Source organism: Halostagnicola sp. A56, from assembly GCF_000691505.1.
In the GTDB taxonomy this organism is placed as follows: domain Archaea; phylum Halobacteriota; class Halobacteria; order Halobacteriales; family Natrialbaceae; genus Halostagnicola.
The window spans coordinates 1-57,671 of record NZ_JMIP02000023.1 but is presented as its reverse complement, the minus strand read 5'-3'; the positions used below and the strand labels follow the sequence as shown (position 1 = coordinate 57,671).

Sequence of the window (57,671 nt, the reverse complement as noted above, 5' to 3'; positions counted from 1 at the left end):
TCCAATGTTCATCGGAATTGACGTACACAAACGGTACTCACAAATCACAGTACTGAACGAAACAGGTAAGATTATCCAAGAGGTTCACGTTTTCGCGCGAACCTCAACGATTTCGCCCAGCAGTATGCTGGGTCCAAAGCCGCGCTAGAAGCAACCAGCAACTGCTGCTACATCCATAACACTCTTTTAGAGTATCTGGATGTTCACCACGGTCATGTATTTGGTAAGAAACGTCGAGCAAGGCACGAACTATCGGGGGACAGTAAGTACTCACTCGACGCGAATTCTAATTTGATACGAGACCACTTATACTTATCACTATGAATCTTGAGCTCTCTTTAGAAGAATTGGGCCTTGTTTAGACGGTCAAACGGTAGCAGTGTAGAGCCGATCGAACTCGTATCGTCGTACTAGTAGCTCAGAGAAAATACCAAATCTACTAGGAAGTGAAGCGGGACGGGTTCGTTGTGCACACGAAGACCTCCCGCTTCACAGAGAAGGTTGTATCGCTCGCCCAAAAAGCCGTCGTTGGCACGCCAGCTCCGGCCTACCGTCCGGGAGAAGAAGGCTACGCTGACTGGGTGATTCTCGCCGTTCAAGGGCTCAAGGAGTATCTCGGTCATCCGTACCGGAAGCTGATGGACGTCCTCCGCGAGATGCCAAGAATCACGAATTCGCTGGGTCTAACGCCTGAGACGGTTCCGAACTTCTCAACAATGTGTTCGCGAAAACAGGCGATTCCGATGAAACGGTGGCGATCGATCCTCGATCAAACCATCGAACTATATGATCCCGGTGATGTTCAAGCGGTCGACGCAACCGGAGTTGATCGCGTTCAGGCTAGCCAGCACTACGCCAAACGCACCGACTACACGTTCGAGGCAGTGAAGACGACGTTGCTCATCGATTGTGAAACCAGTGCGATCCTAGATATACACTGTTCGATGAAACAACCACACGACACACAGGTTGGCTGGCAGGTGATAACCCGGAATATCGACGTATTAAGTACTGTCGCGGCCGATAAGGGCTACGACTGGGAGGAACTTCGCACGCGGTTGCGTGCGGAACATATCACACCGTTGATTCCGCAGCGCGACCCTGGAATTCGGGGATGGGCGAGAAATCTTCTCATCAAGGATCGAGCGTATCACCAACGTTCGAACGCTGAATCGTGTTTTTCGGGCTCCGGAGCAGATACGGCGACACGCTCTGGGCGCGAACCTGGTTCGGACAATTCCGTGAACTTGTCATGAAATCCGCCGTCCGCAACATCGAACGCGTCATCGAGGACTCACACCCGTGAAATCACGCGTTCAAACAAGGCCGAAGAATTGTGTGCACGAAACAGACCGCTAACCCAAGTCGACGACAAGTCCTATCGGATGTTACAGAAGACATCCGCGTTCGAGTCGGCTATCAGACGACTCGAACGCCAAACCGCGGAATCAATCAATGAAGATACGGACCTTATAGTGGTGGTCTGTAAGTTTGACCTCAGCACAGCCGAGGTCTAAGAGACCGGCGAAACTGAGTGGAACGCCCGTACGGCTACAAACCGGTGGTACGAGCGTCTACTGCAAAGAACGTGCTGATTTTACCACTAAGGAACTTCATGAGTACCTCGCCGAAGCCAAGCGTGCGGAGTGGTCAGCGTTACTTTTGAATATCATTACTCCACAAAGCTATAGTAGCAGGAACAACTCACTGAACGCGCCGAAGCGTTGCCGGTCGGATCGGTCCACGATCCCGATACGATTGTCGGACCCATCATCGATGAATCTCAGCGCGAGGAAATGCTCGAGTACGTCGATGAAACCATCGAGGCGGGTGCGACTCTCGAAACCGGTGGTTCAACCGTCAGTCTTGAGGACGTTGACGACTCACTGGTCGTCGCACCGACGGTCCTCTCGGACGTCACCAACGAGATGTCCGCCGCCTGCTTCGAACACTTCGGGCCGATCGCACCTGTCATCCCGTTCTCGAATATCGACGAAGCGGTCGAGTTGGCCAACAGCACAGAATACGGGCTTTCGGGCTCGGTTCATGCTGGTAATGTGGCTGCCGGCAAAGCTATCGCTGAACGATTAGACACTGGAATGGTTCATATCAACGATCAGCCGGTCAACGACGAGGCCCACATTTCGTTTGGTGGTACCGGAGCTTCTGGTATAGGCGGTTACAATACGACGGACTTCCTCAACGAAGTCACCGAAACAAAGTGGATCTCAATGCAGCATGAGCAGCGTGAATACCCGTTTTAGCTCGACAATGATTAACTCAGAAGTATCGATAGCAGAGTCTACCCAATAAGCACTGCCTAGCCCAACACCTTCTCAACCAATGTTTGGCTATTGAGCGCTTGATTCGGTCAATTGTGGTTATAGTGGTATCTAAAGCGTCTGAGCCAGCGGCGTGCGCTGACTTGACTACCCGCCAGTAGGACTATAGTTGTCATTTTCCATTTTCAGCAGCAACTTCGATTCTGTTTGATAGCGGCATGCAACCACTTCTTTTCGTCGTTGATCTGGATTTGTTTCTCGTCAACCCCGACCCGCGACAGTTTATGTATTCATAGACGAACACCTGTGATGGTAAATAGGTCATATGTAATAAATAACTTAAATCATATCCCAAACTAACCTTCACATGAAATGGGGACGAACCACGAAATTCGGCAGGGGTTCACGGTGCGTCCGTTATACCAAATATCATCTAGATAATGACTTTGATGGGCACTGTCTAGTTGAGTCAGTTTGAGAAGTGAGCAGGTCGTTGAGTTTCTTGTCCAAAGATGCTCGCAGACCTGCTCAGTGAGAGCTATGCGGCGGATTTAGAAGAATCTTGTTTCAATCAGCTAGCTAGTATCACAGTCAACCGTATACGAGAAATACAGCAATAGGAAAACTCTGTCCAACCAGGAATCTACAAATAATATTTGAATAATTTGATTGTAAACCAAGTCACTCCGAAGGCGAAAATACCGGCACCAGAAAGTAATAACGTGTGTCGATAGCCGAACACGGTTGCAGCCCCGACTGTGAGCGGCGGACCGATCGTCGTCCCGAGTCTGAGAACGCTCGTTCGAATACTCATAATACTCCCGCGGAATTCGTCCGGTGCCCGCTCATTGAGCGCGGTATCTGTAATCGGTTCTGCGAGCCCCTGACCAAGACCGAACAAGAAGAGTGCGCCGGCGACGACGTAGATAGAGTCCGCGATAGCGACGATAACGAGCCCGATTCCGTAGCTCACGAATCCAAGCGCGATCGATTGGAAACTAGTGAGCAATTGAAGCACGCGGTCCCCCTGCATTGCAGTCACGCCCATCGTAACTGCAGGTAGTCCAAGGAGAAGGCCGATTCCTGCCGACGAGAGCTGGAATTCGTTAGCGAGCAAGAACGGAACGGCGGTGAGTTGGGCACCATAGAGGATGACGAATATACCGAGGATTGCAAGATAGAGTACCACGAAAGGAGTCATCGGTGTTGGTCCGGCAAGGAACTCGAGGATACTCGAGTTCGAGTTGTTCTCGTTTCGGTGTGGCTCCTCGAGCAGGGTCATCCCGGGAACGGCGACAAGCAACGCGAGAGGGAAACATGCAAAGGGAACTGACCAAGAGAATGTTGCGAGCGCGCCGCCGAGGAGCGGATATCCAGCAGCACCAACCGCGAGGATCGCCGCATTAGTCCCGATCAATACCCGCCGTTGTTCACCGGAGTAGAGATCCCCGAGGAGTGTAACCGTAAGCATAATTATCGCACTACTCGCCGCGCCCTGGATCGCTCGAAGTGCGAGAATATGCGTGAAATCGGAGATGAAAATGATGCTTCCCCCGCTGAGCCCGAAGACGATGAGTGCAGGGACCAAAATCGGTTTCCGACCGATGCGGTCGGTCAGCAATCCAATGGGGAGTGTGAGAAAGATCCCGGGAAGTGTGAACGCTGACAATAAGAGGCTAGCTTGGGCCTCCGAGATGTTCCATGCCTCTTGCACCGCTGGCAGTGCAGGACTAATGAGCGAAACTCCCATAACAGCGACGAGTGTACTTGCGAATATCACCGCTACTGCCGGAGAATTTCGAAGTGACCGTATCCATTCCATTCCTATCTATTCGTACTTCCGTAATTGAACTCTGTAAGTCATCTGCTATTGAAGGAGCATGTCACAAAATAAATTATATTCCTTTGAGCGCGTTAGTAAACAGTCAAGACAATAGCGCGCGATATCCTCGTCGGTGAACGTCCCCGGCGACGCGTTGGCTCGCAGGGCTCGCTCGAAGAACTCGAAATTCTCTCGTTTGCAGGCCCACTCGGGCAGTCGGGGCAATTGGAAGAAAAAGACGTACCAGCTCTTTTTGAGCTGTTTCGGATTCGAGAGGACGTGGTGTCGGAGGACGGCGGGATGGGGGACGTTGACGATGCCGAGGCGGTCGACGGTCGCGGGGTAGCGGAGCGCGAGTTCCCAGGCAACCGACGCGCCCCAGTCGTGGCCGACGATGTGGGCAGAATCACGTCCCTCGCTGTGGACGAGTTCGACGACGTCGCGGACGAGTTCGCTCTTCCTGTAGGCTCGGACGCCGTCGAGTTTCTCGCTCAGGTTGTAGCCGCGCTGGTCGGGAACGAGCACGCGATAGCCCGCTTCGACAAGTGGTTCTATCTGCTCGCGCCAGCAGTAGAAAAAGTCCGGAAACCCGTGGAGCAAGACGACCAGCGAACCGTCTTCGTCTCCCGCGGCGACCACGTGGAGTCGGACACCGTTTACGTCGCGATAGGTCGATTCGGCACTCGAGTCGGACAACAGCGAGGCGTCGGTTTGCATTTTCGATCCCTGCCGTCACGTTAGATAGGAATAGTTATGAAATTGCCAGTTGAGTCGCCACTATGGCACGAATCAGCGAGGGGGACCGACAGCGGGTGCGCGAACTCTTCGAACGGCACCTCGATGTCGGCCTCCATCACGGGGCTCAGTGTGCGGTCTACGTCGATGGGGAACTCGAACTCGACCTGGCCGGTGGACGCGCGAACGCGGGCGACGAATCGACTGAAAGCGCTCTTCCGACGACGTCGAACACCCGTCACGTGCTGTTTTCGTGTACGAAACCCTACGCCGCCGCGGCGGTCCACGCCCTCGTCTGTGACGGCGCGCTCGCCTACGACGACCGTGTCGTCGACCACTGGTCCTCCTTCGCCGAACCGGGGTCGACGAAGGCGACCACGACCGTCCGGCAGGTCCTCAGTCACACGGCAGGACTTCCGACCGGTGACATCGATCGCCGCCCCGAACTCTGGGACGACTGGGCCGCCGTCGTCGAGCGTCTCGAGGCGATGGAGCCGGTCTCGCCGCCCGGCAAACAGCCGGCCTACCACTCGCTTACGTTCGGCTGGCTCGTCGGCGAACTCGTCAGGCGCGTCTCGGGCAGTCCGATCGAACGGGTCGTCGCGGATCGGGTCTTCGACCCGCTCGAGATGAACGACACGGGGATTGGCCTGCGAGACGACGAGGACGGGCCGGTCGCGACGCTCACGGGGTTCGACGCCTTCGACGGCTGTCGGGACCTCGAGGAGGGGCTCGGCGGGCACGCGGAGATCGCCGACTCGTTCAACAGCGAGTCGATCCACCGGGCCGTGATCCCCGCCGCGAACGGGATCGGGACGGCTCGAGACATGGCCCGGTTCTACGCCTGTCTCGCGAATGGCGGCGAACTCGACGGCACGCGGATCCTCGATTCCGAGGTCGTCGAGACGATGACGACCCTCTGGGCCGCGACGGACGAGGACGGAACGCTTCGACGGCCCTCGCGGTACGGCCTCGGCGTCTGGAAAGGGGGAACGAGCACGGACCCATTCGGCTCGCTCACGCCGTCTCGCGTGTTCGGCCACTCCGGGCTCGGGAGCAGCGTCGGCTGGGCCGACCCCGCCGAAAACGTCAGTTTCGCCTACGTGACGAACGGCGTGCGAGAGGAGACCTACGAGCACGTTACGAGAGCGAGCGCGCTCGGCGACGCGGTTCGGCTGGCCGTCAGCGGGTAAGGCCATCTCGAGCGCCGACGTCACCTGCGAACCAACGGAGACCGAAGCCGCCCGCGAACCAATGGAGACCGAAGCCGCCTAGCACGCCCGTTCGACGACGGTGAACCGACCCGTTTCCTCGTACTCGCCGTCGATCGGACTCGGCTGATAGAACCGGTGGACGGTGATCGACTCGACCGAGTCACCGCGGCGCTCGATCGCCTGTTCGCAGGCCCACTCGGCGTAGTCGACCGCGATGATTCCATCCGTATCGCCGTTGCCGGAGGCCCAGACGGTCTGCATGAACTTGCGCTCGCGGAACGTGTCGTACTCCTTCGAGGCGTCCGGCGGCCGATCGTCAGTTATCGTTCCGTTGCCGAACGCGTCGACTTTCTCTCCGGATTCCAGTTGCGCTTCGACGGCGAACCAGCTATATCCCTCCGTGGGATTCGGCGCGTACAGCCCCCACTGTTGCTGGTCGACCGACGTCTCGAGTTCGGCCGGCAGGTCCTGATCGGTGACGTAGGTCGTTCCGTACAGAAGTATCGAAACGAGCGCGAGGACGCTGACGATCGTCAACAGCGAGCGACAGTACGCACGGACGAACGACAGCTTCGATTCGTAGCCGCGCCGCTCGAGCGCGTCGAACGCGCGCCGCTCGAGCGGTCGTCCGGCCATCGACTCGAGTTTCGCCCTGTTTGGTAGCCGCTCGAGCAGGCCCGTTGGAACGAGACGACGGAGCGTCTCCCAGAACGGCGGCGTGAGAAACGGGAGGAGAGCGGTCGTGAGGACGAGCGGGAAGAGTCCGACCGACATCGTCAACAGCATTCCCGCGAACGCGCCGACGTAGACGAGCGTGAACGCCGCCCGTAGCCGCCCGTCGGTCACGAGCAAAAAGAGGATCGAGCCGGCCAACAGCCCCACCCAGGCCCAGTTCATCGCCTCCAGCAGCGTCGGATACGCGGTGAGGTAGTTTCCGATGAAGATCGTCATCACGTCGTTCGACATCGCAATCTGGAGGGCTTCGCCCTCGTACCAGGTATTGCCCTGGTGCTTGAGAACGGCGTTCTGCGAGAATACCATCAACGGCTGTATCAGCAGGGCCGCGGTCCCGAACCCGACGACGCTCGCCCGCGCCGAGCCGCGACGAAGCGCGTCGATCGACCAGCGTTCTCCCAGCGGGGTCAAAAGCGCCAGGAACAGCACCACTCGGAGGAGCTTGTCCCCGCCGTTGAGCACCGCGGGATTTCGCGCCTGCAGCGACAGCAAGAGTGCAAGCGAGACGAACCCGACCAGTCTCGTCCGGTAGCCCAGCACGAACGCGAGCGCGAACAGCCCCGCGATACCGAATAGCAGTTGTTGGAACCACAGCTCGCCCGAAAGCGCGTGGACCGATAGGCCGGTAAACTGGCTGTAGGTGCTCTCGTAGGCCTCGATCGGGTACGCGCCGTCGTTCGTGTAAAACTGCTCGATGTTCCCCCAGCGGACGAGCAGATCGACCAGCAAGATCAGTCCGAACGAGATGCGAACTGCAGCGAGGGCGCGGGTGTCGACCTCGAACCGGGAGCGAACCCGCCCGCCGACCGGCTCGAGGTGGCGAAGCAGCCGCCGGTACCGTTGTGCGTCCGGTCCGATTCGCTCGAGTCTCGAGGCGACGCCCATCTAGGGACACCCGCCGCTGTCAACCAACCGCGAGTCCGTCACCGGAACCGCTCTCGACATCGAGGGAACCGCTCTCGATATCGAGGGGAGGGTTGTCGAATAGCCGATCATCGGTTCGTTCAGTGAGATGATCGATTCTGTGTATCTATCTGAAATAAGTTTTGTGGAGAAAGGAGCGTCGCCAGCCTCGAGCACGCCGACGGCACGGGTCGCGCTGGCCGCAGAGTCACTCCCAGTGCTGGACCGCGACGGTCTCACCCGCCGGAATCCCCTCGCGGTCGTCGTCGACGACGACCCAGCCGTCGGCGAGCGCGACGCTCGAGAGCACGCCGGCCCCGCTCGCTCGCGTCGGCACGGCGTCGACGGCCGGCACGTCGGCCGCGCTGGCTGTATCCGCACCGTCGGAGTCTGCGTCCTCGACCGCGGATCCGTCCTCGTCGGCCGCAGATCCGTCCCCGTCGTTCGCTCGAGGCTCGAGTGCGACTCGCGCGAACGTCCGCGTGGCCGGCCCGCTCGGAATCTTTCGGGCGAGACGAGCCATCGTTACCGGATGCGCCTCGGGATCGGTGCCCTCGAGCCACCGGAGGACCGGGCGCAGGAACTGGACGGCGGTGACGATACAGGCGACCGGATACCCCGGCAGGGCGAGGACCGGCGTGTCCTCGACGATCCCGAGACAGACCGGATGGCCCGGCTCGAGGCCGACGCCGTGGACGACCACCTCGCCGATGTCGTCGATGACCTCCGGGAGCAGATCGCGCTCGCCAACCGACGAGCCGCCGGTCGTGACGACCGCGTCCTTGGTGAGGTCGCGTTCGATGGCGACCCGGAGCGCGTCGCGATCGTCCGTGACAACGTTCCGGTAGGTCGATCGGCCGCCCCAGCCGTCGACCAGCCGCGAGACCGTGAGGCCGTTGGTCTCGACGACTTCCCCGGGCTCGGGATCGCGCTGGACGAGTTCCTCGCCGGTCGGGACGACGCCGACCCGCGGTTCCCGCGCGACGGAAACCCGCGAGCGGCCGACGGATTTGAGCAGTCCCAGATCCGACGGCCTGAGCCGATGGCCCGGTTCGTAGAGCGACTGTCCCGATTCGACGTCGTCGCCCACCGGCGCGACGTTTTCGCCCTCCGCGACGGCCTCGAGGACCTCGAGTTCGTCGGTCTCGTCGATCGCCTCGACGCGTTCGATCATCACGACCGCGTCGCTTCCCTCGGGAAGCTCACTTCCCGTGTGAACCCGGACCGCAGTCCCGGACGCGGTCGAATCGTCGCCGTCTACGACGCGGAGCACGGCGGAGGACCGGTCGCTTGCGCCGAACGTATCCGCAGCCGTGACGGCGTAGCCGTCCATCGCCGCCCGACGGTAGTGGGGGACGTCCCGCGAGGCGGTTACCGACTCGGCGATCACGCGGCCGGTCGCCTGCTCGATCGGGAGCCGTTCCGTCCGCGGCTCGCGCTCGTCGACTGCAAGTGCGTCTCGCAAGGCAGTGCGGGCCTCCTCGAGCGGCGTCCGTACTTTAAATCCCGCCTCCGTTCGCTCGTGGTCGGCACCTTTCATATTCGGACACGCGCGGCGGGCGGCCAAAAACGTGCGGGACCGCCCGACAAAGTGCGGGGCTAACCGAGTGAGATCGATCGCCCGCGTTGAGGACCCTAGCTCCGGAGTAGGCCGCCGTCGATCGGAATCTCCGCCCCGTTTACGTAACTCGCGTGCGGACTCGAGAGATAGGCGACCGTCTCGCCCAGTTCCTCGGGTTGTCCGATTCGATCCACCGGAATGTCGTCCGCCAGTTCGGCGAGTCCGGACTCGTAGTCCGCGTAGGTTCCCCGCTCGACGCCGGCCTCGATCAGTTCCTCGATCCGTGGGGTCTCGATGGTGCCCGGAAGCACGGCGTTGGCCCTGATTTCGGGTGCGAACTCACGGGAGATCGTCTTGATCAATCCGATCACGCCCCGGCGTACCGAGTTCGAGAGGAGGAGTCCGTCCGCAACCTCTCTGACCGTTCTGGACGTAATGGAGGTGATCGTCCCGTACTCCGACTCGAGAAGGTGCGGATGGGCCTCCTCGATCGTCCAGACGACGCTCATCACGAGCAGGTCGTAGGCCTGATACCAGTCTTTCTGCTCGGTCTCGAGGAAGGTCGTACTCGGCGGGCCCCCGGAGGAGGTGACGAGGTGATCGAGTCCGCCGAAGGTGTCGACGGTTGCCTCGACCAGATTCGCGATCTCCTCGGGCGCGGTGAGATCGGCCCGCACTGCGAGGACATCTCCGGTCGGTCCGTCTGCGGACTCGCAGGCGGCTTCGATCGATTCTTTCGCTGCCTCGAGTTGCTCCTCCCCGCGCCCGCAGATGGCGACGTTCGCGCCCTCGAGCGCCAGCGCCCTCGCGCTCGCGAGGCCGAGGCCGCTCGAGGATGCCGTTACTAGCGCCGCGTTCCCACCGAGGTGTAGATCCATGCGCGGGAAAACGGGACGGGTGACAAAAGGTTTCGGGGACGGCGAGGCGGCCGCGATGGCAAGTCCATTGAGACGGTGGTTATCACTCCCTATGGCGGACGCGAACGAGCCCGTTCGACGTCACCCCGATGACGAGCGGGATCGATATCTTGCGTCCCTGGACCGCGGGCCCGGCGGCGTCGCTGACGACTTTCATCAGATCGGGGGCGGTGTGATCGACCTTGACGCCGTTTTCGTCGCACGCATCGTAGACGCGATCCGGCACGTCGTAGAGATCCGTCCCGGCGGGGATGCGCACCCGAACCGGCGCGCGAAGCGCCTCCGCGAACGCCACCGTCTCGCGGGCCTTGGTCAGGTTCTCTCGAGCGCTGGACTCGACCGACGAGACGTTCGCACGGGAGGTACCGAGCGCGTCGGCGATATCGGCCTGGGACACGTCCCGCTCTCGCAACGCGAGGACCTGGGCCTGCCTGTGGGTAAGGACGCTCGTCTCGGCTTCGAACCCGATGTCCTCGAGCAGCGTTTCGACGTCGTCGATCACGGCGGAGCCACCTCGAGCGGGGTCGCGCGCGTGGTCATGTCTTCCCGTCGGGTCGGCAGGATCAAAGCGTCTCCGGTCGAATCGGTGCCGTGCTCGAGGCGGTCGCGAATCGCTGGCGCTCGATCACCGTAACTGCGCCAGATCGAACGGGACTGATCGAAGAAAACGTCGTGGGGTAGACTGTCCACGGTCCGCCGCTGTCGCCAGCGCGGGCCGGTTACGATCCCCAGAAGTTGTCGCGGCTGCCGAGTCGTTCCCGTTTCTGCTTGCTCTCGGTTTCGTCGTCCTCGTCGTCGGCGCGGGAGTCGTCGCCCTCGTCGTCCGATTCGTCGTCATCGTCGTTTTCCAACGGCAGTCGCTCGAGCTCCGTGGCTCGCGCGTGGTTGCTGTGGACGCGCTCGATTTCAACGCGCGAGCGGGCCTTCGGGAGCACGCCGTCGACCATGACGATGAAGCCGTCCTCGGTCCGGCCGACGCCAGCGCCGCTCTCGTGCATGTCGACGATGTCGACGACGACTTCCTCGCCGCGCTTGATCGGTTGGCTCTTCAGGTCGTCGATGGGCTGGTTGTAGTGTTGGCACCACTCCTTGCCACCACGGTCGCCGTAGTGTTGACACCCCATTCCCGAAATCCGCTCGGAAAAGCTCGGACAGTCGTCGGCGAGTGGACAGTCTGCCATACGGTTTTCTATCAGCGGCGGCGTTAAACCGCTTGCGTCTTGGAAACGACGGGTACGCTCGAGTGAGTAGTTGGGCTGCCGGTCGCCGATCGCGCTGTCTCACGCCGACCGCTACGCCCAGCCGGTCTGGTGTGTCGCCGGCGACGAACGGACCCGGCACACTGACGCAATCTCACATCTCGACCCACGACCCACCGGTCGCGTCGAATCTATCGAGACAACTGCTCGCGTATGAAAGGGGGTTTCGAAAACGTTTACGGGGATGGCGACGCACAAAACAATGATGAAGATTCTCGTTACGGTCAAAGAAGTCGCGACCGTCGAAGACGAGTTCGAGATCGAGGGAACGGCGATCGCCGACCAGTACCTCGGTGCCGATCTCAACGAGTGGGACGACTACGCCGTCGAGGAGGCCGTCCAACTCCAGGAAGCCGGCCTCGCCGACGAGGTCGTCACCGTCACCATTGGCCCCGAAGACTGCGAGCAGACCATCCGCCAGGCGCTCGCGAAAGGCGCCGATCGCGCCATCCGCATCTGGGACGACGCCCTCGAGGGGGTCGACCTGCTCGACGTGGGCGCGAAAACGGAGCTCCTCAAAGCCGTCGTCGAAGCCGAAGAACCCGATCTCGTCCTCTCTGGTGTTCAATCCGGCGACGACAGCTTCGGCGCCACAGGCGTTTCGCTCGCCAGCGCCGTTGACTTCCAGTGGGGTGCGGTCGTCAACGGCCTCGAACACGACCTCGAGGATGGCGTCGCCTCTGTGCGACGTGAACTCGAGGGCGGCGTCGAAGAGCTCACCGACATCGACTTGCCGGCGGTGCTGACCATCCAGACGGGGATCAACGAACCGCGCTATGCCAGTCTACGCGGCATTCGCCAGGCCCAGCGCAAGGATCTCGACGTGCAGACGCTGGCCGATCTCGGCGTCGACGCCGGTGCCGTCGAAGGCGACCTCGAACTTACTGAGATGTACGAACCCGAGACCGAGAGTGACGTAACCGTCTGGGAGGGCGGTGCCGACGACACGGCCGGACAACTCGCTGAGTTGCTCCGCGAGAAAGGGGTGGCACAATGACGGACGTGCTCGCTGTCGCCGACCACCGCCGCGGCGAACTCCGAGACGTCAGCTACGAACTCGTCACCGCCGGACGCGAACTCGCAGACGTTACCGGCGGCGATCTTCATCTGGCGATCATCAGCGGCCCCGTCGACGACTTTGCGGAGAAGGCGAACCGCGAGGGCGTCGACGCGATCCACACTGTTTCCCACGGCGAGGAGTTCAACCACGACATCTACACGCAGGCGATCGCACAGCTTTACGATGCGATCGCCCCGCAATACGTGCTCGCGCCCAACAGCGTCAACGGCCTCGACTACGCTCCTGCTGTTGCGGACGAACTCGACCTTCCGATCGTCACGGACGCAGTCGGCCTCGAGACCGACGGCCAGACCCTGATAGCCAACCGCGAGATGTACGGCGGCAAGGTCGAAACCACGGTGGAGGTCGACGCCGAATCGGCGCTCGTCACCATCCGCAGTGCCGAGTGGCCGACTGCGGAGGGCACCGGTGATGCGTCGATCGAAGCCCTCGACGCTGACATCGACAAGGACGCCATCGGCTCGAGCGTGACCGGTTTCGAGGAGGTCGGCGGCGGCGATGTCGACATCAGCGAGGCGGACGTGCTAGTTTCGATCGGTCGCGGCATCGAAGAGGAAGAGAATCTGGACATTATCCGCGACCTCGCCGACGCGCTCGACGCGACGCTGTCGTCGTCGCGACCGATCGTCGACAACGGTTGGTTGCCCAAGAATCGTCAGGTCGGTCAGTCGGGCAAGGTCGTCACGCCTGACGTCTACATCGCGATCGGGATCTCGGGGGCAGTCCAGCACGTCGCCGGGATGAAAGGCTCCGAGACCATCGTCGCGATCAACACGGACCCGAACGCGCCGATCATGGACATCGCAGACTACGCGATCCACGATGACCTCTTCGACGTCGTACCGGCGCTGACCGAGCAGTTCCAGTAGTCCTCTCTTTCTCGTTTCTGCGGGCGGAAACTCCCATACTGAATACAACGACTGTTCCACTCAGTGTGAGAAGAATTAAGTTCTATCGCTCGCCCACATAATATATGAAAACCGTTGTACAGGCGGACGCTTCCAGAGAGATGTACCTGGGACTCCACGGCGTCGAGAAGCTCCTGTTTTACTTTCTCGTGTCGGTCGTCCTCGCCGTCTTCGCCTACGGCGTGTATCAACGCGTGAGTCGGTATACTGACGGCGACGACGATCCGCTCGAGCGGCTGAACGACCTGCCGAGTCGAATCGTCAGCGCCGCAAAGCTCGTCCTCTCGAACGAGAAGCAGTTCAACCGCGATCTCTACGGCGGGCTGATGCACTCGTTTCTCATGTGGGGCTTTCTGACTCTGTTTATCGCCACGAGCATCATCGCCTTCGAGAGCTACGGCACCGACCTCCTGCTCGGCATCCAGTTTTGGGAGGGCGAGTTCTATCTGGCCTACCAGTTCATGGTCGACGCCATGGGGCTGCTGTTCGTCGTCGGCATCGGCATGGCGATCTACCGCCGGTACTGGGTGCGCAACGAACGCCTCTGGGGGCGTCACACCTCCAACGAAGACGATATCTTCATCTGGACGCTGTTCGGACTCGGCGTCGGCGGCTTCCTCCTCGAGGGCCTGCGGATCTACATCACGGGCATGCCCGCCCACGAAATCGTCAGCTTCGTCGGTTACGGCCTCGCAATGCTGTTCGGCGCGGTTGGGCTACCCATGACCGATGCAGCCACGAATCCGGGAACCTATCAGGCGGTGAGCGTCTTCGGTGCGAACGCCGAAACCCTACACTGGCTGACCTGGTGGAGCCACTCGCTGCTCGCGCTCGGCTTTATCGCGTGGATTCCCTCCGCCAAACCGTTCCACATGCTTTCGTCGTTCGCCAACGTCATCACGCGCGACGAGAAGGCCGGTACACGCCTTCCGGGCGTCCCCGCGGATCTGGACGCGACCAACGCCGAGGATATCGACGACTTCACCTGGAAGGACATTCTCGACCAAGACGCCTGCACCAAGTGCGGCCGCTGTTCGTCGGTCTGTCCCGCGAAAGCCTCCGACCGCCCGCTCGATCCGCGCAACGTCATCCTCGACCTCAAATCCTACCGCGAGGAGGTAGACGCCGGCGGCGAGGAGAAACCGATCGTCGCCGACGGCGGCACGAGCGTCATTAATACGGAGACCATGGAGTCCTGTATGGCCTGTATGGCCTGCATGGACGCCTGCCCCGTCGAGATCGAGCACCTGAACTCCTTCACCAAGCTCAACCGCCAGATGACCGATCAGGGCGACGTCTCGAGTTCGATGCAGGACGTCTTCCAGAACGTCATGCAAGACGGCAACACGTTCGGTAACAGCCAGCGCACCCGCGCCGACTGGGCCGACGACCTCGCGTTCGAGGTTACCGACGCCCGCGAACAGGAAGTCGACTACCTCTGGTACGTCGGTGATTACCCCAGTTACGACGAGCGCAACAAGCAGGTCGCCCGCTCGCTTGCGACCATCTTACAGGAAGCCGACGTGAGCTTCGGCATCCTCTTCGAGGACGAAAAGTACGACGGCAACGACATCCGCCGAGTCGGCGAGGAGTTCCTCTACATCGAACTCGCCGGCCACCACGTAACGCGATCGATTCGGGTCTGCGCTTCCGCGAGGTCCTGTGACCGGGCATACCGCTTCTGAATCTCTGCCTTCTCATCGTCCGTCTTGTCCGCGAAAATTCGGTCGAAGAGCTTGTCGAGCGTTTCGCCTTCGAGATGAATATCAGCGAGACGCCCCTGATACAGGATTTCGACCGTCGCACCGTCCTCGAGCGATTGGTCGATGGTGTACGTGTCGATATAGTTGCCAAAAGTACGCCGAGTATTGCGCTTGTCCTTCTCGATGGGTGTTCCGGTGAATCCGACGTAGAAGGCGTTTGGGAGCGCTGTCCGCATGTTGCTCGCGAGCTCCTTGTCCTGCGTTCGGTGGGCCTCGTCGGCCATCACGAAAACGTTCTCGTTGCGGGAGAGTACCGGGAACTCGTCTTCCTCGCCATCGTCGTCGTCGGTAGTCTGGAATTTGTGGATGAGCGTCGTGATCGTCTCGCCCGCGTCGTAGCTGAGTCGTTCACGGAGACCCTCGATACTCTGGGCTTTCTTCGGATTTGGGAACCCACACCGCTGGAACGTCGCGTGAATCTGGTCGTTGAGCGCACGCCGGTCGGTGACCAGCACGAGCGTCGGGTCGTCCTCGAGCCGGCGGAGCTTTAGCGCGAGGAACAACATCGTGAGTGACTTCCCCGACCCCTGTGTGTGCCAGACGACGCCGCCCTGGGCTTCATGGCGCCCGCGCTTATCGATTCGTTCGAGCGCCTTCCGGACCGCTCGATACTGCTGGTAGCGGGCGACCATCTTGATGGTCCCGCTTTGGCGCTCCTCAAACACCGTGTAGTGCCGTAGCTGGTCAAGCAACCTCTCGGGTTCGAACAGTGCATAGAGCATCCGGTACTGGTCTGGCAGGTACCCCTCCAGCCCGAACAGGTCGATGAGTTCGTCGTCCTCCAACGGGTAGGCGTCCCGCCAAGGCTTGTACTGATCCTTCGGTGTCTGGTACGTGCCCATCACCGCGCCTTCCATCCAGGTGGCGACCGAGAACTGGTTGTACCGGAACAGTTCCTCGGCCCCCTCTGATTTGCCATCCCGTTCGTTCTGGTAGCGCGTGAGTTGATTGAGGGCCTCCGATCGCGGCTCCGGAATCTGTGGGCTCTTGCACTCGATGACGCCGAGTGGGATGCCATTGAGGAACAACACGATGTCGGGCTTGATTACTTCGACGTCCCCCTCAACCCGGAACTGATTGAGCGCTAAAAAGTCGTTGTTCTCGGGGTTTTCGTAGTCAATGTACTGGACTGTTTGATATTGCTTCCCGTGGCCGCGGTCCTGTTCGACGGTGGTGTGTCGGACGAGCATTTCGTGGATTTGTTCGTTTTCGTCCATCGTACTCGTCCCGGCGACCTGCTCGACCTCGCGAACAGCCTTGTTCAAATTGTTCTCGTTTAGCCACGGATTCAAGCGTTTGACGGCGTCGCGAAGGCGCGATTCGAGTACAGCTGAGGTCTCCGTCTCACGAGGATCGAACCACGATGTTTGCTGTTGGTCGACGATCTCCCAGCCAAGTTGCTGGAGAGCTTTGAGGGCCGGGCGTTCAGACTCGGCATATTCGTCGGGCATGGTCAGTCAGTGTTGACGCGAACCTTGCCAGTGAGGAGATCCTGCATGAGGCCGTGTTTGATGTCTTGAAGCTTTTCTTTTTGTTGTGTTTCTTGACGGATATTTGTGTCTAAATCCGACAAGAAATTTCCTATTCGAGTTTGTTTCTCGATTGAGGGAACAGGGAGCGTTATTCGCGCCTGGTTGGGATCTTCTCCAGTCTCGCAGTTGGAGGGATTCTCGTGTTCGTCGGATACCTCATTGCTCAATAAGCATCCGTATTCCTGCAGCAGGATCTATTCGAAAACGAGACCTGAAGGAAAAGCCACCAGATCGAGACCGATTACTCGTCCTCGAGCAGCCGATCCGCCATCTCCTCGGGATCGAACCGCTCGAGATCGTCGTACTCCTGGCCGACGCCGAGGAAGACGATCGGCTTCCCGGTGACGTGGGCGACCGAAATCGCCGCACCGCCGTTGGAGTCGGCGTCGGCTTTCGTCAGGATCGCCCCGTCGATTTCGGCGGCCTCGTTGAACTCTCGAGCGCGGTTGACCGCGTCCTGTCCGGCGACGGCCTCGTCGACGAACAGGGTCATGTCGGGACCGACGACGCGGTCGATCTTCTCGAGTTGGTCCATCAGGCCCTCGTCGGTGTGGAGCCGACCCGCCGTATCGCCGAGGACGACGTCGATGTCGTGTGCTTCGGCGTACTCCACCGCGTCGTACAACACCGCGGCGGGGTCGCCGCCCTGATCGTGGGCGATCAGTTTGGTGTCTCGAGCCTCGGCGTGTTCGCGAATCTGCTCGTTGGCACCCGCACGATAGGTGTCGCCGTTCGCCATCACGCTCGAGAAGCCCCGTTCCTCGAGATACCGGTCGAGTTTCGCGATCGACGTCGTCTTGCCGACGCCGTTGACGCCGGTGAAGATGATGACGACCGGTTTGTCCTCGATGGCGATGCGCTCGTCGAAATCGAACTGGCCGACGCTGATGACGTCGTAGATCGCATCGCGCAACGCTTCCTCGACGACGTCGCCCGTCGAGGTCGTAAACGTCCGCGTCTCGCCGATCAGTTCGTCGCGGATGTTGTCGAGTATCTCCTCTGCGACGCCCATCTCGACGTCGCTCGAGAGCAAAGCGAGCTCGAGTTCCTGCAGCGGTGCCTCGAGGTCGTCTTCCTCGATGACGAACTTCCCGCGGACGAGCGACTTGGCCTTGCGACCGAAGCCGGTTGAGTTGCTCTCCTCGTCGTCGTCCGAGTCATCCGCGTCCGCGGTCTCCTCGGTAGCCGCCGCGTCCGTATCAGCCGTCTCCGGCTCGTCGGCGGCCGTTCCAGCCGTCACGCCGCCCGTTCCCGACGGAGACGAGCGTTCGACCGCCGTCGACGCCGATTCGCTCGGCGAGGCCCCGTCTGGCGTGCTCGCGGAATCGGCGACGGCCTCGGGCTGTGACCTACCTTCGGACGATCGATCGGTCGACGCGTCGCCCACGGCCGCTTCGGCGGTATCTGTTCGTGATCCCGGGGTCGCCTCCGCGTCGACGCGCTCGCTCTCCGCGTCCGCCTCGAGCGGCGGGGACGCATCGTCGGACTCGCCGGATGCGTCGGGGGATTCGGTGGGCGCGTCGTCGGCCGCCTCGAGCGACTCGTCGGCGTCGTCCGCCTCCGTCGCTGCGTCGGCGTCCTCGACCGTCTCGGCGTTCTCCTCGGCGGCCGCCTCGGCGTCTTTCCGGAAGCTCCCGAGTTTCTCCTTCAGGTTATCGAACATGGGTGGCGGTCGACTTACTCGTCAGGACCTTGTCCCTGCATCTGCTGCATCTGCTGTTGCATCGCCTGCTGTTGGAGCTGCTGAGCCTGCTGTTCGAGCTGCGTGCTCTCGGCTTCGAGTTCGGAAATCTGCGCGTTGACCTCGTCGATCTCGTCGTCGAGGTTCTCCTTTTTGTTCTCGAGCGTGTCGATGGCGCCGTCCTGCTCGAACTCCGCCGCGTAGTCCGCGCCGAGTTCGACGATCACTTCGTCGATGTCTTCGACTGTCGCGCGAACGTACGCGCCGCCGCCGAGTGGCACCTGCACGACCGAGTCCGTCTCGAGCGTTTCGACGGCTTCGATGGCCTCGTCGACCTCCGTCTGCTCTTGTTGAATCGATTCGACGTTCCCCTCGAGGGCTTCGATCTGCTCGTCGAGCTCCTGAATCTGCTGGGAGAGCTGCTGGAGTTCCTGTTGACTACTCATCGCTGGGACACCTCCTCGAGTTCGATACCCGTACGCTTGACGCCGTGTCGGCTCCCGATCTGGGAGAGGACGTGCTCGCGGGCGACGTTCTCGTTTTCGGCGTCGATCGTCGTCTCGAACGACGCGTAGCCATCCCGGTTCTTGAATCGACCGCTGACGTTGAACTCACTCATGCACGTTCTTCCGTCGGGGAGTCGGAAGAACCTTGCCTTCCCATTCGGCGACTGGTCCGATCGAGACAGTGTGGACCGACTCGTATCGAAAATCAGTTCGCATGCGTTCGCGCCGCGGTTGCGCCGAACCGAACGCTAAAAGGCCACCCACCATTTGTGCCGGAGCATGGAAGTCGTCGGTCGATTGCTGGGACTGCTCGCGTTGTTGCTGGTCGGAACCGGCTTGCGGACCAGCGGCGTCCTCGATACGGGCAGGACCGCGCGACTGAACGCCGTCGCTTACTACGTCGCGCTCCCGGCGCTGATCTTCATCTCGACGTACGACCGGGCGATCGGCGACCTGCTCTCGACGACGCTGCTCGTCGGCTCGCTGTTCGTCCTATTCGCGACGGTCGGACTTGCCTGGATCGTCCACCGAAACCGCGACTCGAGGCCGCGCCAGAGCGTCGCGATCGTCCAGTCGTATCACTCCAATCTGGGGTATCTCGGACTGCCGCTCGTGGTTGCGACGTTCGACGCCGACGTGGCAGCTATCGCCAGCGTCGTCCTCGGGATCATCTCGCTGACGCAGGTACCCCTTACGGTCCTCATCCTCGTGTCGGTCAACGGGTCGGAGACGCGGATCGCACGGGAGTTTGCCGGCCTGTTCACGAATCCGGTGCTTCTCGCGTTGCTCGCGGGACTCGGCGTCGGTTCGTCCTCGGCCACCGTCCCTCCACTCGCCGTGAGCGTCCTCGACATCGTCGGCGCGTTCGCGCTCCCCCTCGCGTTGCTGTGTGTCGGGGCGTCGCTCGAGATCGATCTACCCGAGATCGATTTCGGCGCGTCCGGCTCGGTCGTCGCCCTCAAAATCGTCTGTATGCCGTTGCTCGCGTGGCTGGTCTTCTCGGCGCTTTCGGTCAACGAGGCGACGTTCACCGCGACGGTCGTCATGTTCGGGACGCCAACGGCCGTCTCGACGTTCGTCTTCGCGAACGAACTCGGCGGCGACGAGGAGTTCGCGTCGCTGAACGTGTTCGTGACGACGCTCGTCTCCATCGCGAGCCTGTTCGTGCTGATCACGCTGGTCGGCTAACGCTACTCGCGAGTACGGACGTGGCTGACAGAAGTAATCGACCGGCCGGACAGTTTTCCGGCCGGAGAGCGAACGCGAACTATGAGCGAACTCGACGCCGACGAACTCCTGCCGAGTCCCCGAATGCGCGAGCGAGCACTCGAAGGCGAAGTCACCCAGATCCACCGCGGGAACCAGTACGCCGAGGCCGGCGATACGTTCACCATCGACGGGACGACGTTCGAAGTCGTCGAAACGACCGACCGAACGCTCGGCGACCTGACCGACGAAGACGCACGGAAAGAGGGGGTCGACGATCTCGAGGCCTACAGGTCGATGCTCGAGCGCGCTCACGAGCACTTCGAGTGGGATCCAGAAAGTGACGTCGTCCGACACGAGTTCGAAAAACGGTAACCGGTCGATCGACGAGCGGATCAATCGATCACTCGATGGCTCTGCCCAGTTGATCGAGCAGGTCAGCCAATCAATCGATAGAATCGATCAATCGATGTAGCCGAGCGCGTCTTCGATCCGACCGAGTTCGGGCCCCGTCGTGTCCTCGCCGACGGCGTAGCCCGAGTCGTTGGCGAGCAGCCCCGAACCGACCAGCGGCGCGCCGTAGTTGATCGTCCCAACGTCCGCTCGGACGTCGAGTGCCTCCTCGAGTAAGTCGAGTTCCGCGTCCGTCGCCTTCGGGTGACAGAGCACGCCCGTGTTGTTCGCGACGCCCGCGGTGCCGACGGTCCTGACCCCCGCGAGGTCGCCGCGTTCGACCGGCACCTCGAGGGTGTCTTTGACGACCTGAATCGCGTCCCGCGAGAGATCCGGATGCACGTACGCGCCGTGGTCGTTGGCCAGCACGACGTTGCCGGCGGCGTTGATACTCCCCGGAAGCTCCGCGACGGGAACGTCGACGGCATCCTCGAGCGTCTCGCGTTCGTACTCGAGCACGCGCGTGCTGACGAGCAGGCCGTTCTCGTTGCCCGTCGCGAGCGCCCCGACCGTCGAGGCACCGCCGACGGTCGTCCGTACCGGATCGACCTCGAGTTCGTCCGCGAGCCCGTCAACGGTGTCGTCGTCGGCGTCGGGCCGAACGAGCAGACACGAGTCGGTCGCACGGGCGAAGACGCCGATGTAAGACGATCCGGTGAAGGAAGCGCGTCGCAAGTTACTCGGCGACCTCGGCCTCGACGACGACCTCGCCGTCCTCGTCGAACCGAGCGGCCCGAACGCGAAGCTTTCGCGGCGGGTTCGCCCGACCGTCGGCCCAGACGGCCTCGTTGATCGAGGGGTCGAGTCGAACGGCGTCCTCGTCGACCGCGAAGTGTTTCGCGAGGTGTTCGCGGACGATTGTCATCGCGCGACCGGCGGCTTCGTGGTTCGCGCCCTTCTTGACATCACGCAGCGGGACGGTAACGACACGTTCGTCGAAATCAGTTGCACTCATAGATATCCTTACTCGTCGGTGTCGCTACGCCGCCAGTTGCGCCGCTTGGGGTTTCGCTGGACGTTCATGTCGGTCTTGAGCATGACCCAAGACGGAACGCGACTGTTCTGGTTCTCGAGTTTGGCGAGACGTTTTTTCTTGCCCTTCGATTTTTTACCCATAGTGGGCCGATGTAACCCGCGCTGGCTTAAAATCTTGTCCATCCGTCGCCTCGGTGCGGGCTACAATGGTCGAGACAGTGGGATGCAACGCCGAGAGGCGACGCTAATCTCCGAAACTCGATCGTAGTTCGGATTGCGGGCTGAAACTCGCCCGCATGAAGCTGGATTCGGTAGTAATCGCGCCTCAGAAGGGCGCGGTGAATACGTCCCTGCTCCTTGCACACACCGCCCGTCAAAGCACCCGAGTGAGGTCCGGATGAGGCCGGCATCCGCCGGTCGAATCTGGGCTTCGCAAGGGGGCTTAAGTCGTAACAAGGTAGCCGTAGGGGAATCTGCGGCTGGATCACCTCCACAGACCGGGACCGGGGCGACGCCCCGGCCCACAAGTCGTGCGTCCACAGTTCGGACCCGCGCAGGGCCGAGCGAGCACCTTAGAACTGTCAAGGCTAACGACGCGTTTGATCCCCGGCCTCGATGAGGCGGGGGTGGGCCCATAGCTCAGTGGTAGAGTGCCTCCTTTGCAAGGAGGATGCCCAGGGTTCGAATCCCTGTGGGTCCATGAGTCGGGTTAGATCGAAGCGAATCGTGCCCCTTAAGTGGGTGACGGCGCTGTGATTTAATCCGAAGCAAGAACCGATGCACCACTCCGCGCAAGCGTGGGTGGGAAGGGTTAATGCAGGCCCGCTGTCTACGGGCGTGCAGATGAGACCGTGTGTACGTGTAGTCCAGGCGTCCACTGGACCCGTTCCCGGGTCACTACTGATCCGAAAGAACGTGGCTACTGTGCCAGCTGGTGGATCGCTCGGCTCAAGAGCTGAAGAAGGACGTGCCAAGCTGCGATAAGCCTACGGGACCCGCACGGAGGGGAAGAACGTAGGATTTCCGAATGGGAATCCCCACCGCAATTGCTTCGCGCAATGGGGAACGTCGAGAATTGAAACATCTTAGTATCGACAGGAAAAGAAAGCAACTCGCGATGTCGGATATCTCGGGGTTCGACTTGGCGGATGGCGTCGAAGATCGCGTTAATATTCGAACTCGAGTCGATGTTCTCGAGATCGTCGCGATCGAACTCGGGTTCCCAATCCTCACGGGTTGTCGACGATCGTGATCCACTGGTGTGTTCGTCAATCAGCGCTTGGACAGCGTCGCCGTCGACGGGCTCGATGTCCTCGGGCGTCCCGGGAATGTGCTTGCCTGTCGCGACCATCACTCGTTTGCGATCGTAGATCTCGACCTCGCCGGCGTCGTTGGGAAGCTCGAACTGGATGGTTCGAGTGCCCTCGGGGAGCCGTCCTTCGAACACCTGGTGTACACCAGTCCCGGATGTCGAGAGATCGGTATAGGTCAACCCGAGCCGATTCATGACTTCGAGGGCTTCGTCGCACGGCTCGCCGGTCTCGTCGACGACGTCGTCGTAGTCGACAAACAGCATTGGGTCCGGGTCGTCGTTGTACTGGCCGTGTGGCGACTGGAGAATGAACGCGAGGCCAGTCAGCCGAGGATGCATCTCGCACCACTCGGTGGCGCTCTCGAGGTCAGTCCAGTTCTCTGGGTCGGACCAACTCCACCGATTTTCCGTCGACGCGTACGGGGCGAACGGCAGCTTCCCGTCGACGGGCATCCAGTGGTCGTATTCGAGAGCTCTCTCAGGGAAGACATCGCGGTTCGGTTCCCACTCAAGATCGGCGTACGGTCCATTCTGTTGTTCATCCGAATCCGCATGACAGCGCCCATGAATGGTTACCTGTTCGTTCTCGGTGTCGTTGACGTCGTCAACAGGTCCGGGATCGTCACCGTTCAGGATGGCTTCGACAACGCCGCGATACTGATCCGGGTGAGCACCCCGAACGTTCGCGAGGATCTCCATGGCAGTCGCATCGGGGTGGTTTTCGACATAGCGCTCAAGTTGAGTGACGATGTCCGTCACGCCAGCTCACCCTGTTCAAGCTGGATGCCGCACCAGGGACAGTACTGCGCAGCTGCTGTGAATGGTGCTCCCTCGCACCCAACACATGTCTGCGTATAGCTCACGCCGACCACCCCCAGTCTGCGAACGATGTTTGGCCGTCGACGTCGGGACGCTCAACCTCCCCATCGCTGTCGATCTCCGGGATGCCCTCGGTCCGTTCCTCACCGATATCCTCGGGATCAGTCGCGTAGACGACACTCTCGGCTTCTTTTTCAAGTTCTGGACGTTCCGTAATGTACTGAACCGTACCGTCGAGAGCGGGACCTTCGTATGATCGCCCGCTCATTCGACAGCACCTCCGTTAGCTGTCGCTATTGCAGAATATGGTTCATGACACTCTTCGGAGTTATAGAAACGTGTAGTTTCAGGCGTATAAAATGCCTGAATACCCCCAACCCGATTGGATTGTAAGGTTTTTGATGTAAGCCAAGGGCCGGATTTGAACCGGCGGTGGGCGGCTCTGCAGGCCGCTGCGTTCGGCCGGACTCTGCCACCTTGGCGCGAGTGATTATAGACGAGTTGCGCGCATAACGGTTACGGTCCCCGATAGCAATCACGACCGGGAGCCGCAACTGTTGGCACTCAAATACATAACGAAACCCCCAACCAGCGATTTCACTGGTCGAGGGTAATAGAGTAGTATGAAAAGGGGCGGCGAATCGGATTTCCCAGAGGGTCTCCCACTCCAGTACTGACCGAAACGCAGGCGGGCTTATCTTCCGTGTTCGGGATGGGTACGGGAGGAACCCCGCCGCTATGGCCGCCTTAAACAAAACACCGTTCATTTACAGTGGATTTGGAATCCTCCTCTTTCCGTTCAGGATGTGCCAGAAAGGCTAACGAATCAATCGTGACGAACGCTATCGCCGATTTGTGGTCCGCTTCGGATGGAGTGATATTCGTTTATGGCCCAAAACTCGCATTTGCCCCGTATGAGAGAGTATGTCTTTGAATGATTGGTCCCTCTCTGATCGACACTATCAAAATTCACATTTTGTCTTTACGTTAGTACGAGTGTAATATAGCCAAAATCTCCCGTGTAGATGGCAAATATAAAATTTGTGGCCGCCCTCCCCATTGATCGGCTTGGGGATGTCACGCCACCACCACCAAAATTGGGATATTACTCTCCGGTGTCCTTCTCGATGCAGCTGAGCGGATTGGTTGGGCAGTACGGACGCTTTCTGTATCTCGAGCGAGGTAAGCACCACAAGAGTTCCCAGAGGGTAACGACGAAGCGGGGTTCATCCGAAGGGAAAGTATCTTGTTATTACCATCTCAACAAGCTAATATGGATGCAATCGTCTTAGAAACTACTAAGTTATCATGAATGTGGGTTGATCATATGGATGTGACTTCTGCCGTTGTCCTCGCTGGGGGCGAGGGATCACGGCTTCGGCCGTTGACTCGCTATCGGCCCAAGCCGCTCCTCCCTGCCGCGACAACACCGATTCTCGAGCATGTGTTCGATCAGCTGCTCGAGGCTGGTGTGACGGAGATCACTGTTGTCGTCGGATACGGGAAAAACCGCGTTCAAGCGTATTTCGGCCCGACCTATCGGAACGTTCCACTGACCTACGTTACACAGGAACAGCAACTTGGAAGCGGACACGCTTTGCTCGCCGCCGAGTCCGAAGTCGACGAGTCGACACTCGTGGTCAATGGCGACCAATTCGTCGAGAGCCCGATCATTCGTGACGTAATCGAGGCCCACGACGGGATGGCAGCAGCGACGCTCGGATTGCTCACCCGAATGGATGTCAAACCCTACGGTGGCGTCCTCGTCGAAGATGGCTCTGTAACGGAGATCGTGGAGAACCCGATAGACGAGCGCACGTATCGGTTCAACGCTGGTGTGTACGCATTTGAGCCGGCAATTTTCGATGCGATTCGAGCTGCTGAACCGCGCGCTGGAGAACAGTCACTGACCGACGGCATCACCGAGTTACTCGAGGCAAGCGCGACGGTTGATGGTGTTATCTCGCAGGGGCTGTGGGTCGATGCGACCTACCCGTGGGACCTGCTCGATGTCTCATTCGATTTGTTTGAGGCAGGAATCATCGAGGGGAGTCGAGACGACAACGTTGCTGATTCTGCGAGGGTTCACGAGTCAGCTATCGTTCGCGAACCAGTTGTGATTGGGCCTGACTGTGAGGTGGGAGCGGGTGCAGTGATCGGGCCGTATGCGTGTCTGGGCGAGAACGCGACGGTCGGGTCGAACGCGGTTATCGAACGGAGTGTCATCGATGCCGATACGCGGGTTGGTGCGTCGGCCACTGTGATTGACTGTGTGACGGGTGTTGGTGTGACGATCGGGAATGGGACGACCATCCCTGGCGGTCCCGGTGACGTCCGCGTCGGGAATCGTATCTTCGAAGACGAGTATCTTGGAGCACTGTTGGCCGATCGCGTCAATGACCACGGCGGAAGTACGTACGTTCCTGGTGCAATCGTCGGTCCCGAAGCGACTATTAAGGCTGGGGCGACAGTTCGCGGGACGCTGTCGGAAGAGACGGAGGTGCGGCCGTAATGTGTGGGATTATTGGGTACACTGGGTCTGGACAGGACGTTTCCGAAGTGTTGATGACTGGGTTATCGGGCCTGGAATACCGTGGCTATGACTCTGCTGGCGTGGCGGTCGCGAATTCGTCGCTTTCGGTGCACAAGCGCCAGGGCGAGGTGTCTGCACTCGAGGAGGCTCTCCCGGAGGGGGATCTCAACGGTCGGGCTGGTATCGGGCACACCCGCTGGAGTACTCATGGGCCGCCCACGGATTCGAATGCACACCCACATACGGATTGTGAATCGAGAGTAGCGGTCGTCCACAACGGGATCATCGAGAACTACCAGGAACTACATACCGATCTCGAAGCAGCTGATCACACGTTTGACAGTGAAACGGATTCCGAAGTCGTGCCCCATCTGATTGAGTCGGCGCGTGCAGACGGAGCGAGTCGGGAGGAAGCGTTTCAGCACGCAGTGGGGAAACTCGAGGGCAGCTATGCCGTGGCGGCCGTCTTTGATGGAAGTGAAACGGTGTACGTGGCTCGTAATGAGTCGCCGCTGGTGCTTGGTATTGGGGACGATGGCTATTATCTTGCGAGTGATGTCCCGGCCTTCATCGAGTATACGGATCGCGTGGTCTATCTCGAGGATGGGCAGTTCGCTCGGATCAACCCGTCGGGGATCGTCGTCACCGACAAGCGGGGAGCTGTCGTCGAGACGGCCGTCGAGACAGTCGAGTGGGATCCAGAAGACGCAGGAAAGTCTGGCCACGATCACTACATGCTCAAGGAGATCCACGAACAGCCCACGGCAATTCGGAAGTGTTTACGCGAGCGTGTGAGCGAATTTGATGGGACCGTCACTGTCGAGGAGATAGCCGAACTGGACTGCGATGGTCCAGTCCAGTTCGTTGCCTGTGGAACCTCGTATCACGCTGCGCTGTATGGTGCTCGATTACTTCGAGAGCGAGGCATCGAGGCACAGTGTTTCCTGGCTAGTGAATATGATGCCGACACGATTCCGATTTCTGCAGAGACGCTGGTCGTTGGGGTCACCCAGAGCGGTGAGACTGCCGATACGATGAGTGCATTGCGAGCGGCTAACCGGTTGGTGCAATGACACTTGCGCTGACGAACGTCGTCGGCAGTTCGGCCGCACGCGAATGTGATCACGTGTTGTATATCCGGGCTGGGCCAGAGATTGGGGTCGCCGCAACGAAGACGTTCGCCAGCCAGCAGGTTGCCCTGGCGATGCTTTCGAGTGTATTGGCTGAGGAGAACTCAATGGAGTTCGTCGAGCGACTTCGAAATCTGCCCGATCAGATCCAACAGGTTCTGGATGAGTCGAACGCTCGAGCTATTGCGGAGATCTATGAGGAGAGTGAAGCGTACTTCTTCATCGGCCGTGGATATACTGCGCCCGTCGCCCTCGAGGGTGCACTGAAGATGAAGGAGATCACGTACAAGCACGCCGAAGGGTTCGCTGCGGGTGAATTGAAGCATGGACCACTCGCATTAGTGACGGAGGAAACACCAGTGTTTGCGATGCTTACCGGCTCGAACGCCTCGAAAACGCTTGGCAATGTGAAGGAAGTAGAAGCTCGCAGTGGCCCCGTAATTGCGGTGACAGACTCGCCCGAGGACGTGCGACAGTATGCGGATCACATCCTCGAAGTGCCGTCTGCAGGACCGCGGTTTACACCGATCCTTGCGAACATTCAGCTACAGTTAGTCTCGTACTGGGTCGCAAACCGGATGGGGCGTTCGATCGACAAACCCCGGAATCTGGCCAAGAGTGTGACTGTCGAGTAGTGGATCCCGGGGCGTTGTTTGGGTAGTTACCCCACCATGTCCAGTGTCTTGTGGGCAAGGGATATTTAGATACGTTCTGTTACTGCTAACATTCACCACCCGATACCATTAACTGAATAATATTATCGAATCAATGAAATTAGCTCGCGCTAAGTTTGGTGTGGCTATCCCCTGCCTATCACAAGTTGCCACGGAAGACAGGACTTTCTATCGGCGGTCGGCCTCTGTGGTGTCGATTCGTTGGTCAGAGGTCCAGACGATTGTTGCGAGGACGGTAGTGACGAGTGCTGGCCAGCGATCACTGCTGAGATAGATGTTCGGTGTTGGCGGTTGGTATTGCGTAAGTGGCCAGAGGACTGTATACGAGTGACCTGACGGTTTAATTCGGAACAGCTCAAGGGACAGATGCAGGAGTGCACCTAGCGCGAGCATTGCAACGGCTTTCCGTCGGTATTTAGATGGAGTCAATAGAGACCCAACTGCGATGGCAAGAGTTGCGCCACCAAGTGAATGAAACGTTCCCCCAGTCGAATGGGAGTCCGAAGGTAGATTCAATCGTGTAAGCAGAGATGAGAAGGTCAAGCCGGCTTAGGTCTGGAACCATGGCTCCTGCCATTACGATAGTCATGTATGGTGCGATTATTGGGTGTATCGCCACGAAAGGATTGTTGCGACAATGTAGGCAGTTAGGACGTGGGTGAGGAGGTCAGGCATCGTGATCACCATCTTGCCGAGGTACAACTCCAACTGCCTCAGTATCGATCCGCCAGTGATTGAACGCCCGAGTAACGACCCAGAGGGTTCCGATGAGCGAGATTACGTACAGATAGATTCGTTCCCAACTATCGCGAATGGTTGCGTTGTGGACTTCGAGAATGTTGTCAGAGTGGACAGTTGCAAATACTTGGAGGTGCTGACCAGTTTCTGCGTTTGGAGCGTTCTGGATTCTGTATTCGTCTGTTCCATATTCATGTTCAACTTCGATGACGAGCGGGTCTGTTTCGATGACAGTGCCGCCGAGTGAGATAGTTTGACCGACGTACTCACCCATCATGAGTGGCTACAAATTCGAATTCGAACTTGAGGGAGAGACGAAAACCATCTCCCCAGACGAGAGTATCGCCCCAAACCTCCCGATCAGTCTGTCGGCGGCGGACGAGTGGAGCGTCCAGACCCAGTACCGTGCGGACCTCTCTGGGTTCGAACTCGCCGACGCCAAAGCCTACTGGGTCGATGACGACGACGTCGAGCATCTGATCTACCGGGGAGAAGTCGATATCACAGAAGGCGACCCGGACGGCCTGATGACCGTTCGCGGACAGGACCTCACAGGGCTGTTGAAACGTGGCGGTGCGCAGGTTCACTACCAGAGCATCGCTGGCTACGAGGCGATCGCGGACTACGCCGACACGTATCTCACCGACTGGGAGTGGGACGTACTCGAACCCGAGCCGGAGCTCGTCGACGAGGACCTCCTGCTCCAGGACACTCCATCAGTCGAAGACCTCAGCGCAGTGTTTCCGCTCGAGGAGCAGGACTTCGACCCTGCCGCCCACCCGATCACGCTCAGTGAGGATTATAATGCGTATTTTCTTCAGTACACAGCGTTCATCTCAACAGACACTGGGAGTTCGACCGGTCCAACAGATCCGGAATATACGGACGGCGCTGCACAGGATACCTCCGATAGTCCCATCCTCCATCTGATAGGATTTTTCGGGTACGATATCCCAACAGAACATATTGGCTTTGCAGTGCGCGAAGGGATCTTCGGCCCAGATACGGGAGACATCACGTACTCGGCGGCGGACGGAACGTTCCAAGAAGTAACTGTCCGGAGCAATATCTCCGAGAGTACGTCTCCTCGGTGGGTTGATCTCTCGAGCACTATGCAGGATTTCTGGGATGGACGCAGTGGCGATGTCGGCGGCAATATCGAGATCACACAATCCGGCGGCACGGATCCCTACGTCGTCGATGCAGTCGTGTATTTCGACCAGCGATTCCACGACTTCGACAACTTTGACAACGACGTCCACGAGCCTGGCGGACACTTGGACCGGCCGTACAACCGCCCCCCTCCCGAGAACCCCGTTATTCTCAAAGCGGTCGATGTTGAAACGTCGACGAATATCACCCGTGCGTACGTCGATGCTGACACAATCGATACGAACGGACTGCTCGAACTGAGTGTGTCCTTCGGAGAGGAGCCCGTCCAGACAAAGACCAATACGGCCAGCGCCGAGTTCCAGTCGAACACCGATACGATGACCGTCAATGGGCAGATTGCACTCGGTATACGGACTGATTCTGATCCGCAGGACGAAACTCCTCGCTATGGGTATGAAGGGCAGGTGATCGATGGCTGGGAACTCAGCGTCGACACGAACGACCTCCGCGTGATCGAAGATCTCGAGTTAGCTGGCAGCCACTACGAGAACTTCGGCGACCTGCACGACGAAGTGGGGATGGCGTTTCTCCCGGCGTCGATCGACTTCTCGGCGTCGAACCCCGAGCCGACCTGGCCAACAGACGGCCTCGAGGGCGCATCGTTCACTCCCGGTCAGATCCAACTCGAGTCGGACTGGCGGCGACTTTCGAAGACGAAAAAGCGGGATATGCGTGACTACGCGAACGTCCTCAAAGGATTCGGCGAGCCGGATAGCGAGGGCCAGCGAATCGAAATCGAGATCCGGCTCAGCGAGGAGATCGCAGAGCACGGAGAAGTCCCCGGTCCGCCAGTGGTGAGTGACGCGACGACGCTCGCCGAGCTGACTGTCGAGACGCGAAACGAACTGTTCAATCTGGCCAGCGTCGATCGAACGACGGGCTCGCTCGAGGTCGCCCCGAAGGTCGTCTGGCCCGGCTTTGCCTACCAGGTCGAAATCTTCGGCGAGGTCCTCACACTCGAGAAGTCGACGTTGCAGGATGGCAGCCAGGCACAGACTGAACTCGAGTTCGAGGAAGGTGTTTCAATCGAGTCGATATTTGGGTCGATCCGGCAGAACGTCCGCCGGTCGACACGGTGATCTTTAGAGCCGAACCGTGTCACCGTCGGCGGCGTCGAGCGTGGTCGGTACCGAGAGTTCCGTCGTGATCTGTGCGCCGTCGTTGGTAACGATTTTGACGACCGCGTCGTCGCCCGGCTCGAGGACGCCCGCTTCGGACTCGATATCGAGGGTGATGGTGCCGCGGTCCTGACCGTCCTCGAGCACCGGCCTATCGCTGCCGTGGACCGAGACCGGCACGCCGCTGACGTAGGCGTGGTCACTCGGTCCGAGGTAATCGAGGACGATATTCTCGAGGTCGATCGGATTCGATCCGGGCCCGAGACTCACCGTCATCTCGATCGAATCGATGTTGCCGTCGGCGTCGACGGTCCCGGTCGTCGTATAAATCTCGAGGGTGTTCGACACCTGTGCGATGCTTTCCTGCCCGGTCGCTTCGGCCTGTGACTGAAGGACGCCAGCAGTGCTCATCAGGACGCCTGCGGTTAGCGCAGCGACGAGTACCATCGCTACGAATAGGATCAGCGTCCCAATGCCTGCTTGTGCGCGTCTATCTCCGTCAGAGGCCGTCTCGTACATTAAATAATGAAAACGGCACCGTTTAATACTAACTGTCGTATCCAATGATTATCGGAGTTTAATCGAGGAGTGATTGAATCCGTTCGATTGCTGGTTCGATGTCACCGAATCCGCGCAGTCCCTGGATCACGAATTTGCCCGTCGAGAACAGCAAAAACGTAACCGGCGGTGTTTCGAGCTTCACGATTGCAGCGGGAAACTGCTCGGGTTCGTACTCGACGTCGATTCCTTCGGCGGTGAGCTCGACGGTTAACGGTTCAAGTTGAATAGGTGTTTCCAGGTTGCCATTGACGGCGATATTCTTGATTTCGGGACCATTGACGAGTTCGGCGTTGTGATCGATTTCGGTAACGCGATCGACGATCGTCTCGACGTGCCGGCGGGCTTCTTCAGTGGACTTGCTCCCGTAGATCAGGATGCGCTTTTCAGACCAGTCACGGCCACTGACGATCACGCGGACGTTGGAGTCCTCGGGGGCAAACTTGTGTCCGGCATCCGTACGCTCGAAGCCGTCGAGCATCTCCAACTTTGTCGGGTCCATTCTGACGATCGCCTTATGCATCATCGAGTGTGGTGTGTACTCGATACCGTCCGCTGTCCAACGCAGTTCGTCTTCGGCTTCGTTATCGACGTTGGTCACGAGAGTTGCCTGTATATTGCCGTGCCGGGTATCTGGTTCTTGTGTTTCGTTACGTAGCCACGTTAGACGCGCTCCAGATCTCGCGTCATTTGACGTAACCTTTTCATCGAGGCATCCTCCCATTCCAGACGCGCCTGCGTAAGTTCGTCAACAAGAGCTTCGTACGTGTCGTGGTGCATCCCCTTCGGTCGATTGGGGATATCCGGGACTTGAGCACTGTTTGGATGTGGCCGCCGCCCTTGTTCGTCGAGTTTCGCGTAGGCGCGCCGATACCGTAACTCGGCTTGCTTCAGTTCGTCACCCGATGTTCGGCTCGAGGTATAACCGAGGTTGTAGCAGTGGCGACACAGGAAGAGATCGCCACGAGGGGGGCGATAGAGCTTCGAAATACGCCGACCACATTTCTCGTCGTCGACGATACCTGGGCATCGGAACCAGGGACGCTCCCCACCGAAGTTGCACTCCGTATACTCGAGGGGAACGCAGTAGTCGTGTATGGTTTCTTCTCGAGTACGTCCGTCGGTAATCGTGTATCGGAGACGAACCGCAGTCGCCTTCTCGACCTCGTCACTCCGGGGGAGAAGGTGCACGACGATCGACGCGGTCGGGTCGTCTTCCGATCCCCAGCGAAACACGGTGCTCGTCCCAGAACGGTCTACAGCGTCGGTGAACTCGTTCACGTCGAGGGTACGGCAGTCTTCGACGGTCGGTGTCGTCGCATACTCGTATCGGCCGGAGCCGAGTCCTCCCATCGCTTAGATGAAATCTTCAAAGGGATCGTCGAACGACGATGACGACTCGCCACCAACATCTTTTGCGGCCGATGTGGCTGAGACTCGTTTTCCTTTGGTGATTCCCGCTCGATCGAGGATCGCTTCGGCAGCTCGAATTTGCACGCCCTCATCATCGGCATCAAGTAGTTCACGAAGGGTTTCAGCTGCCTCGGGGACAGCAGTCTGCAGTTCATCGCGTGCGTCTTCGATAGGAGGTCGGTCAACAGCCTCAGCAGCCTCAGCACCGTCAGTAATATCTGCGGTCGCCATACCACATTTTGGCCCTATTTCAACATAAATGATTAGGTTCCATTGGGCGAGTTCCCGCGCGACATCGGCGCATTCCCTCGATTAAGGTCGGTTCTCGACGGTTCTCCGATTGCCTCACGATGACGCAGTAGTTCTAATCCAACTCACTTGTCACACGACGAAGCTGACGGGCATACCGGCAGTTCCCTTCCGGTTATTATTACTTCTTTCATAAATTGAGTGAACTTATAGTCATTTATTAATATAATTGTAAATATACTAATCTAAAACTTCTAACTGATCGTGGCTGTCGAACGCCGCCATACCCACCGTATCGACGAGACGATTGGTACCCGACACGAGACCACTATATTTTAGAGAGCGACCTGAATAGTGTCGGTAATGAACGTACTCGTGGTCGTCGTCGACGCCCTCCGCACGGATCGAGTGGGGGCCTACGACGGACGGCGGGTGACGCCGACGATCGACGAACTCGCCGCGGCGGGAACCGTCTTCGAGCGGGCCTACAGCACGACGAACGCGACCGATCCCGCGCTCACGTCGCTGCAAACGGGTCGATTCCCGCGAACGCACGGCGTGCTCAATCACGGCTCGCACGTCACCGACGAGGAAAAACGAGCGATCGAGGGCGTCACCTCGCTCCCGATGGTCCTCGAGGAGCGAGGCTACGATACGGCCGCGTTCGGTCGTCCGCTCGGACGCTGGCACCGTCGCGGGTTCGATCGATACCCGGAACTGTCCTCGGCCCACTGGCGACTCAAGTCTCTCGAGAAGTCCGCCAGCAGCCTGTTGTACGGCATCCATCCGGCGATCGGCGATACGCTCTCTCGGACGTACAACGCGCTCACGGATCGAACGGGCAGCGACGACGAGGACAGCGTCGTCGCGGAGTTTACCGACTTCCTCGATGAGTCGGAGCGGTTCTACTCGCTCGTCCACCTGATGGACACTCACACGCCGTACGACGTCGACGACGAACTCGTCGAACGGTACCTCGACACCGACGAATACGAGAATCGCCCGCTCTCGGCGCTCGCCGAGGAGTTCCCAACGGGGTCGATCACCGCGAACAGCCTCACCCCCGGCGGCGTCGTCAATCAGGACAACGAGCGGTGGGCGGACCACGAGGCTGGCGTCGGGACGGCACTGGCGCGGGCGCAGTACGACGCGGCGGCGACGGAGGCGGATCGAACGATCGAGGGGCTGCTCGAGGCCCTCGAAGACCGCGACCTGCTCGAGGAGACGCTCGTCGTCGTCCTCGCGGATCACGGGGAGTCGCTCGGCGAACACGAGATCTACTTCGAACACCACGGCCTCTACGAGCCGACGACGCGGATTCCGCTGGTCGTTCGCCCGCCCGAGTCCGACGCCGGCGTCGAGCGGTCGAGCGAACTGGTGAGCATCACCGATATCGCGCCCACGATCCTCGACGCGCTCGATATTCCCGACGAACAGGCGTTCGATGCCGACGGACAGTCGCTTCGTCCGCTGCTCGAGGGCGAGAGCGACGACTGGGAACGCCGGGAGTCGCTGTTGCTCGAGGAGGCAAACACCCAGCGTTTCAGGGGCGTTCGAACCGATCGCTGGAAGTACCTCCGGGCGGTCGAGGACGACCCGACCTGTCGGTACTGCGAACGACCCCACGGGGCGTCCGAACAGCTCTACGATCTCGAGGCGGATCCCGAGGAGACCGAAAACCTGGCCGAGAAACGATCCGATACGCTCGCAACGCTTCGAGACGAGTTAGACGATCTTCTCGCGCGATACGACCCTCAAACCGGGCCATCGGACGACACGGACGGCGATTCCGTCGAGTACGACGACGAGGAGGAGGTCCTCGATCGGCTCGAGTCGCTCGGCTACCGGTGACTTGCCGTCTCGGTCCGGATCGACTCGCCCGCTCGAGCGGGCGAACTGGTCGGATTCTGTCGACGTAACCGAAAGTATTTGTCCGCAGGTAGTGTCCGTGTTGGATATGCAGGCTGTCGTCCTCGCCGCAGGCAAGGGTACGCGCCTTCGGCCACTCACAGAAGACAAGCCGAAGGTTCTCGTGGAAGTCAACGACAAACCGCTCATCGAAGACGTCTTCGACAATCTCCTCGAGATCGGCGTCGACGAGTTCGTCGTTGTCGTCGGCTACATGAAAGAGAAGATTATCGAACGCTACGGCGACGAGTACCAGGGCGTGCCGATCACCTACGCCACCAGCGCGAGCAACTCGGGCTGGCTCATGCGATTTTGCAGGCCGAACCCCACATCGACGACGACTTCGTCCTGATGCTCGGGGACAACGTCTTCCGCGGGAACTTAGGCGACGTGATCAACCGACAGCGCGAGGACCGCGCCGACGCCGCGTTCCTCGTCGAGGAAGTGCCGTGGGAAGAGGCCTCCCGCTACGGCGTCCTCGATACGAACGAGTACGGCGAGGTCGTCGAAGTCATGGAAAAGCCCGATGATCCGCCGTCGAACCTCGTGATGACCGGCTTTTACACCTTCACGCCGGCGATATTCCACGCTTGCCACCTCGTCCAGCCCTCCGATCGCGGCGAGTACGAACTCCCGGACGCGATCGACCTGCTGATCCAGTCCGGACGCACCATCGACGCGCTCCGAATGGACGGCTGGCGAATCGACGTGGGCTACCCCGAGGACCGGGAGCGAGCCGAAGACCGGATCACAGAGGAGTCCGGTGCGGTCGCCGAGACCACCGACTGAGATCGCTCGAGTGGCTATAGTAGTGCTACGCCACGTAAAACGCCTATTCTTCGCGCTGCACGAGTCTACTCAGCGGCTGGGACGGTCCGTAAGCGACTAACCACCGCTTCGCATCTAGGCCGGTATGAACGTTCTCGTCACCGGTGGCGCGGGCTTTATCGGCTCTCACATCGCCCACCGGCTGCTCGCGGAGGGCCACCGGGTCGTCGTCCTCGACGTACTGGATCCATACTACAACACGGCGATCAAAGAGCGGAACCTCGAGCGGTGCCGAGCGGAAGGCGGCGACCGGTTCACGTTCGTCGAGGGTTCGATCACCGACGAAGCGCTCGTTCGGGAGGTCGTCTCGAGCAACGACATCGAATTCGCGTATCACCAGGCCGCACAGGCCGGGGTCAGAACGAGCGTCGAGAACCCGAAAAAGCCCCACGAGATCAACACCGGCGGCCTGCTCAACCTGCTGATCGCGGCGGACGAACACGGCCTCGAGCGGGTCGTCAACGCGTCGTCGTCGTCGGTCTACGGCGAGGTCGACTACCTCCCCTACGATGAGGACCACCAGAACGTTCCCCAAAGCCCCTACGGCGTCACGAAGCTCACGGCGGAACACTACTGTCGGGTCTGGGACGACCTCTACGATGTCAACACCGTCTCCTTGCGATACTTCACGGTCTATGGCCCGCGGATGCGGCCCAACATGGCGATCACGAACTTCACCTCCCGCTGTCTCAACGGTCACCCGCCGGTCATCTACGGCGACGGCCAGCAAACCCGGGACTTCACCTACATCGACGACGTCGTCGACGCGAATCTCTCCTTACTCGAGACGGACGCCGCCGACGGTACCGTGATGAACATCGGTTCGACGGGGACGATCACGATCCAGGCGCTGGCAGAGCACGTCATCGAGCAGACGGGTGCGGACGTTGGTATCGAGTACACCGAGCCGAAAGAGGCCGACGCGCGCCACACCCACGCCGACGTTTCGAAGGCGAGCGATCTGATCGGGTACGAGCCTTCGACGGCGATCCGCGAGGGCGTCGGCCAGTTCGTCGACTGGTATCGAGCGAATCGAGAGTGGTACGAACCGCTCGTGCTCGACTCCTGAGCTAACTGTCTTCCGTTCGCATCACGCGTCCTCGAGACTCGCCTCGGTCACGCGAATCCGGCCGCGAGTGCCGTCCCACTCGAGATCGTACTCGAGGTCGATCCGCCGATCCATGTGCGGGCCGTCGACGACCAGCGTCTCGAACTCGCCGCCCTCCCCGAGCAGGTGGACGCCGTACTCGTCGTTGAGTTCCTCGAGGTCGGAAAGCGCGTCGGCGTCGAGCGTGCGCCCGAGCCAGGACTCGTCGAGGCCGTGGGCCGCGACCTGGACGATCACGATTTCGAACCCCGCCTCGAGCATCGCGTCGGCGAGTTCCCGCGGCTCTTCTCGCCACAGCGGCGCGAACAGGTCACACTCGAGTCGATCGCACATCCCTTCGATGCGGCTCGTCTGGTACTCGCTCTCGACCGCTCCCGCGGTCAGGCCCGCGATTCCGCCCTCGAGATCGGTCGCGAGCCCCTCGAGTGCGAGTTCGAGCGGCTCGAGTTCGTTGTCTCCCTGCGCGCTCGAGTCCGCGACCGCGTCCGCGTCGAAATCGTCCGGTTCGACATCGACCAGCGGGATCCCGATGCTCTCGGCCGCGAGCGTGGCGAGGCCGGTCTCGGGGACGTGGTACATGTACGAATCGCCCGCCGGATGGACGGTCACCAGCCGCTCGACGGGGAGGCCGCGCTCGAGCGCCTGGTACAACGCCCACGAGGAGTCTTTACCGCCCGAAAAGAGACTGAGCCACGCGCCTGCTCGATCGGTCATGCTCGAGTGTACGTCGCCGCGGGTAAATGGGTGCCGAGTGCGTGACGGCGGCCGTCAGGAGCGGTCCGGCCCGTCGCGGCTGTCGGTCGCGTTTCGATCCGGCTTGCGGGTGCTCGAGCCCTCGTCAGGCGCTTTCGACCTCGAGCCGTCGTCGGCCAACCCCGAGCCGGCATCGACTGCACTCGAGCCGTCGTCAGTCGACTCCGGTCCATTGTCGCTCGCCTGCGGCGACCGCGCGCCGCCGTCCGTAAGCTCCGACTCGGAGCCGGGATCGGGGAGGTCGGCGTCGGCCGCCTGCCCGCCGTCGGATCGGTCGGCGTCGGTCGTCGAGTCCGCCGCCGGCTCGCTGAACGAGGCGGCGACGCGAACGCCAACGAGACTCACGAGGATCCCGAGCAGGACGAACACCGCGAGGCGCTCGCCCGCGGTCGTCTGGAAGCTCGTGATCGTTCGCCAACCCAGGTCGAGGGTAGGTACGGTCAACGGGCCGATCTGGTCCTGGGTCTCGAGAAAGTACGCCGAAAAACCCCGCACGACGAAGCTGATCGCGACGACGATAAAGGGGAGATTGAGGTACGAGGCCCGCACGGGCCGGTCGCTGATGATCTCGTCGAGCAAGCGCCCCGCACTCGCGGTCAGCGCCGCCGTCGCCAGCCACGGGACGCCCTCGAAGGCGAACACCGCGGCCGGTATCAACACCTCTCCGCTCTGGGTCTCCTCGAGGCCGGACACGCCGAGCGCGCCGACGAAGACGCCGACAAAGGTCAGTCCCGCCGCGACGACGTAGGTGACGACCGATACCTGACCGGTGTACAGCGATTCTTTGACCTGATGGGCGAACCCGGTCACGAGGTCGTCGATGTTGAACCCCTTGTACAGCAAGAACAGGCCGATGACGGTCGTGATCGCGGCGGCCCCTTCCGCCGGCCCGAAGGCGGTCGCGAGCATCGGGAACACGAGCAGAGTGAGCCCGATGGGGACCAGCACCGTCTGGCGCAACTCCTCGTCGGCGAGAAACTGTTTGAGCAGGTAGTACGTCGACTCGATGTCTCGCGCCTGTCGGACGACGACCCGGTCGACCGAGTCGACCTGCACGCGGCTCTCGACGATCGGAACCAGCCGCTCGTCTTCGGCGCTGTCGATGACGACCACTGCCGAGTCCGGATCGTAGTCGGCGATGAGGTCGTCGAGCTGGCGCGCGACGGCCCGATCCGCCGAGACCATTGACTCGCGTTCGCCCGAGACGACCGCCACGACGGTCTCTTCGTCCTCGTCGCGGAGGTTTTGGGCGACCCGAAGGGACTCGAGCAACGAATTTACGCCGGAGTCCTCGGGATCTGCGAGCCCGACGTCCGTCACGAGCGCGCGTACTGCCTCCCAGCCGACGATTGGAGACTGGAGGCCGGTCCGGCGGCCGACGTCGTCGGTCCGGTCGAGACAGATGACCAGCGTAGTCACGGTAGACGTTCGACGCCCTGCCACGATAAAACCACGCACTCGGCCGTCCGTTCGCGAGACGAGCCGCGCCGAAAAACCGCCCTCGAGTACCGGGCCGGCTCAGCTCCGGAGCCGGAATCCTCGATCCTCAGCCATACCCGAAATGCCCGCACCGAACGCGTAGGCGATTCCGCGAGCGCCGGTGCCGACCCGTCGCATCAGCGGCTTGGGTGGTTCGAACGATTCGACCGCCACCTCGTCGATCGCCAGCCGATCCGCGAGTTCGTCCTCGAGGTCCCGCCTCGTGCCGAGTTCGTCCACGAGACCCATCTCGTGGGCGTCCTCGCCGAGGTAGATCCGCGCTTCCGTCTCGCGGATCAACTCGGCGTCGAGGTCGCGCCCGTCGCTCACCCGCTCGACGAACGTCTCGTAGTAGTCGTCGATCAGACTCTGGAGGTACTCCCGTTCTTCCTCGTCCATCTCCTTGAGCGGCGTGCCGGCGTCCTTGAAGTCCCCAGCGGCGAAGCGCTCGTAGGAGAGTCCCACTTTGTCGGCCAACCCGCTCGCGTTGACCCGGGAGCCGATGACGCCGATCGAGCCGACGATGCTCGCGTCTCGAGCCCACAGTTCGTCACAGCCGCTGGCGATCCAGTAGCCGCCACTGGCACAGAGATCGGTCGTGTACGCGATCGTCGGCCCGTCGAAGCGCTCTGCCGCGAGCCTGATATCGTCGCTCGGGACGACCTCGCCACCGGGCGTGTTCAGCTTCACCAACAGCGCCTCGACGTTCCCGTCTTCGTCCGCCCGATCGATCTGGTCGACGATGTCGTCGGCCGGCGTCGAGCCCGGACTCGAGGGCAGCGAACCGCCGCCGCCGTCGCGGCTGATCGGGCCGTCGACGGCGACCTCGGCGACGTTATAGCCCGGAAACATGGAACTCGCGATATTGCCGGCGATTCGGACCCCGACGGCGGCGACCGCGAGCGCCAGGAGTATCCCGAGTAGGTCCGCCAGCGAGGCTGGGAAGACGACAAACAGGACGACGCCACCGACGGCGAACACCGCCGCGCCGACGACGACGATCGCAAGCCGCTCGGTCTCGGTCCGACTAACCACGACAGACACCTCGTTTCATGGCCCTACCTCCGTGTGCCTTTCTGTTAAGCGTTCACGTCTCGAGGCGTTCCAGCAGAAATCGACGGCGCCATCGAAACTCAGTGTCTCGACAGTTCTCAGTTCGAGACGCGAGTCTCGTCGGAGTCGGTGCTTTCAGCTTCGCTCCCGTCTCTCTCGTCGCTCTCGGATTCGTAACCGCCGAACTCGAGGACGTCCCTATCGTCGCTCGCTCCCGACTCGCTCACGTCGAACGCCTCGAGCGAGTCGGACAGCGCCTGGGCCGAATCGGCCAGCGAGCGCGCGCCGGCGGCGATTCCTGCAACCGAAGCCGTCTGTTCTTCCGCGGCCGCGGCGACGCTGTCGGCCTCGGCGTTCGTCTCCTCGCTCACGTCGGTCGCGGTCTGGACCATCGAAACGACCTCCTGGCTGGCTCTGGCCTGCTCGTCGGTTGCGCGATGTATCTCATGGACGCCGTCGTTGACGTCCTCGACCTGTTCGGTGATGTCCTCGATCGCAGCGATGCCGTCCTCGACGGAGTCGACGCTGTCGTCGACCTGCTCGCGCATCTCGCGGACGCTCGAGACCGCCTCGTCGGTGCTGTCTTGCACCTCGCCGATCAGCGAATCGGCCTGTTGGGTCGCTTCGGCGGTCTCCTCGGCGAGTTCCTTGACCTCGTCGGCGACGACCTCGAAGCGCTCGCCCGCCTCGCCGGCTCGAGCGGCCTCGATCGACGCGTTCATCGCGAGCATGTTCGTCTGCGCTGCGATCTCGTCGATCAGGTCGACGACGTCGCCGATCCGTGCGACCTCCTCGTCCAGCGACCCGATCTGGGTCGCAATCGCCTCGGTTCGGCGCTCGAGGCGGTCCATCTCGCTTCCGATCTCGGCGGTCGACTCGTTCGCGTCCTCGGCGCGAGTCGCGGTGGCTTCGGAGGCGTTCGCGACGGTTTCGGCAGTCGAAGCGACCTCCTCGACGGTGGCTGAGAGATCGTTCATTTCCGAGCGGACGTTCTGGAACTGGGTCTCCTGTCGGTCCGTCCCCGCGGCGATCCGCTCTGCGGACTCGCTGACGTGATGGGTCGCCTGTTCGATTTCGTCGACCCGCGAGGCGACGTCCGCGCTGACATCGTCGACCTCGGCTCCGAGGCGCTGTATCGTGAGGATCGTCTCCTCGAGTTGGTCGACCATCTCGTTGAACGCGCGGGCGATCTCGGCCATCGCGTCGTTCTCGACGTCCTCGCCTAACTGCTCGGTGAGGTCGCCGTCGGCCGCAGCCGCCATCGCCTCGCTGACGCGCTCGGCTTGCACCTCGAGTCGCCGCGCCATCTCCTGTGCCTCGTCGCGGACCGCACGCGCCTCGGCCTGGGACTGCTCGAGTTCGGCGACGAATGCCTCGAGGTCTCGTTGCATCGTCTCGAGCGAGTCGCCGAGCGCGCCGGGGACCGCCTCCTCGAGTACGGGGTCGTCGAACTCTCGCTCGGCGATCGCGTCCGCCTGCTCGGCGACCGTCCGCAGGTAGTCGGTGCTCTCGGCGAAGCCGTTCTGTACGCGCCCGAGTTCGTCGATCCGGTCGGTCGATTCGATCTCGACGTCGAGGTCGCCGGTCGCGAGTGCGCGCGCGTTCTCGGCGAGGTCGCCGGTCGCGAGTGCGCGCGCGTTCTCGGCGAGGTCGTCGAGCGCGCGTGCCGTCGGCCGACCGATCACCGCTCCCACGGCGACGAACCCGAGCAGCGAGATGCCGACGAGCATGAGCAACGAGTTGCCGACGCTGTCGGCGAGCGCGTACGCGTTGCCCTGCGGAGCGTGGGAGGCCAGCACCCAGTCGGTCCCATCGACCGGCGAGTAAGCGACGAGTTCGTTCGTCCCGCCGTACGACGTGACGCCGGCGGCGTCGATATCGTCCTCGAAAATCGATTCGGACTCGTCCACGCGGTAGTATCCCATGACTTGATCGCGGCCGGAGTCGAACATGATCGCGTCGTCGTCGGAGTTGACGACCTGCGTGTAGCTTCCCTCGATCGGGGTGTCGAACATCGAGGCTCGCTCCTCGACGTCGACGCTGACCATAATCATCCCGTCGGGTTGCCCGTCGACGTAGATCGGGCTGAGGAAGCCGACCATGTGTTCGCCGTCGCGTTCGTACGTGTCCGTGTACGTCGTCTCGAAGTCCGCCTCGAGGTCGCGTACGCCCCGTTCTTCGACCTGACCGTCGGCGTCGTAATGCACGCTCGAGCTGCCGAGCAAGACGCGGACGTCCGTTCCGATCGCGTCTTCGCTCGTGCTCTGGGCGATGATCGCGTTGGTCGATCCGAGTCCGGATTCGAAGTAGTGAATGTCCTGGGTCGCATTGGGTTGTTCTGCCAGTTCGTCGTCGAGTAACGCATCGATGGCGTCCTCGTCGCCGCTGGCGAACGTCTCGTGAGCAGCGAGCAGACGAGTCTGTTGTTCGTGGTCTTCGACCCACTTCGAGAGTTCGGCCGCCTCGCCCTCGGCGGTGAGCTCCATCTCCCCCCGCGTGTCCGCCGTGAGCGCACTCGAGATGTCGACGTAGAAAAAGACCGCGGCGACGATCGTACACAACAAAACGAGTGCGAGCACGACGCCGAATTTGGCGACGTAGCTTCGCCGCACTCGCTCCGGTAGTATTTCCTCACTATTGAGTTCCATTTCTCCCTGATCTGTACTCAGATAGAACTATCATGAATGTTCTGGCCAACCGACAGGATCGCTCGATCCATCCAGTACGTAAACGCATTTTTATAATACATAGATACCTCGGAAATTTTTATTCCAGATGTTGTGGTTGGCACCCATGCTGTGAGCCAACGAGGATACGCTGTCGTCAAAGCTGCGGTCGGAGCGGGGGACAACGTCGCTGAGACGCCCGACGAACGAGCAACGGTTGACCTCGTATACATCATCAACATGCTCGATGTCGGTGGGGCAGAAATCGGTGCGTGTCGTGCCATCTCGGGGCTCGATGACGACCGATACGACGTGACTGTCATCGCGCTCGACGGGTGCGATCCGACCTTCGTGGAACGACGACTTCCAGACGCTACAACGGTGCTCGATTGCAGACAGATCGACGACATCGACGGTATTTCGGCGCTCCTTACAGCCATCACCAGCGCAGATGTCATTGTCGGGTCGCTCTTTCACTCCGCGCTCCTCGCTCGAGTCGCCGGCGTCGTCAATCGGAGCGCAGTCGTTGCGACCTGGCAACACAACGAACGTTTCAAAAACTCGTTCAGGCGGACGATTTCAAACCTGATGAATCCGCTGAGCGATGTAATTCTTGCCGACTCCGAACCCGTTGCAGCGATGCTTCGACGCGAGTTCGGACTGTCGAGCGAAGTCGTCGAAACCGTCCCTATTGCCGGCCTCTCGATGAGTGACTTCGAGCCGCGAAATCACCGGGAGCGAGACCCCGTCGTCGTCGGTAGCGTCGGTGTCCTATCGGAGCAGAAGAACTACCACACCCTGCTCTCCGTCGCGGAGATGCTCGCCGACGAAGCAATCGTTTTCCGCATCGCTGGTGACGGTCCGAAGCGCGACGAACTCGAGTCTCGAATCGAAGACCTGGGACTCGAGAACGTTAGGCTGTTGGGTCACGTCGATGACCTCCCCGCGTTCCTGAACGACGTTGATGTGTACGCGCAGACGTCGCGTTTCGAGGGGCTTTGTATTACGGTCGTCGAAGCGATGGCAGCGGGACTGCCGGTCGTGGGCAGTGACGTGAGTGGTATCGCGTACAACGTAGAAGCGGCCGAAAACGGCTATCTCCACGATCCCGACGATATCGGGGGATTTTGCACCTCCATCCGAAAGTTGGCTAACAGCTTATCGAAGCGACGTCAGTTCGGCGAGCGAGGACGGCGGTTCGTCGAACGGACCTATACGCGGGACGTACTGATCGAGAGATTCGAACGGGCGATCCGCAACGGCTCGGCGCGGACCTGAACCGATATCCGATCCGGGGTGAGAAACCTGGCTGGTCCGCTTTGCTACCCGTACGACGGCGTGACAAACGGCAAAAACGGTATCGGCTCGGACGCTGAGGATCCTATCGGACCCGAGAGATACGCTCCCTCTGGGTGACGGACCGTTCAAGAATGGGAACCGCCCGTCAATTCGTCGAACTGGAGGCGAAACTGCTGATATTCATGTTGCGAAGTCGTTCCCCCGCCGAACAATGTCACAGCAGGCGTGACAACATATTATACAAAACTGTGTTGTAGCCGTTGGCGATGCGAATAGCCTTTATTCACCCCCATTACCCCACTGCGGAGGGGACGGGTGCGACCTATTCGGCGACACAAATCGTGAGCGGGCTCGCAAAGGCAGGACACGAGGTATGCGTATACTGTACTGAGACGCCGGATGAAGACCTGCAACTGCCCGACATCGAGTGTCGCTACCTCACGGGAACCAGCAGTCATCCGCACACGGATACGAAACTGATCAACGAAATACGTTCTCGACTCGAGGAGTTCGGCGAGTACGATGTCGTCCATAGTTACTTGATGGCGCTGATCCCTGCGCTCGCAGAGATCGGCCAACGGACCGATGCGGCAACGGTCGTCACGTTAAACGCCTATCAGGGTGTTGGGAATTCATTGAACGGATTGATTTGATAGTATCGTCACAAGCCTCGAGGCATTCGACTTGATCCCAGATTTTTGATTTAAAAACCTCTTCGGCACTGTCTAGTTGAGCCAGTTTGAGGAACGAGCAGGTCGTTGAGTGAATTGGACTAGAATGCTCGCAGACCTGCTCAGCCAGTGCTATGACCCGGATTTAGAAGAATCTTGGGGGAACGAGCGGACGGCGACGCCGGTCAGGGCGTTCGCCGTCCGCATCCACGAAACCGGTTGTTCGCTCCGCGAGACAACTACAATCTTAGCGGAATTAGGCGTTGAACGCTCGCATGGAGCGGTTTGGAATTGGGTGCATCGGCTGGCTGACAGCGAGTGCGACCTGCCTGAGGCGCAGCCGAAGCGGGTCGCGGTTGACGAGACTGCTGTCAAGATCAACGGCGAGTGGTCTTGGTTGTACGATGCAATAGACACCGAGACGAAGCTGATTCTCGATGTCGCGTTGGTTGGTCGGCATGGCACCGATCCGGCAGCTGCGTTTCTGCATCGACTCGACGAGAAATACGATTTCTCCGACACCGTATTTCTCGTGGACCAGTTCGGTATCGGACTGCCCTTGCTCGATTAGGATTGAGCGGTCGGGTCAACTACACCGAGCGAAACTTCATCGAAAAGTGGTTTCACACCCTCAAAATGCGGATCGACCGCTTCCACAACTCGTGGGTGGGCAGTCGGTCGAGCGCACGCCAATGGATTGAACAATTCATGCACTACTACAACCGCCAGAGACCGCACCAAGCTCTGGACGGAAAGACGCCGATCGAGGAGGTGCAGAACTACTTGACTTCGCACGTTAGACGAACATGCCTTCGATCTGGTGCATTAGCTCGTCAGTACTCCGGGTTGGGCTGTTGAGAGCCCAGGACAAGAGGTTTTCAACGCTTTCGCGGAAGGATCGCTTGATATCGGTGCGCAGCGAGGTTGCTCGTTCGAGAATCGTTCCAAGGGCGCTATGTGCAGCACCGAGCTTGAGGAGGCTGTAGGCCAGCATCAGCAGGTGCCAGTCGCCACTGGCACCTGCGGCATGCCGGAGCTCGCAGTCTCCAAAACCGAGATCCTGCTTGGTGTCCCTGAAGAACGTCTCCACACGCCATCGCATCGCGTACAACGCGATGAGATGGCTCGCTGGCGCATCGATTTTGTTCGAGACGATGTACTTCACGCTCAGTTCGTCATCCTCGTCGCTAGCTTCTTTCGTCGTAATCAGGAGCTTCACCTCACCAAGACGACTTACTTCGCGTTTTTGCGTCCAGATGTGGTAGGTTTCGCCGTTGATCATGCGCGGAACGGTGTCGATGCGCTCGGCCAGCGCATCGACCCGGATTCGTTCACCACCGTACAAGACACGTGCGTCGCTTTTGACGGCTGAAACCCACTCTTTGCCGTAGGTTTCGAGGTGCGTGACGAACTCCTGGGAACAGTAGCTCATGTCAAAGAGATAGGTGTCCGCTGGGACACCTATCTCGATGAGTTCGTCGACGAGTTCAATAGCCAACTCAACCCGCCGCTGTGCGTCTTTTTCGTAGAGACGAAAGCCGAGGGGATAGGTGGTTTTCTCGTCGGCGTAGAGTGCATAAACCAGATTCTGGCCCCAGATATAGCCACGAATCGTGTGGTCGTAGAACTTTCCGGCGTTCGGGATTTGCTCGCCGGTTTTGTGCGTGAAGGTGTCGTCAATGATGACGACACCGTCACTGCTCCACTTCGTGTCGTTCGTCTGTTGGAGAAGCGCGAGACGTTCTTTGTTGAGCTGGTCTTCCTCCCAGTTATACTCGGTGAGGAACTTGTTCAGGGCGCGCTCACTTTTGGCCGGGAGAACCTGGTTCGAGATGCCTTGGACGGTCTTGTTGCTGGCCGCAACAAGACCTGTAACGTAGGTCTTGGCGTGGTGTTTCTGCCTCATCGAGAAACACTCCAACTGGTCGATTGGCTCAGCACATGACAGAAACGACGTAACAGGGAGCATTAGCGATCAATGCTAGTCCTACGCGCTCTACCAGCATAAGGTGCGAAGTCAAGTAACTAAGCACTGCCCCGAAGCGAGTAACTGATGAACACTTATGATGTCTTTGCGACATCACCTCGATCAGCAGTAATATCACCATCAGCTAGGGTATCTGGGTTAATATTGAAGTCGAATATCTCCTCGGGAACAGAAACTGTGACACAAGTATTTGGAAGATCGACAATACCGGCGATCCGACTCTCTACTGGGGCCGTGCTCAGGAGCATGTAGGCCTGTTCTGGACTGTATCCAAAGTTCGTCATGTAGTCGATGGCATCGAGACACGCACGACGCATTCCGATGTTGGCATTCTTATAGTGCTGAGTTCCATCCTCGTCGACGGAGTAGCCCTCGAAGACGACGTAATTGGAGAAGTCAGGGTCCATGTATCCCGGCTTGAACATGGCGTAATCCGTCCCCATCTTCTCCATCCCGTTTTTGATAACATCGACTCGCAAATCGATCCAGCCGGGGAATTCGATTGCGCCACAGAACGTGATCTCCCCGTCACCCTGTGAGAAATGCAGATCGCCAGTGATGAAGTTCGCGCCTTCGACGAATACTGGGAGGTACACTCGCGATCCTCGACCGAGGTTTTTGATGTCACAGTTACCAGCGTTCTCTCGAGGCGGAATCGTTCGCGCAGCTTCTTTGGCTGCTTCATCGACCTCGTCTTCGTCCATATCACCGAGGAGGACATCGTTCGGTTCCGGCGGAAGGGCGAGCGGTGGTTCCTCTTTACCCGTTTCGTGATTGACGGCGGTCTTGTCATCTGTACCGCGTTCGATGAGCGCACGCTCGCGCTCGTTCCACTCTTTGAGAAGTTCGTGCGACGGGGCAGTCCCGAGAATTCCTGGATGTGCACAGCCGGGGAAGCTGACGTCTTCAATATGGCGTGTACTGGCCATTACTCCGTCCAGTTCCCAGATGCTCTTTCGGGCCTCAGGGAAGTGGTCTGTCAGGAATCCGCCACCGTTTTCCTGATCGAAGATGGCGTTGAATCCCCACTCGTGATCCGGGAACGCACCGAGGTCAAGAATATCCACCACGAGTATGTCTCCCGGTTCGGCCCCTTTGACCTCGAAGGGACCGCTCAGGTGGTGGTTCGGGTCTAGTTCCATGTCCCGGATGTCGTTCGCGCTATCGTCGTTGTTGACCTGCCCCCCGGTCCAGTCGAGACATTCGATTCGAACTTTTTCACCGGGATTGATTGTATCTACCGGCGGAACGTCTGGATGCCACCGATTCACGACCGGATCCGGTTGCTCATCTGGCGGTGCATCTGTGTCTACCTCGAAGACCGTTTCTGGCATGATACACGTTGACTGATATCGTGGCTATATTTATATCTAATTCCTAGTATTTGATCAATTTTGAAAGAATAAAACCGAACCAGATACCTTAACATACCATGTATAGTTAACCACCCAGTTATGACTTAACATCCTATGGTATGTTAGGTAGATCTATGCGGAGGTTTCTATCCAACTTACTTGACCGAAGTAAAAGGAATGTCGACTACTGTCGCCAGTTCGGAAGTTCGCCACGTGAMGCTCTCGGGGGGGAAACGAGTGCGGCCGATGGTGACGATACTGGCGTGTGAAACGGTCGGCGGGGACCGAACGGACGCCGTCGACTTCGGCGTCGGGATCGAACTCGTTCACACCGCATCGCTCGTCGTCGACGACATCATCGACCGCTCGGAGCTTCGACGGGGGACGACCAGCGCCTGGGCCGAGTTCGGCCACGGGCCGGCGATCATCGCGAGCGACGGACTGCTCGGCGAGGCGTTCGCCCTCTTTTCGGCGGATCCGAAGGCGACGCAGGTCGTCGCCGAGTCGCTGGTCGAACTCGGCGTCGGCGAGGCGACCGAACTCTCCTCTCAGCCCTCGAACGAAGCCGAGTACATGACCCTCGCGCGCCGGAAGACCGGCGCGCTATTTCGCGCCGCAGCAGAACTGGGCGCGATCGCCGCCGGCTCCGACCCGTTTACCGTCGAGACGCTCGGCGAGTACGCCGAACGCGTCGGCGTCGCCTTCCAGATCAGAGACGACGTGTTAGACGCGACCGCGGATCCATCCTCGCTCGGAAAACCGACCGGCCACGACGCTGCCCTCGAGCGCCCCTCGGTGGTCCAGGTGACCGACCTGACGCCCGCGGAGGCGAACGAACGAGCTCGATCGCAGGCGGATCGGGCGATCGACGCGCTCGAGACCGTCGATGCGGTCGATACGGCGGCCCGAGACTACCTCCTCGAGCTGGCGGAGTTCGTCGTCGAGCGCGAGCGGTAGTCGAACCCGTCTGCGGACGACAACGAGTAACCACGCTATTCGCCGTCCCAGTAGTCTACGTCGCCATCGATCGGATAGTATCCCGAGAGCGACCGCTCCTCGCGCCCGCCTGGCGGCGAGCCGACGTAGACGCCAAACTTCTCCGAGTCCGGGTACACCGTTACGTCCGGCTCGTTCATGGTCGAGATCAGGAGGTATCGAAGCGCCGTCTCGGAATCGTTTATTACCTTGTGGCCGCCGCGCTCGTCGGCCGGGAACGAGACGTAGTCGCCGGCCTCGAGGTCGTACATCTCGTCCGCGAGCCGAAGCGTTCCGGTTCCGGCGAGTACGTACATCGCCTCTTCGTTCGCGGCGTGATAGTGGTACGGCCACGATTCGTTTCCGGCCGGCAGCTCGTAGAGGCTACAGCCGAGTTGCTCGCCGTCTGCGGCCTCGCTCAGTTGTTTTCGTCGCGCGTTCATCGTCCCCTGGGTCAGTTCCGTCCACTCGAGGTCGTCAGCGTGTACTGGTCCCATGTTGATGCCTTTCGACCGGGAGCGAATAGGGTTTTGTGCCGGTCGTGCTGGACAGTTGTGTCCGACTTGCCCCTCCCTTCCGACCGTCGAGTGAAACGGCCACCAGCGGCCCATTCGATCGCGTCGAGTTGCTAGGCGCTGTCCGCTCGAGGCGTCCCCTCTGAAAAGCGTGATTCGGCAACCGCGAACGCGAGCGTGCTCACGATACCGAGGACCGTTCCGGCGGTCAGCGCACCGGCGAGCATCGCGATGCCGAACTCGTCGAGGAAGAACCCGCTGACCGCATAGAGGACGACGGCGATCCCGATCACGTAAAACGGTGCGTTGAGGTAGCGCCACTCGAGGCGACCGGCGATGTACTCGTCGGTGATCTGCCCGAGGCTCGTGGTGATGCCCGCGGCCGCCAGCCACTGGATCGAGCCGTACACCAGCGCAGCCAGCATCATGGGAATCCCGAGATCGGTCGACGTGGCCGCTCGCGTGTCTTCGAGCGTGTTGACGCCGCTGACGCCGCCCAGAGCGAGCAACGCGGTTGCGACGACGTACGCGAGCAGCGTGGTTCGGCCGGCGTACAGCGATCGGCGTCCGGACTCGACGGCGGCGTCGAGGTACTCGCCGAGCCCGAGTCCGCGGGAGATGAGGTAGAGCCCGAGCAGCGTCGAGGTGACCCCGAGGACGAGCCCCGGCAGGTTGAGCAACGCGCCGATCAGCGCGAGCGGATAGATCAGAAGCAGGATGCCGATCGGGATCAGGACGGTCCCTCTGGTTTCGGGATCGTCGAGCACCTGCTTGATCGTGTAGTACATCGACTCCAAGTTCTGCGCCTGACGGACGACCACCCGCCTGACGCCGTCGATCGGGACCCGCGACCGGATGATCGGAATGACCGACTCGTCCTGTGCGCCGTCGGTGATGACCAGCGTCGTGACGTTCTCCGCGGTCGAGAGGCTCGCGAGGACGGTGTCGACCTCGTCGCCGACCTCGCGGTTGGCCTCGAGGTCGCTCCCGTCGTTGCCCGTGACGACCGCGACCTCGACGCTCTCGTCGCGTTCCGCGAGGTCGTCGTAGACGTGAATCCCCTGAAAGATGACGTTGACGTCCGAGTCCTCGGGGTCTTCGGTCGCCAGCGCGACGGCGGCCTCCTCGACCGATTCGCGGCCGATCACCGGGGTCGAAAAGCCGGTCTTGCGGCCGAGGTCGTCGTCGAGATCGACACACAGGACCAACAGCATCGAGTCGAGGTACGGGTGCGTGGTATTTCCATCTTCTGGGGTAGTACGCAGGTCGGGGTGTCGATGCGGAGACGACCGATCGACGCACATCGATTATCTCGCGGGGGAATTCGTGACGATTTTCGAGATTGGCCTCTCGACTGTCCGGGCCTTGAGTGCGCTCAGTCGAACGTCCAAATGACCGGAGATTCGTCGTACCGTTCGATCTTCGTGGGTAGGACCCGCAAGCCGGGGCGATTCCACACGGCTTTTGGCACTCGAGACGCTAGACGGAGTCGAATGATCTCGAAGGGCTGTGAGCAGTGTGCGAAAGGCGGCAAGATGGTGCTGTTCGTCTACGGCTACTGCGATCAGCGCGACTGCTTTTACTGCCCGCTCGGCGAGTCACGCAAGAACGTCACCGACGTCTACGCAAACGAACGTCTCGTCGAGGACGACGAGGACGTCATCACGGAAGCCCACCGGATGGACGCGCTCGGAACGTCGATCACGGGCGGCGAACCGCAGGAAGCCCTCGAGCGAACCTGTCACTACCTGGAACTCCTCAAAGACGAGTTCGGGGAGGACCACCACACGCACCTCTACACCGGTATTACAGGCGGCAGAGAGAACATGCGCCGACTCTCCGAGGCCGGTCTCGACGAGATCCGATTCCACCCGCCGCTCGAGCAGTGGGGTGACCTCCACGGAACGGAGTGGGAGGATATTCTCTACATCGCGCGCGAGGAAGGGCTCACGCCCGCCTTCGAAATCCCCGGCATCCGTCCCGAACCGGAGTTCCTCGAGTTTCTCGACGAGGGCGCGGCGGAGTTCTGTAACATAAACGAGTTCGAGATGAGCCACGGGAACTTCCGCCGGATGCAAGCCGAGGGGTACGAACTCAAAGAAGATCACATGAGCGCGGTCGACAACGACCGCGAGACCATCCTCGACGTGATGGGCGATCACGAGCGGACCTACTTCTGTACCTCCGTGTTCAAAGACGCCGCACAGCACCGGCGGCGTCTCAAACGGGCCGCACGAAACGTCCGCAGGGAGTTCGACGACATTACCGACGACGGGACGCTGGTCTACGGCAAGACCAGAGCCGATCCGTCACGATTCGTCGACCTCGGCGTTCCCGAGGAGTTCTACACCGCCAAGACGAACCACGTCGAAGTCGCCTGGTGGCTCCTAGAGGAGATGATCGAGGAAGGCGACCTCGAGGACGGTGAAATCGTCGAACAGTATCCAACCTACGACGGCCAGGTCGTCGAGCGAACGCCGCTCGCGTAGGCACTTTTCGGCGGGTATTGAACGAACGGTCCACTGTAATCAGACCTCTTCAGTCGATCTCCGTCGGATCGACTTCCGGATGCGTAATGAGGTTCTCGCGACCGATCCGGAGCTTTTCGATCTCGTCGTCGTCGTCCATCTTCGAGAGGAGCTGGGAGACCTTCGCGTTCGACCAGCCGGTCTCTTTGACGATCGTCGCCTGTTTCATCCGCCCGCCGTTCTTACTGAGCATCCGGTGGACACGTTCTTCGTCGCTCAGCAGCGACGGGTCGACCTCGTCGTTTTCGGAGAACTCGAGTTCGGCATCGCGGGGCTCGTCGAGCGCTGACTGCTCGCTCGAAGCGCGGACGGAGCCAGCCGCAGCCAGGGAGTCCCCGTCGGTGACGGAATCGGAGCCGTGACTCGAATCGGTCCCCGGGACGTCGATCTCCGGAATGCGTTCGATCAACGGCTCGATTTCTGAGCGTCGCTGGGCGAGCAGATAGCCACTCACACCGAACGCGACTGCGAGCACGGCGAAGGCCCCGCCGATCCAGCCCAGGTTCTGGAACAGTGGCGATCCACCGGACGAGAGGAAGACGAGATCCGGCTCTTCGTCCAACTCGACGGGGCCGTCCCAGATGTAGGTACCGTCCTCGTCGCCGGGTGTCGCTGCCTCGTATCCTGGTGGTGTCTGGATGATTAATCGCTGATTACTGCTGAGGTACGGTAACGGATCGCCGTGTTCGTCCTGAAAAACGTCGTTGACGTAGACGCGGTTGCCGTCGACGTATCCGAAGTTCGTCCACGTGAACGAGTACGAGATCACGCCGATCGAAGCGTCGTCGACCTCGATGTCGTCGTCGCTTTCGATCGTCTCGAGTTCGGCTTCGGTCGGCGATTCGAACCGCGGTTCGTTCCAATGGTCGTTCTCGATCGACATGTTTCGATCGACCGAGTCCTCGACATCGGCGCTGGATCGTTTGAACGCGTCGATCGGCAGACCGTCTGTGGGGTTATTTCAGACCAGATCTCTATTTACAGGAATATTTCATGCTATCCGGATTGTGAGTGATGCCCGCATATTAATATCTGTAAGAATAAGTCAAAATACACTCATTCGTAACGGTCAAATATGGCATAGATTTATGTGGGCTATTACCATATCACGTCTTATGGGTTCTAACGACTCAGCCCAGGCGCAAACTTTCGGACAGTTCGGTGGACGCCATGTCCCAGAGGAATTAGAAGAGGTACTTGCGGATCTAGCTGATGAGTACGACCGTCTGAAAGGGGATCAAGAGTTCCAGGAGGAACTCGACGAACTGATGCGTAATTTCGCAGGTCGTCCCACACCGCTTTATCACGCACCCACGCTTTCCGAGGAGTACGGAGCGACCATCTATCTCAAGCGGGAAGACCTAGTTCACGGCGGGGCTCACAAACTGAATAACGCGCTCGGCCAAGCACTATTGGCCAAACACACCGGCAAAGAGCGACTAATCGCTGAAACGGGTGCTGGCCAGCATGGAACAGCGACGTCAATCGTTGGTGCGCTCACTGGTCTCGAGACAGAGATCTACCAGGGTAAAAAGGACGTCGAGCGGCAGCAAATGAACGTCTTCCGGATGGAGCAAATGGGAGCGACTGTTAATAAGGTCACACGCGGTGGTGCTGGCCTCGCAGATGCGGTCGATGCGGCTATGGAAGACCTGATCGAAAACTCTGATGACACCCACTATATGGTCGGTTCGGTCGTCGGTCCAGACCCGTGGCCGCGAATGGTCCGTGACTTCCAGTCGGTGATCGGCGAAGAGGCTCGAGAACAAATCCTCGATCAGGAGAGCCAATTACCGGACGCTGCTGTCGCCTGCGTTGGCGGCGGTTCGAATGCGATGGGGCTATTCGATCCGTTCTTCGACGACAACGAAGTCGATTTCTACGGTGCGGAGGCCGCCGGAAAGGGACTTGAAACCGATCAGCACGCAGCACCGCTCTCAGAAGGGGAAGAGGAAGTATACCAGGGAATGCGAACTCGGGTAATCGACGACGATGTCGAAGTCCACTCCATCGCTGCTGGCCTCGACTATCCCGGAGTAGGGCCGGAACACGCGAACTATCAAGTAATCGATCGATGCACGTATCGGGGCGTTCTTGACGACGAAGCGCTCGAAGCCTTCCAAGATCTCTGTGAGTACGAAGGGGTTGTTCCCGCTCTCGAGTCGAGTCACGCTGTCGCTCTTGCGAAGAAAGTGGCCGCCGAGATGAGCGAGGACGACGTTCTTCTCGTAAACGTAAGCGGAAGAGGTGACAAAGACGTCGAAAAGATTGCCTCAGAGTACTTGCAGTAAGCTATGGACCGTTCCGGTTGGGTAGTAGTCTCTGTCCCGAGAAGACTCCACTCTTTCTACGCCAAGTGTACGTGTTTCGTCGGCTCCATCGCAGGTCTATTCGCGGCCATTATATGATGTATTGGTAATAGTTGTTTTATCAATATTATGGATATATTTCTTATTTGCTTTTGACTTAACGGTGTGAGTCGAGCAGGAGTTTCTCTTCGACGCGTTTGACCTCGTGTTGGACGTCGCGGACGGCGTCGATGTTCGCCGAGATCGAGCTGATGCCCTGATTGACGAGGAACTGGACCATATCCGGCTTCGAGCCGGCCTGGCCGCAGATGCTCGTCTCGATATCGTGTTCCCGGCAGGTCTCGATGACGTCCTCGAGCAGCCGCAAGATCGCGGGGTGGAGTTCGTCGAAGCGATCCGCGACGTGCTCGTTGTTGCGGTCGACCGCCAGCGTGTACTGGGTGAGGTCGTTCGTCCCGAAGGAAGCGAAGTCGATGCCCGCTTCGGCCAGTTCCTCAACGCTCAGTGCTGCGGCGGGCGTCTCGATCATCGCGCCCCACTTGCGTTTCTCGGGGTCGATGCCGGCGGCTTTCAGCTGCTCTTTCGCGCGGTAGACGTCCTCGGCGTCGTTGACCAGCGGGAGCATGATCTCGACGTTGTCGTAGCCCATCTCGTAGAGCCGGGCGAACGCCTCGAGTTCGTGTCCGAAGACGTCGGTCCGATCGAGCGAGCGGCGGATGCCCCGGTAGCCGAGCATCGGGTTGTGCTCGACTGGCTCGTCGTCGCCGCCCTCGAGCTGGCGGAACTCGTCGCTGGGCGCGTCGAGCGTGCGCACGCGGACTGGCCGCGGGTAGAACTCGTCGGCGACGGTTCGGATCCCCTGGATGAGTTCTTTGATGTAGGCGTCGGTGCCGTTTTCCTCGATGAACTTCTCTGGGGTCTGGTTCAGCGAGAGGATCATGTGCTCGGTGCGAAGCAGGCCGACGCCGTCGGCACCCGTCGCGGCCGCGCGTTCGGCGGCTTCGGGGATGGAGACGTTGACCTTGACTTCGGTCGCCGTCATGGGTTTGACCGGCGACTGCGGGCGGACCTCCTCGACCGGTTCGGTCTCCTCTTCGGGGTCGACCGTCTCGCCCTCGAGGACGGCGCCCTTCTCGCCGTCGAGCGTGACGAGTTGACCGTCCTCGAGCACTGTCGTCGCGTTGGTCGTCCCCACAATGGCGGGGACGCCGAGTTCGCGCGAGACGATGGCGGCGTGGCTGGTCATGCCGCCCTCGTCGGTGACGATGCCCGCGGCGCGTTTCATCGCGGGGACCATATCCGGCATGGTCATCTCGGTGACGATGATGTCGCCCTCACCGACCTTCGCGAGGTCGTCGAGTTTCGTGACCACCTGTGCGGCCCCGCTGACGGTGCCGGGGCTCGAGCCCAGCCCGTCGACGATGATTTCGCCGGTGGCCTCCGATGCGTCTCCGTCACTCGCGCCGCTTCCCCCCTCGGAGCCGCTCTCGGCGGCCTGAACGCTCCCGCTTCCGTCGGTGACGCCCTGGGCTGCGTTGACGGCCCCGGAATCGGACGCCTCGACTTTGGCGTCATCAGGTTCCTCGATCGTGGTGATCGGACGGGACTGGAGCATGAAGTCCTCGTCGTCGGTCATCGCCCACTCGACGTCCTGGGGCGTGTCGTAGTGATCCTCGACGTGCTCGCCGAGGTCGACGAGCGAGAGAGTTCGTCGTCCGAAAGCACTCGTTCGGTGCGTTTGTCCTCGGGAACCTCGCGTTCGACGGTCTCTCCGGTCTCCTCGTCTTTGACGTGCATGACCTTCTTCTCTGCGACGGTCACGTCGACGTCGTCCTCGGTGCGCGAGACGACGTAGTTGTCCGGAGAGACCGCCCCGGAGACGACGGCCTCGCCGAGTCCCCAGGCGGCCTCGATGATCATCGTCGGATCGCCCGTCGAGGGGTGGCTGGTGAACATGACGCCCGATTTCTCGGCGTCGACCATCTGCTGGACGACGACCGCGATGTTGACCGCGGAGTGGTCGAAGCCCTGCTCCTGTCGGTAGTAGATCGCCCGCTGGGTAAACAGCGAGGCCCAGCACTCCCGCACGCGATCGAGCAACTCGTCTTCGGTGACGTTCAGGTAGGTGTCCTGCTGGCCGGCGAAGGAAGCGTCCGGCAGGTCCTCGGCCGTCGCCGAGGAGCGAACGGCGACGAAGGCCTCGCCGTCGCCGACCTCGCGGTAGGCCTCGAGGATCTCCTCGCGGAGGGCCTCGGGGAACGGCGTCTCGAGGATGAGTTCCTGAGCGCGGTCGGCCGCGGTCGCGAGCGCGCTCGAGTCGTCGGTGTCGACGTCGACGACGTCGAAGAGCTCGTCGTCGATGTCGGCGTTTTCGATAAACGATCTGTAGGTACCTGCCGTGACGACGAATCCCGGTGGGACCGGCAAGCCCGCCCCCGTGAGTTCACCGAGAGAAGCACCTTTGCCGCCGACCGTCTCGAGGTCGTCGGCGCTGATCTCGTCCAGCCAGAGTACAGCCATCTGTACCTAACAAAATCGGATAACTAAATAAAGAGTCTTACGGGTTGTGATAGCTGAGTTAGGTATCGTTACGGGTTATGGCTACGATGGTGAGAGATGTCCCCTCATTCCTTGTTTGTTACTACCAAACTCACCCCTTGGCACCATATGAAAATAGATGATTCTTTTACCTATATTCATTATATTACTCATATACACCATGATTTATAGAAAATTTATGTGTATTTTATATAGCCACTTGCGTTCGCATAACAGAACGGAGATATCATCTGAACTACTCGCTCGATTCCCTTTTTTGGAGCTAATCCGTCTGTCTGCTTCCGGATTGTTTTGCTGTAGAGGACCCAATAGCACCATCTGCTTTAAGAAAAATAGGCGATCAAGACGACGCCAATAGCTACTGGATCGAACGTTGTTTTCCATCTGCATTGACTAGCGCGGCCACAGACGAATACGGTAACTCAATC

General features: G+C 60.3%; 42 protein-coding genes, 2 tRNA genes, 1 rRNA gene, 10 pseudogenes and 2 other annotated features. Of the genes and pseudogenes, 22 read left to right on the top strand and 33 right to left on the bottom strand.

Annotated features, from left to right (window positions below; all coding sequences use genetic code 11):
- The first annotated feature begins 446 nt into the window (after nucleotides 1–446).
- Together EL22_RS13460 and EL22_RS13455 are read left to right on the top strand one after the other, a co-directional pair.
- Nucleotides 447–1,306, top strand: a pseudogene (locus EL22_RS13460) (IS5 family transposase).
- Between the two features lie 394 nt (nucleotides 1,307–1,700).
- Nucleotides 1,701–2,264 (top strand): annotated as a pseudogene (locus tag EL22_RS13455) (aldehyde dehydrogenase family protein); the annotation flags it as partial.
- Nucleotides 2,265–2,371: 107 nt separating this feature from the next.
- On the opposite strand, the pseudogene EL22_RS19360 reads toward EL22_RS13455, so the two are convergent.
- From EL22_RS19360 to EL22_RS13445, 3 genes and pseudogenes are all read right to left on the bottom strand, one after another.
- Nucleotides 2,372–2,560: pseudogene (locus tag EL22_RS19360) on the bottom strand (hypothetical protein); the annotation flags it as partial.
- Nucleotides 2,561–2,925: 365 nt separating this feature from the next.
- Nucleotides 2,926–4,104 carry an MFS transporter gene (locus EL22_RS13450; RefSeq protein ID WP_050051983.1) on the bottom strand — a complete coding sequence of 393 codons (1,179 nt, stop codon included), beginning with the start codon at nucleotides 4,102–4,104 and terminating at the stop codon, nucleotides 2,926–2,928.
- Nucleotides 4,105–4,149: 45 nt separating this feature from the next.
- A complete protein-coding gene (locus tag EL22_RS13445) occupies nucleotides 4,150–4,821 on the bottom strand; it encodes an alpha/beta fold hydrolase (RefSeq protein WP_050051982.1) in 672 nt (223 codons plus the stop codon).
- A gap of 62 nt (nucleotides 4,822–4,883) precedes the next feature.
- Here EL22_RS13445 and EL22_RS13440 point away from each other — a divergent pair, with 62 nt between their 5' ends.
- A complete protein-coding gene (locus EL22_RS13440; RefSeq protein ID WP_050051981.1) occupies nucleotides 4,884–6,032 on the top strand; it encodes a serine hydrolase in 1,149 nt (382 codons plus the stop codon).
- 78 nt (nucleotides 6,033–6,110) lie between these two features.
- Here EL22_RS13440 and EL22_RS13435 read toward each other — a convergent pair whose 3' ends face one another.
- The 6 genes from EL22_RS13435 to EL22_RS13410 form a co-directional block, all read right to left on the bottom strand.
- Nucleotides 6,111–7,673 (bottom strand): HTTM domain-containing protein, encoded by a 1,563-nt coding sequence (locus EL22_RS13435; protein ID WP_050051980.1) that lies wholly within the window; start codon nucleotides 7,671–7,673, stop codon nucleotides 6,111–6,113.
- Between the two features lie 226 nt (nucleotides 7,674–7,899).
- Nucleotides 7,900–9,231, bottom strand: coding sequence for a molybdopterin molybdotransferase MoeA (locus tag EL22_RS13430; RefSeq protein WP_050051979.1), 1,332 nt, complete (start codon nucleotides 9,229–9,231; stop codon nucleotides 7,900–7,902).
- A 95-nt stretch (nucleotides 9,232–9,326) separates the two neighbouring features.
- The gene (locus tag EL22_RS13425) at nucleotides 9,327–10,130 is read right to left on the bottom strand and encodes an SDR family oxidoreductase (protein ID WP_050051978.1); all 804 of its coding nucleotides are present in this window, start codon (nucleotides 10,128–10,130) and stop codon (nucleotides 9,327–9,329) included.
- Nucleotides 10,131–10,212: 82 nt separating this feature from the next.
- Nucleotides 10,213–10,671: a Tfx family DNA-binding protein gene (locus EL22_RS13420; protein WP_050051977.1), complete on the bottom strand. Its 459-nt coding sequence runs from the start codon at nucleotides 10,669–10,671 to the stop codon at nucleotides 10,213–10,215.
- Nucleotides 10,668–10,859 (bottom strand): hypothetical protein, encoded by a 192-nt coding sequence (locus tag EL22_RS13415; RefSeq protein ID WP_050051976.1) that lies wholly within the window; start codon nucleotides 10,857–10,859, stop codon nucleotides 10,668–10,670. Before EL22_RS13415 ends, EL22_RS13420 begins: the two co-directional genes overlap by 4 nt.
- Before the next feature lie 29 nt (nucleotides 10,860–10,888).
- Nucleotides 10,889–11,350 carry a TRAM domain-containing protein gene (locus EL22_RS13410; RefSeq protein WP_050051975.1) on the bottom strand — a complete coding sequence of 154 codons (462 nt, stop codon included), beginning with the start codon at nucleotides 11,348–11,350 and terminating at the stop codon, nucleotides 10,889–10,891.
- A 283-nt stretch (nucleotides 11,351–11,633) separates the two neighbouring features.
- Between EL22_RS13410 and EL22_RS13405 the strand changes: the two genes are divergently transcribed.
- From EL22_RS13405 to EL22_RS13395, 3 genes and pseudogenes are all read left to right on the top strand, one after another.
- Complete coding sequence (locus EL22_RS13405) at nucleotides 11,634–12,425, top strand: electron transfer flavoprotein subunit beta/FixA family protein (RefSeq protein WP_050052077.1); 792 nt, start codon at nucleotides 11,634–11,636, stop codon at nucleotides 12,423–12,425.
- Nucleotides 12,422–13,378 (top strand): electron transfer flavoprotein subunit alpha/FixB family protein, encoded by a 957-nt coding sequence (locus EL22_RS13400; protein ID WP_050051974.1) that lies wholly within the window; start codon nucleotides 12,422–12,424, stop codon nucleotides 13,376–13,378. Before EL22_RS13405 ends, EL22_RS13400 begins: the two co-directional genes overlap by 4 nt.
- A gap of 104 nt (nucleotides 13,379–13,482) precedes the next feature.
- A pseudogene (locus EL22_RS13395) lies at nucleotides 13,483–15,042 on the top strand ((Fe-S)-binding protein); the annotation flags it as partial.
- On the opposite strand, the gene EL22_RS13390 reads toward EL22_RS13395, so the two are convergent.
- From EL22_RS13390 to rpl18a, 4 genes are all read right to left on the bottom strand, one after another.
- Complete coding sequence (locus EL22_RS13390; protein WP_197075915.1) at nucleotides 15,015–16,631, bottom strand: type I restriction endonuclease subunit R; 1,617 nt, start codon at nucleotides 16,629–16,631, stop codon at nucleotides 15,015–15,017. The pseudogene EL22_RS13395 and the gene EL22_RS13390 overlap by 28 nt on opposite strands.
- Before the next feature lie 322 nt (nucleotides 16,632–16,953).
- The gene (ftsY, locus tag EL22_RS13380) at nucleotides 16,954–18,375 is read right to left on the bottom strand and encodes a signal recognition particle-docking protein FtsY (RefSeq protein ID WP_050051972.1); all 1,422 of its coding nucleotides are present in this window, start codon (nucleotides 18,373–18,375) and stop codon (nucleotides 16,954–16,956) included.
- A 14-nt stretch (nucleotides 18,376–18,389) separates the two neighbouring features.
- Nucleotides 18,390–18,839 (bottom strand): prefoldin subunit alpha, encoded by a 450-nt coding sequence (gene pfdA, locus EL22_RS13375; protein ID WP_050051971.1) that lies wholly within the window; start codon nucleotides 18,837–18,839, stop codon nucleotides 18,390–18,392.
- Nucleotides 18,836–19,012, bottom strand: a complete 177-nt coding sequence (rpl18a, locus tag EL22_RS13370; RefSeq protein WP_050051970.1) for a 50S ribosomal protein L18Ae — start codon at nucleotides 19,010–19,012, stop codon at nucleotides 18,836–18,838. The genes pfdA and rpl18a overlap by 4 nt, the downstream gene beginning before the upstream one ends.
- Before the next feature lie 166 nt (nucleotides 19,013–19,178).
- Here rpl18a and EL22_RS13365 point away from each other — a divergent pair, with 166 nt between their 5' ends.
- Complete coding sequence (locus tag EL22_RS13365; protein ID WP_050051969.1) at nucleotides 19,179–20,087, top strand: AEC family transporter; 909 nt, start codon at nucleotides 19,179–19,181, stop codon at nucleotides 20,085–20,087.
- 81 nt (nucleotides 20,088–20,168) lie between these two features.
- Nucleotides 20,169–20,480, top strand: coding sequence for a hypothetical protein (locus tag EL22_RS13360; protein ID WP_050051968.1), 312 nt, complete (start codon nucleotides 20,169–20,171; stop codon nucleotides 20,478–20,480).
- Nucleotides 20,481–20,567: 87 nt separating this feature from the next.
- Here EL22_RS13360 and EL22_RS13355 read toward each other — a convergent pair whose 3' ends face one another.
- From EL22_RS13355 to EL22_RS19355, 3 genes and pseudogenes are all read right to left on the bottom strand, one after another.
- Nucleotides 20,568–21,233 (bottom strand): translation initiation factor IF-6, encoded by a 666-nt coding sequence (locus tag EL22_RS13355; protein ID WP_050051967.1) that lies wholly within the window; start codon nucleotides 21,231–21,233, stop codon nucleotides 20,568–20,570.
- Between the two features lies 1 nt (nucleotide 21,234).
- A complete protein-coding gene (locus EL22_RS13350; protein ID WP_050051966.1) occupies nucleotides 21,235–21,513 on the bottom strand; it encodes a 50S ribosomal protein L31e in 279 nt (92 codons plus the stop codon).
- Nucleotides 21,514–21,521: 8 nt separating this feature from the next.
- A pseudogene (locus EL22_RS19355) lies at nucleotides 21,522–21,641 on the bottom strand (50S ribosomal protein L39e); the annotation flags it as partial.
- Nucleotides 21,639–22,015, top strand: a sequence feature (16S ribosomal RNA rRNA prediction is too short). It overlaps the preceding pseudogene by 3 nt.
- A gap of 146 nt (nucleotides 22,016–22,161) precedes the next feature.
- Here EL22_RS19355 and EL22_RS13340 point away from each other — a divergent pair.
- Nucleotides 22,162–22,233 (top strand) — tRNA-Ala (locus EL22_RS13340).
- Between the two features lie 246 nt (nucleotides 22,234–22,479).
- Nucleotides 22,480–22,719: a sequence feature (23S ribosomal RNA rRNA prediction is too short), on the top strand.
- A 75-nt stretch (nucleotides 22,720–22,794) separates the two neighbouring features.
- Nucleotides 22,795–23,703, top strand: coding sequence for a hypothetical protein (locus EL22_RS16200; RefSeq protein ID WP_082146794.1), 909 nt, complete (start codon nucleotides 22,795–22,797; stop codon nucleotides 23,701–23,703).
- A gap of 1 nt (nucleotide 23,704) precedes the next feature.
- Here EL22_RS16200 and EL22_RS13330 read toward each other — a convergent pair whose 3' ends face one another.
- From EL22_RS13330 to rrf, 3 genes are all read right to left on the bottom strand, one after another.
- Nucleotides 23,705–23,932, bottom strand: a complete 228-nt coding sequence (locus EL22_RS13330; protein WP_050051964.1) for a hypothetical protein — start codon at nucleotides 23,930–23,932, stop codon at nucleotides 23,705–23,707.
- 138 nt (nucleotides 23,933–24,070) lie between these two features.
- Nucleotides 24,071–24,146: transfer RNA gene (locus tag EL22_RS13325), tRNA-Cys, on the bottom strand.
- 146 nt (nucleotides 24,147–24,292) lie between these two features.
- Nucleotides 24,293–24,414, bottom strand: a 5S ribosomal RNA gene (gene rrf / locus EL22_RS13320).
- Nucleotides 24,415–24,991: 577 nt separating this feature from the next.
- On the opposite strand from rrf, the gene EL22_RS13315 reads away from it, so the two are divergent.
- Both EL22_RS13315 and glmS read left to right on the top strand, forming a co-directional pair.
- Nucleotides 24,992–26,176 carry a sugar phosphate nucleotidyltransferase gene (locus EL22_RS13315; protein ID WP_082146793.1) on the top strand — a complete coding sequence of 395 codons (1,185 nt, stop codon included), beginning with the start codon at nucleotides 24,992–24,994 and terminating at the stop codon, nucleotides 26,174–26,176.
- Nucleotides 26,176–27,962: pseudogene (gene glmS, locus EL22_RS13310) on the top strand (glutamine--fructose-6-phosphate transaminase (isomerizing)). Before EL22_RS13315 ends, glmS begins: the two are co-directional and overlap by 1 nt.
- 706 nt (nucleotides 27,963–28,668) lie before the next feature.
- Here glmS and EL22_RS13305 read toward each other — a convergent pair.
- Nucleotides 28,669–29,016, bottom strand: a complete 348-nt coding sequence (locus EL22_RS13305; RefSeq protein WP_050051962.1) for a hypothetical protein — start codon at nucleotides 29,014–29,016, stop codon at nucleotides 28,669–28,671.
- On the opposite strand from EL22_RS13305, the gene EL22_RS13300 reads away from it, so the two are divergent.
- Nucleotides 29,015–30,991, top strand: a complete 1,977-nt coding sequence (locus EL22_RS13300) for a hypothetical protein (RefSeq protein WP_050051961.1) — start codon at nucleotides 29,015–29,017, stop codon at nucleotides 30,989–30,991. The two genes, EL22_RS13305 and EL22_RS13300, sit on opposite strands and share 2 nt — an antisense overlap.
- Nucleotides 30,992–30,994: 3 nt before the next feature.
- Here the strand turns inward: EL22_RS13300 and EL22_RS13295 are convergent, their stop codons facing one another.
- The 3 genes from EL22_RS13295 to EL22_RS17310 all read right to left on the bottom strand — a co-directional run bounded on the left by EL22_RS13295 (nucleotide 30,995) and on the right by EL22_RS17310 (nucleotide 33,232).
- Nucleotides 30,995–31,549, bottom strand: a complete 555-nt coding sequence (locus EL22_RS13295; RefSeq protein ID WP_082146792.1) for an archaellin/type IV pilin N-terminal domain-containing protein — start codon at nucleotides 31,547–31,549, stop codon at nucleotides 30,995–30,997.
- Between the two features lie 58 nt (nucleotides 31,550–31,607).
- A complete protein-coding gene (locus EL22_RS13290; protein WP_082146791.1) occupies nucleotides 31,608–32,312 on the bottom strand; it encodes a hypothetical protein in 705 nt (234 codons plus the stop codon).
- Between the two features lie 632 nt (nucleotides 32,313–32,944).
- Nucleotides 32,945–33,232 carry a hypothetical protein gene (locus EL22_RS17310; RefSeq protein ID WP_050051957.1) on the bottom strand — a complete coding sequence of 96 codons (288 nt, stop codon included), beginning with the start codon at nucleotides 33,230–33,232 and terminating at the stop codon, nucleotides 32,945–32,947.
- Nucleotides 33,233–33,613: 381 nt separating this feature from the next.
- Between EL22_RS17310 and EL22_RS13275 the strand changes: the two genes are divergently transcribed.
- The 3 genes and pseudogenes from EL22_RS13275 to EL22_RS13265 all read left to right on the top strand — a co-directional run bounded on the left by EL22_RS13275 (nucleotide 33,614) and on the right by EL22_RS13265 (nucleotide 37,055).
- Entirely contained in the window at nucleotides 33,614–35,101 is a 1,488-nt protein-coding gene (locus EL22_RS13275) for a sulfatase (RefSeq protein WP_082146789.1), read from the top strand.
- Between the two features lie 106 nt (nucleotides 35,102–35,207).
- Nucleotides 35,208–35,947 (top strand): annotated as a pseudogene (aglF, locus tag EL22_RS13270) (UTP--glucose-1-phosphate uridylyltransferase AglF).
- A gap of 124 nt (nucleotides 35,948–36,071) precedes the next feature.
- Nucleotides 36,072–37,055, top strand: coding sequence for an SDR family NAD(P)-dependent oxidoreductase (locus EL22_RS13265; protein ID WP_050051956.1), 984 nt, complete (start codon nucleotides 36,072–36,074; stop codon nucleotides 37,053–37,055).
- Nucleotides 37,056–37,076: 21 nt separating this feature from the next.
- On the opposite strand, the gene EL22_RS13260 is transcribed toward EL22_RS13265, so the two are convergent.
- The 4 genes from EL22_RS13260 to EL22_RS13245 all read right to left on the bottom strand — a co-directional run bounded on the left by EL22_RS13260 (nucleotide 37,077) and on the right by EL22_RS13245 (nucleotide 43,027).
- A complete protein-coding gene (locus EL22_RS13260) occupies nucleotides 37,077–37,808 on the bottom strand; it encodes a diphthine--ammonia ligase (protein WP_050051955.1) in 732 nt (243 codons plus the stop codon).
- 54 nt (nucleotides 37,809–37,862) lie between these two features.
- Entirely contained in the window at nucleotides 37,863–39,266 is a 1,404-nt protein-coding gene (locus EL22_RS13255; RefSeq protein ID WP_082146788.1) for a DUF373 family protein, read from the bottom strand.
- Between the two features lie 99 nt (nucleotides 39,267–39,365).
- A complete protein-coding gene (gene sppA, locus EL22_RS13250) occupies nucleotides 39,366–40,361 on the bottom strand; it encodes a signal peptide peptidase SppA (protein WP_050051954.1) in 996 nt (331 codons plus the stop codon).
- A 116-nt stretch (nucleotides 40,362–40,477) separates the two neighbouring features.
- Nucleotides 40,478–43,027 (bottom strand): methyl-accepting chemotaxis protein, encoded by a 2,550-nt coding sequence (locus EL22_RS13245; protein WP_050051953.1) that lies wholly within the window; start codon nucleotides 43,025–43,027, stop codon nucleotides 40,478–40,480.
- A 150-nt stretch (nucleotides 43,028–43,177) separates the two neighbouring features.
- Here EL22_RS13245 and EL22_RS13240 point away from each other — a divergent pair, with 150 nt between their 5' ends.
- The 3 genes and pseudogenes from EL22_RS13240 to EL22_RS13230 all read left to right on the top strand — a co-directional run.
- On the top strand, nucleotides 43,178–44,323 hold the full coding sequence (locus EL22_RS13240; RefSeq protein ID WP_050051952.1) for a glycosyltransferase family 4 protein: 1,146 nt from the start codon (nucleotides 43,178–43,180) through the stop codon (nucleotides 44,321–44,323).
- 287 nt (nucleotides 44,324–44,610) lie between these two features.
- Nucleotides 44,611–44,997, top strand: a complete 387-nt coding sequence (locus EL22_RS13235) for a glycosyltransferase (protein ID WP_050051951.1) — start codon at nucleotides 44,611–44,613, stop codon at nucleotides 44,995–44,997.
- Between the two features lie 124 nt (nucleotides 44,998–45,121).
- Nucleotides 45,122–45,795 (top strand): annotated as a pseudogene (locus tag EL22_RS13230) (IS6 family transposase); the annotation flags it as partial.
- Between the two features lie 16 nt (nucleotides 45,796–45,811).
- Here EL22_RS13230 and EL22_RS13225 read toward each other — a convergent pair.
- Both EL22_RS13225 and fmdA read right to left on the bottom strand, forming a co-directional pair.
- The gene (locus EL22_RS13225) at nucleotides 45,812–46,984 is read right to left on the bottom strand and encodes an IS701 family transposase (protein WP_050051949.1); all 1,173 of its coding nucleotides are present in this window, start codon (nucleotides 46,982–46,984) and stop codon (nucleotides 45,812–45,814) included.
- 92 nt (nucleotides 46,985–47,076) lie between these two features.
- Nucleotides 47,077–48,336: a formamidase gene (gene fmdA / locus EL22_RS13220; RefSeq protein WP_050051948.1), complete on the bottom strand. Its 1,260-nt coding sequence runs from the start codon at nucleotides 48,334–48,336 to the stop codon at nucleotides 47,077–47,079.
- A 216-nt stretch (nucleotides 48,337–48,552) separates the two neighbouring features.
- On the opposite strand from fmdA, the pseudogene EL22_RS13215 reads away from it, so the two are divergent.
- A pseudogene (locus EL22_RS13215) lies at nucleotides 48,553–49,314 on the top strand (polyprenyl synthetase family protein); the annotation flags it as partial.
- Between the two features lie 35 nt (nucleotides 49,315–49,349).
- Here EL22_RS13215 and EL22_RS13210 read toward each other — a convergent pair.
- Nucleotides 49,350–49,829, bottom strand: a complete 480-nt coding sequence (locus EL22_RS13210) for a cupin domain-containing protein (protein WP_050051946.1) — start codon at nucleotides 49,827–49,829, stop codon at nucleotides 49,350–49,352.
- Nucleotides 49,830–49,960: 131 nt separating this feature from the next.
- A complete protein-coding gene (locus tag EL22_RS13205) occupies nucleotides 49,961–51,061 on the bottom strand; it encodes a DUF373 family protein (protein ID WP_050052075.1) in 1,101 nt (366 codons plus the stop codon).
- A gap of 279 nt (nucleotides 51,062–51,340) precedes the next feature.
- Between EL22_RS13205 and EL22_RS13200 the strand changes: the two genes are divergently transcribed.
- On the top strand, nucleotides 51,341–52,336 hold the full coding sequence (locus tag EL22_RS13200) for a radical SAM protein (protein WP_050051945.1): 996 nt from the start codon (nucleotides 51,341–51,343) through the stop codon (nucleotides 52,334–52,336).
- 49 nt (nucleotides 52,337–52,385) lie between these two features.
- On the opposite strand, the gene EL22_RS13195 is transcribed toward EL22_RS13200, so the two are convergent.
- A complete protein-coding gene (locus EL22_RS13195; protein WP_050051944.1) occupies nucleotides 52,386–53,258 on the bottom strand; it encodes a hypothetical protein in 873 nt (290 codons plus the stop codon).
- Between the two features lie 205 nt (nucleotides 53,259–53,463).
- Here EL22_RS13195 and trpB point away from each other — a divergent pair, with 205 nt between their 5' ends.
- The gene (trpB, locus tag EL22_RS13190; RefSeq protein WP_394298907.1) at nucleotides 53,464–54,666 is read left to right on the top strand and encodes a tryptophan synthase subunit beta; all 1,203 of its coding nucleotides are present in this window, start codon (nucleotides 53,464–53,466) and stop codon (nucleotides 54,664–54,666) included.
- A gap of 175 nt (nucleotides 54,667–54,841) precedes the next feature.
- Here the strand turns inward: trpB and ppsA are convergent.
- Nucleotides 54,842–57,204, bottom strand: a pseudogene (gene ppsA / locus EL22_RS19060) (phosphoenolpyruvate synthase).
- Nucleotides 57,205–57,671 lie beyond the last annotated feature (467 nt).

Bases quoted from the DNA above. Each gene is read 5' to 3' on its own strand.
- EL22_RS13295 (WP_082146792.1), bottom strand. From the start codon at position 31,549: ATGTACGAGACGGCCTCTGACGGAGATAGACGCGCACAAGCAGGCATT.
- EL22_RS13450 (WP_050051983.1), bottom strand. From the start codon at position 4,104: ATGGAATGGATACGGTCACTTCGAAATTCTCCGGCAGTAGCGGTGATA.
- trpB (WP_394298907.1), top strand. From the start codon at position 53,464: ATGTGGGCTATTACCATATCACGTCTTATGGGTTCTAACGACTCAGCC.
- EL22_RS13425 (WP_050051978.1), bottom strand. From the start codon at position 10,130: ATGGATCTACACCTCGGTGGGAACGCGGCGCTAGTAACGGCATCCTCG.
- EL22_RS13405 (WP_050052077.1), top strand. From the start codon at position 11,634: ATGAAGATTCTCGTTACGGTCAAAGAAGTCGCGACCGTCGAAGACGAG.
- EL22_RS13400 (WP_050051974.1), top strand. From the start codon at position 12,422: ATGACGGACGTGCTCGCTGTCGCCGACCACCGCCGCGGCGAACTCCGA.
- EL22_RS13410 (WP_050051975.1), bottom strand. From the start codon at position 11,350: ATGGCAGACTGTCCACTCGCCGACGACTGTCCGAGCTTTTCCGAGCGG.
- EL22_RS13365 (WP_050051969.1), top strand. From the start codon at position 19,179: ATGGAAGTCGTCGGTCGATTGCTGGGACTGCTCGCGTTGTTGCTGGTC.
- EL22_RS13435 (WP_050051980.1), bottom strand. From the start codon at position 7,673: ATGGGCGTCGCCTCGAGACTCGAGCGAATCGGACCGGACGCACAACGG.
- EL22_RS13225 (WP_050051949.1), bottom strand. From the start codon at position 46,984: ATGCTCCCTGTTACGTCGTTTCTGTCATGTGCTGAGCCAATCGACCAG.
- EL22_RS13275 (WP_082146789.1), top strand. From the start codon at position 33,614: ATGAACGTACTCGTGGTCGTCGTCGACGCCCTCCGCACGGATCGAGTG.
- EL22_RS13360 (WP_050051968.1), top strand. From the start codon at position 20,169: ATGAGCGAACTCGACGCCGACGAACTCCTGCCGAGTCCCCGAATGCGC.
- EL22_RS13260 (WP_050051955.1), bottom strand. From the start codon at position 37,808: ATGACCGATCGAGCAGGCGCGTGGCTCAGTCTCTTTTCGGGCGGTAAA.
- EL22_RS13350 (WP_050051966.1), bottom strand. From the start codon at position 21,513: ATGAGTGCAACTGATTTCGACGAACGTGTCGTTACCGTCCCGCTGCGT.
- rpl18a (WP_050051970.1), bottom strand. From the start codon at position 19,012: ATGAGTGAGTTCAACGTCAGCGGTCGATTCAAGAACCGGGATGGCTAC.
- EL22_RS13305 (WP_050051962.1), bottom strand. From the start codon at position 29,016: ATGATGGGTGAGTACGTCGGTCAAACTATCTCACTCGGCGGCACTGTC.
- EL22_RS13200 (WP_050051945.1), top strand. From the start codon at position 51,341: ATGATCTCGAAGGGCTGTGAGCAGTGTGCGAAAGGCGGCAAGATGGTG.
- EL22_RS13315 (WP_082146793.1), top strand. From the start codon at position 24,992: ATGGATGTGACTTCTGCCGTTGTCCTCGCTGGGGGCGAGGGATCACGG.
- EL22_RS13390 (WP_197075915.1), bottom strand. From the start codon at position 16,631: ATGCCCGACGAATATGCCGAGTCTGAACGCCCGGCCCTCAAAGCTCTC.
- EL22_RS13430 (WP_050051979.1), bottom strand. From the start codon at position 9,231: ATGAAAGGTGCCGACCACGAGCGAACGGAGGCGGGATTTAAAGTACGG.
- pfdA (WP_050051971.1), bottom strand. From the start codon at position 18,839: ATGAGTAGTCAACAGGAACTCCAGCAGCTCTCCCAGCAGATTCAGGAG.
- EL22_RS13300 (WP_050051961.1), top strand. From the start codon at position 29,015: ATGAGTGGCTACAAATTCGAATTCGAACTTGAGGGAGAGACGAAAACC.
- ftsY (WP_050051972.1), bottom strand. From the start codon at position 18,375: ATGTTCGATAACCTGAAGGAGAAACTCGGGAGCTTCCGGAAAGACGCC.
- EL22_RS13235 (WP_050051951.1), top strand. From the start codon at position 44,611: ATGCGAATAGCCTTTATTCACCCCCATTACCCCACTGCGGAGGGGACG.
- fmdA (WP_050051948.1), bottom strand. From the start codon at position 48,336: ATGCCAGAAACGGTCTTCGAGGTAGACACAGATGCACCGCCAGATGAG.
- EL22_RS13205 (WP_050052075.1), bottom strand. From the start codon at position 51,061: ATGCTGTTGGTCCTGTGTGTCGATCTCGACGACGACCTCGGCCGCAAG.
- EL22_RS13330 (WP_050051964.1), bottom strand. From the start codon at position 23,932: ATGAGCGGGCGATCATACGAAGGTCCCGCTCTCGACGGTACGGTTCAG.
- EL22_RS13210 (WP_050051946.1), bottom strand. From the start codon at position 49,829: ATGGGACCAGTACACGCTGACGACCTCGAGTGGACGGAACTGACCCAG.
- EL22_RS13440 (WP_050051981.1), top strand. From the start codon at position 4,884: ATGGCACGAATCAGCGAGGGGGACCGACAGCGGGTGCGCGAACTCTTC.
- EL22_RS13195 (WP_050051944.1), bottom strand. From the start codon at position 53,258: ATGTCGATCGAGAACGACCATTGGAACGAACCGCGGTTCGAATCGCCG.
- EL22_RS17310 (WP_050051957.1), bottom strand. From the start codon at position 33,232: ATGGCGACCGCAGATATTACTGACGGTGCTGAGGCTGCTGAGGCTGTT.
- EL22_RS13290 (WP_082146791.1), bottom strand. From the start codon at position 32,312: ATGGGAGGATGCCTCGATGAAAAGGTTACGTCAAATGACGCGAGATCT.
- EL22_RS13265 (WP_050051956.1), top strand. From the start codon at position 36,072: ATGAACGTTCTCGTCACCGGTGGCGCGGGCTTTATCGGCTCTCACATC.
- EL22_RS13445 (WP_050051982.1), bottom strand. From the start codon at position 4,821: ATGCAAACCGACGCCTCGCTGTTGTCCGACTCGAGTGCCGAATCGACC.
- EL22_RS13245 (WP_050051953.1), bottom strand. From the start codon at position 43,027: ATGGAACTCAATAGTGAGGAAATACTACCGGAGCGAGTGCGGCGAAGC.